The organism is Paracoccus sp. Ld10 (genome assembly GCF_045064235.1).
GTDB lineage: Bacteria > Pseudomonadota > Alphaproteobacteria > Rhodobacterales > Rhodobacteraceae > Paracoccus.
On the sequence record NZ_JBISHD010000027.1, the window covers coordinates 446648 to 498130 of the forward strand.

Annotated in this window: 46 protein-coding genes and 1 pseudogene (1 of these 47 running past the window's edge); 12 read left to right on the top strand and 35 right to left on the bottom strand. The window is 63.6% G+C overall.

Annotated features, from left to right (window positions below; all coding sequences use genetic code 11):
• The 4 genes from ACJJVR_RS10515 to ACJJVR_RS10530 all read right to left on the bottom strand — a co-directional run.
• Positions 1-359 carry the 5' portion of a pyridoxine 5'-phosphate synthase gene (locus ACJJVR_RS10515; protein ID WP_405404342.1) on the bottom strand. It extends 376 nt beyond the left edge of the window, so 359 of the gene's 735 nt are visible here — the first part of the coding sequence; the start codon lies at positions 357-359; its stop codon lies beyond the left edge, outside the window.
• Positions 360-389: 30 nt separating this feature from the next.
• The gene (locus tag ACJJVR_RS10520) at positions 390-1205 is read right to left on the bottom strand and encodes a 4-(cytidine 5'-diphospho)-2-C-methyl-D-erythritol kinase (RefSeq protein WP_405404461.1); all 816 of its coding nucleotides are present in this window, start codon (positions 1203-1205) and stop codon (positions 390-392) included.
• Entirely contained in the window at positions 1205-2983 is a 1779-nt protein-coding gene (locus tag ACJJVR_RS10525; protein WP_405404344.1) for a tetratricopeptide repeat protein, read from the bottom strand. The genes ACJJVR_RS10520 and ACJJVR_RS10525 overlap by 1 nt, the downstream gene beginning before the upstream one ends.
• A 71-nt stretch (positions 2984-3054) precedes the next feature.
• Positions 3055-3474, bottom strand: a complete 420-nt coding sequence (locus ACJJVR_RS10530) for a hypothetical protein (protein WP_405404346.1) — start codon at positions 3472-3474, stop codon at positions 3055-3057.
• A 508-nt stretch (positions 3475-3982) separates the two neighbouring features.
• On the opposite strand from ACJJVR_RS10530, the gene ACJJVR_RS10535 reads away from it, so the two are divergent.
• Positions 3983-4255, top strand: coding sequence for a hypothetical protein (locus ACJJVR_RS10535; RefSeq protein WP_405404347.1), 273 nt, complete (start codon positions 3983-3985; stop codon positions 4253-4255).
• A 448-nt stretch (positions 4256-4703) separates the two neighbouring features.
• Positions 4704-6533 carry a family 16 glycosylhydrolase gene (locus ACJJVR_RS10540; RefSeq protein WP_405404349.1) on the top strand — a complete coding sequence of 610 codons (1830 nt, stop codon included), beginning with the start codon at positions 4704-4706 and terminating at the stop codon, positions 6531-6533.
• 1642 nt (positions 6534-8175) lie between these two features.
• On the opposite strand, the gene ACJJVR_RS10545 is transcribed toward ACJJVR_RS10540, so the two are convergent.
• The 12 genes and pseudogenes from ACJJVR_RS10545 to ACJJVR_RS10600 all read right to left on the bottom strand — a co-directional run bounded on the left by ACJJVR_RS10545 (position 8176) and on the right by ACJJVR_RS10600 (position 22289).
• Positions 8176-8676 (bottom strand): CYTH domain-containing protein, encoded by a 501-nt coding sequence (locus ACJJVR_RS10545; protein ID WP_405404351.1) that lies wholly within the window; start codon positions 8674-8676, stop codon positions 8176-8178.
• Positions 8673-9437, bottom strand: coding sequence for a ParA family protein (locus ACJJVR_RS10550; RefSeq protein ID WP_405404352.1), 765 nt, complete (start codon positions 9435-9437; stop codon positions 8673-8675). The genes ACJJVR_RS10545 and ACJJVR_RS10550 overlap by 4 nt, the downstream gene beginning before the upstream one ends.
• Position 9438: 1 nt before the next feature.
• Positions 9439-10953 (bottom strand): CHAD domain-containing protein, encoded by a 1515-nt coding sequence (locus tag ACJJVR_RS10555; protein ID WP_405404354.1) that lies wholly within the window; start codon positions 10951-10953, stop codon positions 9439-9441.
• Positions 10954-11114: 161 nt separating this feature from the next.
• Positions 11115-12041: an endonuclease/exonuclease/phosphatase family protein gene (locus ACJJVR_RS10560; protein WP_405404356.1), complete on the bottom strand. Its 927-nt coding sequence runs from the start codon at positions 12039-12041 to the stop codon at positions 11115-11117.
• 642 nt (positions 12042-12683) lie between these two features.
• A pseudogene (locus tag ACJJVR_RS10565) lies at positions 12684-13871 on the bottom strand (IS3 family transposase).
• A gap of 651 nt (positions 13872-14522) precedes the next feature.
• Positions 14523-15158 carry an ATP-binding cassette domain-containing protein gene (locus tag ACJJVR_RS10570; RefSeq protein WP_405404358.1) on the bottom strand — a complete coding sequence of 212 codons (636 nt, stop codon included), beginning with the start codon at positions 15156-15158 and terminating at the stop codon, positions 14523-14525.
• Positions 15155-16858 (bottom strand): ABC transporter permease, encoded by a 1704-nt coding sequence (locus ACJJVR_RS10575; RefSeq protein WP_405404359.1) that lies wholly within the window; start codon positions 16856-16858, stop codon positions 15155-15157. The genes ACJJVR_RS10570 and ACJJVR_RS10575 overlap by 4 nt, the downstream gene beginning before the upstream one ends.
• On the bottom strand, positions 16834-18021 hold the full coding sequence (locus ACJJVR_RS10580) for an ABC transporter substrate-binding protein (RefSeq protein WP_405404360.1): 1188 nt from the start codon (positions 18019-18021) through the stop codon (positions 16834-16836). Before ACJJVR_RS10580 ends, ACJJVR_RS10575 begins: the two co-directional genes overlap by 25 nt.
• Positions 18022-18044: 23 nt before the next feature.
• Complete coding sequence (locus ACJJVR_RS10585; RefSeq protein ID WP_405404361.1) at positions 18045-18650, bottom strand: CDP-alcohol phosphatidyltransferase family protein; 606 nt, start codon at positions 18648-18650, stop codon at positions 18045-18047.
• The gene (locus ACJJVR_RS10590) at positions 18647-20797 is read right to left on the bottom strand and encodes an FAD-dependent oxidoreductase (RefSeq protein WP_405404362.1); all 2151 of its coding nucleotides are present in this window, start codon (positions 20795-20797) and stop codon (positions 18647-18649) included. The genes ACJJVR_RS10585 and ACJJVR_RS10590 overlap by 4 nt, the downstream gene beginning before the upstream one ends.
• Before the next feature lie 69 nt (positions 20798-20866).
• Positions 20867-21535 carry a TetR/AcrR family transcriptional regulator gene (locus ACJJVR_RS10595; protein WP_405404364.1) on the bottom strand — a complete coding sequence of 223 codons (669 nt, stop codon included), beginning with the start codon at positions 21533-21535 and terminating at the stop codon, positions 20867-20869.
• A 64-nt stretch (positions 21536-21599) separates the two neighbouring features.
• Positions 21600-22289: a haloacid dehalogenase type II gene (locus ACJJVR_RS10600; RefSeq protein ID WP_405404366.1), complete on the bottom strand. Its 690-nt coding sequence runs from the start codon at positions 22287-22289 to the stop codon at positions 21600-21602.
• Between the two features lie 107 nt (positions 22290-22396).
• Here ACJJVR_RS10600 and ACJJVR_RS10605 point away from each other — a divergent pair, with 107 nt between their 5' ends.
• From ACJJVR_RS10605 to ACJJVR_RS10620, 4 genes are all read left to right on the top strand, one after another.
• Positions 22397-22918 (top strand): redoxin domain-containing protein, encoded by a 522-nt coding sequence (locus ACJJVR_RS10605; RefSeq protein WP_405404369.1) that lies wholly within the window; start codon positions 22397-22399, stop codon positions 22916-22918.
• A 44-nt stretch (positions 22919-22962) separates the two neighbouring features.
• A complete protein-coding gene (locus ACJJVR_RS10610; RefSeq protein WP_405404370.1) occupies positions 22963-23568 on the top strand; it encodes a DNA-3-methyladenine glycosylase in 606 nt (201 codons plus the stop codon).
• Positions 23569-23665: 97 nt separating this feature from the next.
• Complete coding sequence (locus ACJJVR_RS10615; RefSeq protein WP_405404372.1) at positions 23666-24901, top strand: ATP-binding protein; 1236 nt, start codon at positions 23666-23668, stop codon at positions 24899-24901.
• A 73-nt stretch (positions 24902-24974) separates the two neighbouring features.
• Positions 24975-26168, top strand: coding sequence for an MFS transporter (locus ACJJVR_RS10620; protein ID WP_405404374.1), 1194 nt, complete (start codon positions 24975-24977; stop codon positions 26166-26168).
• Positions 26169-26569: 401 nt separating this feature from the next.
• On the opposite strand, the gene ACJJVR_RS10625 is transcribed toward ACJJVR_RS10620, so the two are convergent.
• The 8 genes from ACJJVR_RS10625 to ACJJVR_RS10660 form a co-directional block, all read right to left on the bottom strand.
• Positions 26570-27478, bottom strand: coding sequence for a TRAP transporter substrate-binding protein (locus ACJJVR_RS10625; RefSeq protein WP_405404376.1), 909 nt, complete (start codon positions 27476-27478; stop codon positions 26570-26572).
• A gap of 11 nt (positions 27479-27489) precedes the next feature.
• Positions 27490-28278, bottom strand: a complete 789-nt coding sequence (locus tag ACJJVR_RS10630) for an SDR family NAD(P)-dependent oxidoreductase (RefSeq protein ID WP_405404378.1) — start codon at positions 28276-28278, stop codon at positions 27490-27492.
• A complete protein-coding gene (locus tag ACJJVR_RS10635) occupies positions 28265-29770 on the bottom strand; it encodes a tripartite tricarboxylate transporter permease (protein WP_405404379.1) in 1506 nt (501 codons plus the stop codon). The genes ACJJVR_RS10630 and ACJJVR_RS10635 overlap by 14 nt, the downstream gene beginning before the upstream one ends.
• 6 nt (positions 29771-29776) lie before the next feature.
• On the bottom strand, positions 29777-30337 hold the full coding sequence (locus tag ACJJVR_RS10640; protein ID WP_405404380.1) for a tripartite tricarboxylate transporter TctB family protein: 561 nt from the start codon (positions 30335-30337) through the stop codon (positions 29777-29779).
• 14 nt (positions 30338-30351) lie between these two features.
• Positions 30352-31446 (bottom strand): tripartite tricarboxylate transporter substrate binding protein, encoded by a 1095-nt coding sequence (locus ACJJVR_RS10645; protein WP_405404382.1) that lies wholly within the window; start codon positions 31444-31446, stop codon positions 30352-30354.
• A 356-nt stretch (positions 31447-31802) separates the two neighbouring features.
• On the bottom strand, positions 31803-32939 hold the full coding sequence (locus tag ACJJVR_RS10650) for a zinc-binding dehydrogenase (protein ID WP_405404384.1): 1137 nt from the start codon (positions 32937-32939) through the stop codon (positions 31803-31805).
• 25 nt (positions 32940-32964) lie between these two features.
• Positions 32965-33381, bottom strand: a complete 417-nt coding sequence (locus ACJJVR_RS10655) for a hypothetical protein (protein ID WP_405404385.1) — start codon at positions 33379-33381, stop codon at positions 32965-32967.
• Positions 33382-33408: 27 nt separating this feature from the next.
• Positions 33409-34092: a GntR family transcriptional regulator gene (locus ACJJVR_RS10660; protein WP_405404463.1), complete on the bottom strand. Its 684-nt coding sequence runs from the start codon at positions 34090-34092 to the stop codon at positions 33409-33411.
• Positions 34093-34329: 237 nt separating this feature from the next.
• Here ACJJVR_RS10660 and ACJJVR_RS10665 point away from each other — a divergent pair, with 237 nt between their 5' ends.
• A complete protein-coding gene (locus ACJJVR_RS10665) occupies positions 34330-35238 on the top strand; it encodes a dihydrodipicolinate synthase family protein (RefSeq protein ID WP_405404387.1) in 909 nt (302 codons plus the stop codon).
• Positions 35239-35307: 69 nt separating this feature from the next.
• Here the strand turns inward: ACJJVR_RS10665 and ACJJVR_RS10670 are convergent, their stop codons facing one another.
• The 5 genes from ACJJVR_RS10670 to ACJJVR_RS10690 all read right to left on the bottom strand — a co-directional run bounded on the left by ACJJVR_RS10670 (position 35308) and on the right by ACJJVR_RS10690 (position 41224).
• Positions 35308-36303, bottom strand: a complete 996-nt coding sequence (locus tag ACJJVR_RS10670; RefSeq protein WP_405404389.1) for a Gfo/Idh/MocA family protein — start codon at positions 36301-36303, stop codon at positions 35308-35310.
• A 13-nt stretch (positions 36304-36316) separates the two neighbouring features.
• Positions 36317-37102: an alpha/beta fold hydrolase gene (locus ACJJVR_RS10675; RefSeq protein WP_405404391.1), complete on the bottom strand. Its 786-nt coding sequence runs from the start codon at positions 37100-37102 to the stop codon at positions 36317-36319.
• The gene (locus ACJJVR_RS10680; RefSeq protein ID WP_405404393.1) at positions 37099-38205 is read right to left on the bottom strand and encodes an LLM class flavin-dependent oxidoreductase; all 1107 of its coding nucleotides are present in this window, start codon (positions 38203-38205) and stop codon (positions 37099-37101) included. The genes ACJJVR_RS10675 and ACJJVR_RS10680 overlap by 4 nt, the downstream gene beginning before the upstream one ends.
• A 73-nt stretch (positions 38206-38278) precedes the next feature.
• Positions 38279-39400, bottom strand: a complete 1122-nt coding sequence (locus ACJJVR_RS10685; RefSeq protein WP_405404394.1) for a Gfo/Idh/MocA family protein — start codon at positions 39398-39400, stop codon at positions 38279-38281.
• Positions 39401-40162: 762 nt separating this feature from the next.
• On the bottom strand, positions 40163-41224 hold the full coding sequence (locus ACJJVR_RS10690) for an Ldh family oxidoreductase (protein ID WP_405404396.1): 1062 nt from the start codon (positions 41222-41224) through the stop codon (positions 40163-40165).
• Positions 41225-41469: 245 nt separating this feature from the next.
• Between ACJJVR_RS10690 and ACJJVR_RS10695 the strand changes: the two genes are divergently transcribed.
• From ACJJVR_RS10695 to ACJJVR_RS10710, 4 genes are all read left to right on the top strand, one after another.
• Positions 41470-42036 (top strand): flavin reductase family protein, encoded by a 567-nt coding sequence (locus tag ACJJVR_RS10695; protein ID WP_405404397.1) that lies wholly within the window; start codon positions 41470-41472, stop codon positions 42034-42036.
• Positions 42033-42614: a carboxymuconolactone decarboxylase family protein gene (locus ACJJVR_RS10700; RefSeq protein ID WP_405404398.1), complete on the top strand. Its 582-nt coding sequence runs from the start codon at positions 42033-42035 to the stop codon at positions 42612-42614. Before ACJJVR_RS10695 ends, ACJJVR_RS10700 begins: the two co-directional genes overlap by 4 nt.
• A gap of 106 nt (positions 42615-42720) precedes the next feature.
• Entirely contained in the window at positions 42721-43809 is a 1089-nt protein-coding gene (locus tag ACJJVR_RS10705; protein WP_405404401.1) for a Gfo/Idh/MocA family protein, read from the top strand.
• A complete protein-coding gene (locus ACJJVR_RS10710) occupies positions 43806-44693 on the top strand; it encodes an NAD(P)-dependent oxidoreductase (RefSeq protein ID WP_405404402.1) in 888 nt (295 codons plus the stop codon). Before ACJJVR_RS10705 ends, ACJJVR_RS10710 begins: the two co-directional genes overlap by 4 nt.
• A 58-nt stretch (positions 44694-44751) precedes the next feature.
• Here ACJJVR_RS10710 and ACJJVR_RS10715 read toward each other — a convergent pair whose 3' ends face one another.
• The 5 genes from ACJJVR_RS10715 to ACJJVR_RS10735 are packed head-to-tail and all read right to left on the bottom strand — an operon-like array spanning position 44752 to position 49610.
• Positions 44752-45702 (bottom strand): Bug family tripartite tricarboxylate transporter substrate binding protein, encoded by a 951-nt coding sequence (locus ACJJVR_RS10715; protein WP_405404403.1) that lies wholly within the window; start codon positions 45700-45702, stop codon positions 44752-44754.
• 43 nt (positions 45703-45745) lie between these two features.
• Positions 45746-47230: a tripartite tricarboxylate transporter permease gene (locus ACJJVR_RS10720; RefSeq protein WP_405404405.1), complete on the bottom strand. Its 1485-nt coding sequence runs from the start codon at positions 47228-47230 to the stop codon at positions 45746-45748.
• Positions 47231-47260: 30 nt separating this feature from the next.
• Entirely contained in the window at positions 47261-47770 is a 510-nt protein-coding gene (locus ACJJVR_RS10725; protein ID WP_405404407.1) for a tripartite tricarboxylate transporter TctB family protein, read from the bottom strand.
• Positions 47771-47795: 25 nt separating this feature from the next.
• Entirely contained in the window at positions 47796-48683 is an 888-nt protein-coding gene (locus ACJJVR_RS10730; protein WP_405404409.1) for an AEC family transporter, read from the bottom strand.
• A 42-nt stretch (positions 48684-48725) separates the two neighbouring features.
• Positions 48726-49610 carry an NAD(P)-dependent oxidoreductase gene (locus tag ACJJVR_RS10735; protein ID WP_405404410.1) on the bottom strand — a complete coding sequence of 295 codons (885 nt, stop codon included), beginning with the start codon at positions 49608-49610 and terminating at the stop codon, positions 48726-48728.
• Positions 49611-49994: 384 nt separating this feature from the next.
• Between ACJJVR_RS10735 and ACJJVR_RS10740 the strand changes: the two genes are divergently transcribed.
• Complete coding sequence (locus ACJJVR_RS10740; RefSeq protein WP_405404412.1) at positions 49995-50993, top strand: LysR family transcriptional regulator; 999 nt, start codon at positions 49995-49997, stop codon at positions 50991-50993.
• A 136-nt stretch (positions 50994-51129) separates the two neighbouring features.
• Here ACJJVR_RS10740 and ACJJVR_RS10745 read toward each other — a convergent pair.
• Positions 51130-51483: integrase core domain-containing protein (locus tag ACJJVR_RS10745; RefSeq protein WP_405404413.1), on the bottom strand; the 354-nt coding region annotated here is incomplete at its 5' end.

A 51483-nucleotide genomic window follows, 5' to 3' on the forward strand; every position in this document is an offset into this window, starting at 1 on the left:
GGCGCGATATACCCGGCCAGCGCATTGTCGTTGCCCGCAACGTCCAGTCCGCCCTCGGTCGTGCGTTCCTCGCGCTTTTCGGGGACGATGCAGACGGCATGGGGGCGGTGACGCAGGGCGATCGCCTGCATCTCCATCGTGGCGGCCATCTCAAAGTTCAGCGGCTGGGTCAGGTTGGCCATCAGCGCGTCGATGTCGGCGTCGCTGATATGGCGGCGATCCTCACGCAAGTGGGCGGTGATGCCATCCGCGCCCGCCGCCTGCGCGATCAGCGCGGCGCGCAGCGGGTCGGGCCATGGCGTGCCCCGCGCGTTGCGGATGGTGGCGACGTGGTCGATGTTGACGCCAAGGCGCAGCATGGGTTCCTCCGGGGTCGGGTCGGGCGCAGTCTAGCCGCGTGCCGGGGCGGATGCCAGTTCGGTTGCCACCGCCCACCAGCCATTGCGCGCAAGCGCCGCAGCCGCACGGTCGGCCGCGCCCGCGTTGGCAAAGATGCCGAAACAGGTGGCCCCTGACCCCGACATTCGCGCCAGCCGCGCCCCCTGCCCATCCAGCGCCTGCAGGACAGCGGCGATGACCGGGGCGACGGCGATTGCCGGCGGTTGCAGGTCGTTCCGGGTGGTGCCCAGCCAGCCCACCAGCGCATCGGCATCGGCAAAGGCGGGAATGGGCGGCAAGGGCGGATTGTCGCGCGACCGCAGACCGGCAAAGATCGCCGGGGTGGGCACCGCGACGCCGGGATTGACCAGCACCAGATGCAGCGGCGGCAGGGGGGGCAGCGGGGTCAGCACCTCTCCGATGCCCTGCATGCGCGCGGGGGCGGACGGCACACAGACCGGCACGTCCGCCCCAAGCCGCTCGGTCCGGTCGGGCAGCGGATGTCCCATTCGGGCCAGCCCGCGCAGCACCGCCGCCGCATCGGCGGAACCGCCCCCGATGCCCGAGGCGACGGGCAGCACCTTGGTCAGCCGGATCGCGGCCTGTCCGCCCGCCAGCCGTGCGGCGCGCAGGCACAGGTTGTCATCGGTGGACAGCCCGGCCGCAGACGGGCCGTCAATGGTCAGCGACAGAGGCCCGGGCATCAGCGCAACGCTGTCCCCGATGGCCGCAAAGCAGACCAGTGAATCCAGCAGGTGATAGCCATCGGCACGCCGCCCGGTGATGTGCAGCGCCAGATTCAGCTTGGCGGGGGCCGCCTCGGTGATCATTCGGCCGCGTCGGCCTCGGTCTGCGGGGACTGGGTGGGGTGGCTGGCAACGGGGCCACCCTCGTCGTCCATCACCGCATTCAACCCGCGATCCAGCTTGGCGCGGATGCGATCGGCATCGACCTCGCCGCTTTCGCCGGGTTCCAGCGACAGGGCGCGCTGCCACTGGATCTGCGCCTCGCGGTGGCGGCCGACCATCCAGTAAATGTCGCCCAGGTGGTCGTTGACCAACGGGTCGGCGGCCATGGTGGCGATGGACTGTTCCATCGGGGCCACGGCTTCGGCATAGCGGCCAAGCCGGAAATAGGCCCAGGCGAGGCTGTCCAGAATATAGCCGTCGCCGGGAGACAGTTTTACGGCGCGCTCGATCATGTCCAGTGCCTGATCCAGGTTCTGGTTCCTGTCGATCCACGAATAACCAAGATAGTTCAGCAGGCTGGCCTGATCGGGGCGAATCTCCAGCGCGGCCAGCAGGTCGGCCTCGGCGCGATCGAACTGGCCCGCGCGCTCCAGCGAGATGCCGCGGGCATAAAGCGGGAACCACCGTGCCTCGGGCGGGGCATCGGACAGCAGGTCCAGCGCCTTGTCATAGCTGGGAATGGCCTGGGAATACTTTTCCTGCTGGCGGGTGACATCGCCAAGGGCGATCCAAGATTGCGCCACGCCAGGATACGCGGCGGTCAGGGCCAACGCCGCACGCTCTGCCTCGACAAGGCGTTGGGCGCGCGACAGCGCGTCGATGCGCGACAGTTCAGCCTGGGGCCGCATCTCTCCCATGCGGCGAACGGCGTCGAATTCGGTTTCGGCCAGATCGAACTGCCGCCGGTCCTGCAGCAGCTGCGCGGCCACCAGCCGCGCCTCGGGGTTCTGCGGCGCGATCCAGGATGCCAGCCGCGCGTGGATCAACGCCAAAGGTTCGGGATCCGGGCTGCTGGCCAGTGCAGAGGCAAAGGACAGCAGCAGATGCGCGATCCCGTCCGACGGGCCACCCACCACGTCAAACGGTACGGACTGACCCTGTTCCAGACGCTGGCGCAGTTCCAGCAGCTGCGGCTCGGCCTCCAGCCCCTCGATACCCGACAGCAGGGCCAGGGCATCGTCGTCGCGATCCAGTTGCGACAGGATCTGGACGCGGGCGGTCAAACCCATCAGGTGGCCGCTGGCTTCGGATTGCCCGATCAGGCGGTCGGCGGCATCGTAATCGCCAGCCAGCGCGCGGGCCAAGGCCAGATGATAGTTCACGATGGGGGCAAGTTCGGCATTCGCGGCCATCGCCTCGAACGCGGCGATGGCGTCGGTTGCGCGCCCCGCCCCCAGCAGGGCCCAGGCCCGGATCGTACCGTCCATCAGGTCCTGGTCCAGCGGCACGTCCGTCGTGCGGGTGGCGTCGATCAGCGTGATCACACCCTGCCAATCCTCGGCCCGGACCAGTTGCGCGCGGCGCAGCAGACCGGCCAGTTCGGTCGGGCGATCTTCGGCGAACAGCCGTTCGGCCATGGCCACGGCCTGATCGACATCCCCCGCGGATGACAGTGCGACCAGCGCGCTGTCCTGCAGATAGACGTCCTGTGGATCCTGGGCCGAGGCCAGCACGAAATACCGCGCCGCAGCGCGAAAGTCGTTCTCTACCGTCGCCATGCGTGCCGCCAGGTAGGGCCCGGCCAGGCCGCTGATCTGCGGCGACTGCCGCACGGGTTTGGGCGCGGGCGGGGCGTCCTGCGCCTGAACCGGCAAGACGGTTCCAGTCGTCAGCGCAGCCATCAGGGCGAGGCGCATCAGGGCAGCGAAGGGGCGGGTCTGGGTCAAGGGCGACACTTCCGGAAATCACGTTTGCGTTGTCATCCAGCCTAACGACAGGGGGCGGCGCAATCAACGCCCCCACCTGTCGGTTTCATCACATGTTGGGGTGATTGACGACGGTTTCGCCATGATGGCCGTCCGTTGAAGGGGCTTTGGCAGACATTTGTTACGGGAGAACGGCTTTCCTGCAGCGGCGATGGCCGGCCCAGACAGCAAATCAAGTGGCGGGGACGGTATCGGTGGCTGGTGCCGGTGCAAGGCCCGGCGCGCGCGACCGGGTCGTGCCGGCCCGATACATGCCGCACGACCTTGCCGGGCGGCGGGATCGCCACCATCCCATGATCGACATATTCACTGTGGGCAGCCGGGTCGCGTTTCATCGTGAGCACGATTGGCACCCATTCGACCGCGCCGATGCCCGCCCCCTTGCGCATCATCATCCGCAGCCAATCGGCGTTGCGGCCCATCGTCCCATCACTGTCGGCATCAGGGTTCGCGACATCGCCTGCGCGAACGGATGGGCGTCACATCACGCCCCTGCCGGATTACCGGCACGGCGGGTCGCGGCATCGCGCCAGCCAGCGACGCGATTCGGTCGCGGATGGATAGGCGTGCCGCCATGCTTTGGACGCCATCGGTGGCATCGCCAGACGCATGAATCCATCGGGCGATTTGCACCGTCTGCAATAGTCGCCTGAAAATGGGGCATTTTATCGGAATGCCGATCCGGCATGTCGGCGAAAACCCGCGACAGTCCCAGAGCTGTCTGGAGTGCCTGAATGCAGCAATCCGCACTGCAGTCACAGGCAGATCAGGCATCGTCCAACAACGCGATGCAACAGCGGCCACGATGGGGCGACGCCGCCAGCCGGGCACAACGGCATAATACTGCCGCCACGCCATTTGGCAGACAGGCACGCCTATGCTGCGCGTCTTGGTCCGTGATATTACGGAGTTGTCATACAGGATCAGACGATGCGAGATCGCATCCTGCTCCAGTCGGTTTTAAACAGAATTCTTGGTCTGCCGTCTCACGAACGGACGGATATCCAGAGGAGAGATCGGATGATTGCAGCAAATGTTGCCTTTGCCCTGACAGTTGCCGTTGCTGTCGTGTTGCTGTTTCTATTCGGCGGTTTCACGTATCTGGAATGCTTGACCGCCTACAGCGTCTGCGGCGCATTCTCGATGCTTGCGTTCAGCTGGGCGTCAGCGACGAGGCCGTCCCTTCGTGCGGACCACGCGTGATGATGCCGGGACCAAGGATGAGCCATAAAACGGCATGATTGACCTGGCATGGTCAGTTGAGCCATGCGGCCGTCGATCGGCACGCTGCGGACCTCAGGTCACCGCCATTCTGGACCGGCAAGCACCCGTTCGGACGCGCCTGCAAAACGGACAGTGACAGCCAATTCAACGGGGATGAATGTGAACCGTGGATGGACTGGCAGGATGACGGGCGACCCCATGTTCGGACGCGGCGCACGCACCGACGAACATGCGCTCGACGTGTCCTGCTAAAGCCGCGCTGCCACCCTGTTTGTGCAGAACGGCAATTCATGAATAATTTACTTTTGAACCGTATCAATGAACAAAACGATCATCGACCGTTCCTTTGCGCCGGTCGCAAGGCCGTGTTCTGCTGATACATTCCGGACCATAACCGCTTCTACAGCCATATAAGGCCAGCCCTACAATGCCCCTGGCTCTCAGTTCCATCCTGCCTGCACTGGACCTGCACATGCTTGGCGAACGGCATACGGACGACAGTTGGGTGATCTCCGACTGGACAGCCGGTCAGTCGAACATCATGCAATGGTCGGACGACAATGTGCGCATTGGTCAAGACCGTGCGATCGAACTGTCGCTTGGCCGTTCTCCTGCGGGGGCATCCCGTCCGTATCAGGGCGGCGAGATCCAGGGAACAGAGGTCGCGACCACCGGCACATGGGGATGGACCGCACAGGCGCCGGAAATGGTCTCCGGGGCCGTGTTCGGGATGTTCACCTACAGGGCGGACTGGGCGAACCAGCCCTGGGTGGAGTTCGACTTTGAGTTCGTCGGGGCGGATACGACACAGGTCCACCTGGCGATCCATATGGAAGACGCCGCCGGAAATCACATCACCTTCAATGATAACGGCCTGCGCAAATCGGTCATCGACCTTGGATTTGACGCATCCGAAGGATTTCACACCTACGAAGTCACGGTCACTGACAACGCTGCCATTTTTTATGTCGACGGGCGCGTCGTCGCGCGGTTTACCAGCGCAGACATGCCCGGAGGCATCTGGAACATCGGTCCGATGACAAGCTATGTCGATTTGTGGGCTGCCGCACCGGCGCAGGAAAGCTGGTCCGGACGATGGGTCGATCCCGGGGAACCCCTGGTCGCCAGAGTGGCAGGCGCGGAAATCAGGGCCGGTGAGTACGACAGCAGCTTTGTGTCTGTCCCGGGCCCAAGTGTCCCTGTCTCCCCCGCCGACGCAATTTCGGACACTTTCAGGGGCACCGTGGGTGCTGACCTGCTGAGAGGAAACGCAGCCGACAACACCATCTTCGGACTGTCCGGAAACGATACGATCAACGGATTGGGCGGCGCCGACACGATGTACGGCATGGCGGGTGACGACGTCTATGTCATCGACAATCGTGGCGATGTCATTGTCGAGACGTCGAATGGTGGCCGGGATGCCGTCTATGCTTTCGTATCCTATGAACTTGCCAACAACGTCGAAGCACTTGTTCTTGGCGGAACCGCCCATATTCACGGCATCGGCAACGATCTGGCCAATCGCCTGACCGGCAATGCCTCGAACAATGTTCTGCGTGGCGCAGGCGGCGCGGACACGATCTTTGGAGGCGGTGGTGGTGACATGCTGTTCGGCGGCACGGGAAACGACGTGCTGTACGGCGGTGCTGGCAACGATCTGCTGAGCGGGGGCTTTGGAAACGATACCCTGGATGGTGGGGCCGGCACGGACTGGGTGTCGTTCATGGGTGCAAATTGGGCTGCACGGGTTGATCTGGCCTTGGTCGGGCCACAGTTCACGTGGCACGGTCGGGACGTCATCCGGAACGTCGAATTCATTCATGGAGGCACGAGGAACGATGTCCTGCTGGGAAATGCCCAAGCGAACCTGATCCGTGGGGGATTCGGGTCCGATTTCATCCATGGCAGGCAGGGCAACGATCGGCTGGAAGGCGGTGCCGGAAACGACACCCTGAATGGCGGCAACGGAAGCGACACGCTGGACGGCGGAGTCGGGTGGGATATGCTGAGAGGCGGTCTGGGAAGCGACCTCTTCGTCTTTCGGGATGGCGCCAAACGGGACACCATTCTGGATTTTCAGGACAACATCGACACTATCCGGATCGCTGATTTCGGCATCTCGAATTTTGCGCAGGCACGCGCCCATGCAACGCAGGGTGGTCCTGACGTTGTCTTTGATTTCGGGGACGGTGACATCCTGACGGTGCGCAATTCGACGATCGCCATGTTGAGTGATGATCTGATCTTTGCTTGATATCATCGGCCGGTGACTTGGTATTGCGCGCAAGATGCACTGCGTCGATGATGTGTGCCCCATCGGGCTCTTCGGCATGGCGTGAAACGACAATCAGTCACCACGGCTGAGCACAGAAATTCACTGGCCAAGGGCAACCGCCATGCCCCGTCCTGCATATATTGTCCGAACAACGCCGTGGCCTGTGTCACATCGCAGACTGGCCGACGGTATCCTGTCACCGCTGCACGAACCCCAATGCTTGCGACACGGTCGAACCCTCGTCAGGCCCTCACAGCGTGGCATTCGCACCTGATAAAAGTGCCCCGGCAACACTGCCGGTCCATGCGCCGGGACCCGATTTTATCATCGGACGACGTCGCAAACGGCGTTACCGAGCGGCTGTCTGAATCAACTCCTACGGGACCGGCTCTGGTCATCGGCACCGGAATCTGGCTGGACAGGTCGCAGTGATGCCAAACGGGGGCAAACCGCGCCGGACGGGGGTCATCACATCGTGTGACCGCCACCTGCAGACTATATTGCCACACGAACAGACCCCTGGCCCGCACTGGACGCCAGGGCACATGACGCGGCCACGCTATAAGCCCGGTGTCGCGCCACCCTGCGCCGGCGATCGGTTTTTGACACGACACACCATACCATTGCCCAACGATTGACCATCAGGCAGGCCACAAGATGGTCGGATCGAACGCCCCCAATCCAGAATCTTGCGCGCGTGCCCCAGTGATGAACCGTTTCCAACTGGTCGTGATCCTGCCACATGTTGCAGCCTGTGAATCAAAACAGACTATGACCGGCGCCTTGGTTGCCGGAGGTCGTACCGGTCCTTCGGTGGTCGATTTTCGTGATCAACCGGCCATGGCCTGTTTGGCACCAACACCGACCCGGAGCCCGTGCATCCACTGTCCGCCCCTGAGATCGGGTCGAAAAATACGGCACCCCGAGGAACAATGTTCGTTTCACGCCCCATGCTTGCGACATCACGCTGGCAGTCCAGCCCATATGATATCAATAAAATTGCGGCAAAAGCGTCCTCGGGGTGCATCACGACGACACCGCCCTCATCGACAAAGCCCACTGTTTGTTCGACCGCGCCATGGTCTGGAAATCGCGCGCGTTATGATGGGCGGACATCTGCGTTCCGCCGCCGCGCGGCACCATCGTGAAACATACAGAAGGCGGCCATTCGCGGGCACCGGGTGATGCAGGGCCCGGTGCCCGCGACATATGTGACCCCACGGGCGCGGGTCTTTCACGTCACAGATGCGCGGCAGGGCACCCGCGTCGGTTTCCTGCCTGGCGGTGCGTCACGGACACATCAGCCGGACGTGAACCGCCCTGGGTTCTGGATCGCCGGGACCGAGGGGAAGGGCAATGCCTTGGCTGCCCCAACCTTCATGGCACTCCGGACAGTGCCACGTCACCCATGATCATCAATGTCGCCTGAGCCGCTGTCTGCGGCGCAGGCCTGCCCCGCGCGACGTGTCACGCGGCTATAGGCCCCGCGGATGGGGCGCGGACATTCGGTGCATGATGGGGGACCGCCGCCAACCAGCCGGCGACGTGCGCCACCCCAGGAGGGCAACACGTTTCGTGCAGCATGTCCAATTCCGACCGCGACCGCCATGTCGTGTCGTCGCTACGCCAACGGGTCTGGCAACTGAACCGGACCGGACAGCGCCAGCGACTTGTTGCGGAACCGTTTGTCCGTGCTGACCTCGCGTCCGAACCAGTCGGGTGGAACGAATGCGCCAGCCTGACCTTGGGACCGGAACTCGACCTCCACCATGATCAACGGGGCCAGGTCGTCCCCAAAAATGTCCAGCTCGAACATCAGGCCGTCGTGCAGGCTGCCGGTCCAACGGGTCTTGCAGATGCGGCGCCCGTCCGTCTGTGGCCACAGCGCGTCGAACTGTGCCGCATCGATCGCGACCTCGCGTTCTGTGCGCACGATTCCTTCACCGGATTTCAGGCACAGCACAAAGCGGTCATCCGTCTGGCGCAGCCTGACCTCGACCGAATCGGTGGGCAAGGTGACATAGCCCTGGCGCAAAAGCGATCGCGTCGCCTCCGACAGATCGGGCATCGTGGCGACCAGAAACTTGCGTTCGATCTCCAGGGGGGCGGTCATCGGGGTCATGCTGTCTGCAATCTGTCGCAAAGCTCTGCGTGGATCTGGCGGTATGCCCGCGAAGACGGACGGTCGGGCGCGAAATCAAGAACCGGTGCGCGGTGCACACCCATGCGTTCGACATCGGTCGCAAAAGGCAGGACAGCCCGCAACATGCGGTCCGGATGCACCTCGCGCATGCGCGCCATCGTATCGCCATGCAACAGCTTGTTGCGCTGGACCATCGAGAAGAACCCGACGATGCGATCGCGGGCCGACGTATCCTTGGCACCGCCCCCGCCGACGAAATCCAGGAGCTGTTCAAACGTCCGTTCGGACAGGGTCGTGGGGATGACCGGCACCACGATCAGGTCTGCTGCCTTGAGCACGTTTTCCGACAGCATCGACAGGTTGGGCGGGCAATCCAGCACGATGACGTCGTATTCGCCACCCACGGCCTTGAGCATCTTCTTCAGGCGCGACCGGCTGTTCTTCATCTGGGACAGGAACACGTCGAAATCGCGAAAGCTGGAATTGGCGGGCAGGATGTCCAGGTTCTCGAAATCGCTGCCCCGAATAGCCTTGGCCACCTGATGTTCATCCTCGAAGAATGTCTCATTTTGCAGCTTGCTGGACGGCTTGACTCGGAAATAGAACCCGGCCGCCCCCTGCGGGTCCAGATCGCACAACAGGACGCGCGCGCCACCGCTGGCAAACGCATAGGCCAGATTGACCGAGGCGGCGGTTTTTCCCACGCCCCCCTTGTTGCTATAGCAGGCGACGATCTTCATCCTATTCCTCCTTGGGAAAAAGCGTGCGGAACCGCGCCCGGATGGCCGGGCTGTCGAAACAGGCGAAACTGGATGTAACCCGCGCCCGCTGTTCGGCCTGCCGGTCGTGCAGAACCGCGATCAGTGCCCCGATGCTTTGCGCCAGGATCAGATCCCGGCTGTGGCCGATCGGTTCGTGGTCCTGCATGAAATCATGCAGCGCGCCCTGTTGCACCGAATAGTCGTTGAACAGACCCAAATTATCCTGCAGCCGCTTGAGCGGCCTGAGCACCGGCTTGATGTCGCCGGGCGGCAGCAGGGGCGCGGTGAACTCCATCAGATAGCGCAGCTTTTTGCACGCGATGCGCAGTTCGTGGATGCGGTCGTCGGGGGTGTCGTCCGTGATCGTGCGCGCGATGCGACAGACCTTGCGGTATCTTTTGCGGATCAGCCCCCGTGCATAGGGTCCGAACGGCTGATCGGCCAGCGGCCCCTTGTCCGGACGGTCCGCTGTCCGGAACAGCGCCTGCAGGTCAGACATGGCATTGGCGTATTGGGCGCCGTTCAGACGGGCCGCCATCCTGCGTTGCGCAAGGCGGCGTTCCTTTTCGAACATCGCGAACATCAGGCTCAGCCCCGCGTGCAGCGACGTCGGGATCATGGCGAAATAATCGTCGCGGGCCAGCAGATAGACATCCAGATCCCGCAACCGTCCTGTCGGCGCCATCAGGTCCGATGCCGCCCGCTTCAGCATCTGGGTCTGGTCGTCGGAGTAGACGCCCTTGAACAGGCTGACGACCGACCGGACCTTGCGCAGGGCAACGCGGTGGTGATGCAGGAATTCGGTGTCGTGGTCAGCGATGACCCCGGCCTCGTTCCGGCGGGCCACGTCAAGATGGGCCGCGATGATGTCGCCCGCCACGGCCCATGCCGCCCTGTCATCCGTCAGCGGGATCGCGGGCTTTGCGACATGGGGCAACCGGTCTGGAAACAGCACCCGCGACGGCGTGGCAACCGGGGCGGCGCTGGCCTGCAGGTGATCGCGCAACACTGCCAGCGCGTCGTCATAACCGCGCACCCCCTGCACCGTCGCGACGGTCACGGGTGTCCCCGCGCCGGTGGGAACCAACGTCGTCAGCCGCGCGCGCGCCTGCGTCTTGCCGTCGTCATCCGTCAGGGACAGGTGATGGACGCATATCGTTCCCGACCCGATCAGCAGCAGGCTGCGCAGCGGCGACACACGGTGCAGGGCGGCCTTGACGGGCCCCGCCCGCATGTCGGACACGAATTTCACGGATCGGTCCACCGGCTGTGCGACCACGCCCTGATCCTGATCGATCAGGAACAGGGTCCGGCCGGTCTTGATCAACAGCTGCCCTGCCGTGCGGGTCGTTCCGTTGAAGTCGTCCAGCATGTCAAAGGGGCCATCGGCGTCGATACGGGTCACGCCAAGGTCCAACTCACCAAGCCGGGCCTGCAGGGTTTCGTCCACAGGTTTGCCTGCCAAAAGCACGACAGTCTTATCGGGCTGCGTCATGATTCCCCCCGTATCGGCATCATCGGCGGCACCCTGCCTGCGAAACGACACATCCTCAAGGTCCGGGCCGCCGCCGTGGCACGTCCAAGGATGCCGCCATGACCCTTTCGACGACCATGATGGCGCGGCACTGCACCGGCAGTCGATCGCGCGAACGAACCTCAGCGTTGACCGCAATTCCCCCGGCCGGGCGTCAGCTGCGCCAGCACCGGATAATGGTCCGACGGCCACTGTCCGCCGGGCCGTTGCCGCACAGCGACGGGCCGGTCCGTCAGGCCGGTGCCACAGTCATGCAGGACATGATCGATTGCGCCGAACAGGTTCAGTCCGCGGTTGAAATGAAAGCTGGACCCCCGTGCCGCTGTCAGCTGCAACCCGGCATCGGTCAGGATATCCACGGTTTTGCTGTCCGCCAACGCGTTCAGATCGCCCGCCAGCGCGACGTGGTCCCCGTCCTCCAGCCACGGGGCGATCCGCGCGGCGATCAACCGGGCCGATTGCAGGCGGTTCTGCCCACTGCGGAAATCCAGGTGCACGTTGACCACTCGCAATCTGGTGCCATCGCGACGATCCTGAAACCAGGCCCATGACGCAAACGCCGGAAATGACCCGTTGAACGTGCGGGAATAGATCACGTCCGGCGTGTCGGAAAAGAAGAACCAGCCTTGATCCAACAGCTGCAGGCGGTCGCGACGATACAGGATCGGCTGTGTTGAGGGAAATTGCTGCCAGTCGCCGCTGGCCGCCAGTCCGAACCGGGGCATCGCAGCCATCAGGTCGTCGCGCGCCAGATTGATCGACCCATCATCGCCACGCTGAAAGCTCTCCAGCTCCTGCAACGCGATCAGGTCGGCGTCCAGATCATCCAGCACCTGAACCATCGCCCCGCGGCGCTGCTGCCACCCTGCGACGGACCAGGGATCGTCGTCATCGGCATTCAGCAGGATGTAATGGGCGTTCATCGTCACGACGCGCAACGCGCCATCGGCCGGCGGCGGCACGGGGCCACCCCGCGCATTGCAGGCCGACACGGCCAAGACCAGCAGCAACAGTCCGATGGCCATGATAACGGGGGATAGAATGCGCATGGCCCATGCGTCACCGGATCGCCACCCATGTCAACCACAGGCAACCGCGCATGCGGCGCCGGTCACGGTGTTGTCATGCGGCACCCACGCTGATGCCAGCGAGCACGGCATGCGAATGGGCGCGCACCGGGGCACGGCCGACCGGACAGGCATGCACGGGATGTTCTGTCGCCGCTGACAACAGGGCCGTTGGAAACCGCAATTTCGCCTGACATCCGCTGGCAGAGCATCGCGGCTGACTTGCCCTTGAACCGGAGGATGTCGCAGGGCACATCATTCGTGAACGCTCGTTCACCGTCTGGCTTGGACCGGACGCGCCGGTTGGCTTGACCTGACAGGTCAATCACAAGCGATCAATCGGGTGGTGGTGGATCTGGACGTGCCGATCCCCCGAGCATCCAAAGCCCTACGCTTTGATCCATCGAGCCGACGTCGCCTCCCTTGCCGAACAGCACAAGCCGGGCTGACGCCGACAACCCGGAAGGTGTGCGAAACGCATATGCACCTGTGCCATGGCAAAGAATTCGTCCCTCTCCGTCAAAAGGTCTGCCTGTTCGGCTTACCCTCTTTACGAAGGGTAACTTTCTCAGCATTGACGCCAAGAGCCCATGGCGAGCTGCCTTTGATGTCGTGGACAACAGGTCAAGCTGGCGGGGTGCGTGTCTCGATCTCCATCGCGCTGCGGTGGTCCGGTTTCGAATGGCGGCGCCGTGGATTGTCAAAGCGGTCGAAGTCGTCGAGGACATCGGCGCGGGCTTCGTTCCCGGTGCGATACACCGTGCGGACTGTCCGTTCGGACTTCGGCGTTGAAATGAAACCGTCCTGCGCCGATCTCGTCATGATCTCTCGGGCCAGTGGCGTTCCGATAAGTCGATCCCAGACATTGCCGGCCCCGCTCATCAGGCATGTGATCTGGTTGTCCGCCAGCAGGCGCGGACCCTGCTCGCTTTTGTATGTGGATCCCCGGTCGGAACGATGAAGGCGCGCATCAGCCTTCTCTCGGCGCCAGACCGCCATCATCAGGGCATCCGTGATCCGTGGCGCATTGCGATCTCCCTTCATGGACCAGACCTGTCGCGCGGCGGCAAAACAGGTTTAGAACGACCGCGACATACAGCCAGCCCTCAGCGGTCCAGATGTCTGTGAAATCAGCCAGCCATTCTTGATTTGACCGCCATGCCTGGAAATCCCGCATCAGGTCTCGCCGGTTCACTCGAACCGGTGGCGATCACCGGCTCAATGTCGGCAATGGCCAGGCGTTCGCCACGTCCATGGGCTTGCCACGCTGCCGAGGCCGCGTGCCAAAGGCATTGCGTCTCATCAACCGCTCGATCCGGTGCAGTCTGCAGGCCGGTCCTTATTACCGAACAACGCGACGCGCGCCAAAGGTCCGATCGCTGTCATCGACGCTCGTTGCGATCGCCGTGACCAGTTTGGCATCATGGATCTCATGGGCGGTCGTCGGGTGATTAGGCAAGACGCAACCTCCAACGCCCTACAGAGCCGATCGACCGACCAGATATGCCGGTGCCTGGCAATGAAGACGACCCTCATGTCGCCCCGCGCGCAACGACAGCGGTGGACCAGTGTCCTTGGACCGATGGCGGATCATGGTCTCACCCGTCTTGACGATGCCACACTCGGCCAAAAGCCGGACGACCTCTTTCTTCAGGGCTGCGATATCGACCAGATCGGCACGCATCTGCCCGTTCCCGGAAAAGGCCGCAGCCGGGGCTGCACTCAGCTCCCTCATCCAGCGACATGGGCCACACCCTTGGGCAGCCCGAGGTCGCGTGCGGCCCATGACACCGCACCGCCCCGGTCGCTCATCAGCCTCACGGCCCCTGTCTTGAACTCACGGCAGAACTTTCGGCTCGTCCTATCCACGCTCCAGTTCCTTGGTCACGATCTTGTCGTCGCGTCCACGAAACCAGCCGCAGCTCAGTCAGACCATCTTGGGTCAACGCTATCGCGCTGACCGTTTTGATCCGCTGCCAACTGTCTGATGGCGATGACCCGGTTATCTGGCGCTCATGTGGTTGCAGATGGTGATGGAGCCACAGTCGCGCACCCACCAGACGCTTATCGATGTCATTCGAACGGGACCGGCTGCGAATGATTTCGCCAGACGCGGCACGATGGCGAACAGACATCGTCCGTGCTGCGCGCTTTGGTCTTCGGCCCGACGGTCACACGATCCGCAGTCGTGCCACCAGCCCCACGATCGGCGCGGGGATGGCAAAGGCGCGTCTGATCCACTTGCGGCCACAGGCACAGGTCGTTTCAGCCTGTGTCTGACCAACGACGCTGTCGTTGCGATGCGTCAGGCCAGCGCCACAAATGCGCGACTGGTCGAAACGCGTTTTCCCATGTGACGTCAGACCCGTGGGCTGTTTGCGCACCGGGAAAACCCTGCGCACACCGGCCGGCAGGCAGGTCGCCAACAGCGCTCATTGCGGAAAGACACGGTCTGCTGCGGGGTCAGGCCAGCACGACGACCGGACCGCCCGCGGCATCCGCGTCCTGGCGGTCATGTGTGACCAGCAGCGCCGGGATGGCGCTGCGTCGCACGGTTGAAAACACGAACTGCCGGATCTCATGGCGGCGATCCGGGTCGAGGCTGGAGAACGGCTCGTCCATCAGGACCGCGCGCGGGCGCGCCAGCAGCGTGCGCATCAGCGCCGCGCGGGCGCGCTGTCCCCCCGACAGGGTCGCCGGATCGCGGCCGCCCATCCCGGCCAGCCCCGCCTGATCCAGCGCGCGTGCCACGGCGTCATGACGCGCCGCCCGGCCGCGGATGTCGGGCGACAGACCAAAGGCCAGGTTGTCCGCAACCGACAGGTGCGGAAACATCACCGCATGCTGGAACATCACGCCGATGCCGCGCGCCTCGGCGGGCAGGTCGGTGACGTCGCGACCGTCCAGCATCACCCGGCCCGATACGTGAAACCCCCGCGCCAGATGACCGCCCACCGCATCCAGCAGCGTCGATTTCCCCACGCCCGACGGCCCCGTGACCGATATCACCTGCCCCGGCGCGATGCGCAGGTCCAGCGCCCCGAACAGGGCATCGCCCGCGGGCGTCAGGACGGACAGGCGGTCCAGGACCAAGGTCATGCGCCGTCTCCTCTCAGGTCCCGGCGGTTGCGATGGACTAGTGCGGGCAGGAGCAGCGCGGCCAGATAGACCAGCCACGGCAGCCCCGCCTGCAGGCTGGCATGGACCGCCGCGACCCGCCGGTCCGACCCCGATGACAGGGCGACCGCCTCGGTTGTCAGGGTGGCGATGCGGCCGCCGCCCAGAAACAGCGTCGGCAGGTATTGCGCGACCGATACCGCAAAACCCAATGCCGCCGCCAGCGACAGGGGCGCCAGCAGCACCGACAGCTTGACCCGCACCAGCCTGCGCCACGGACCCGCGCCAAGGGCTGCGGCCGCCCGGTCCAGCCGCGGGTCCAGCGCGGCCCAGGGCCCGGCCAGCGCGATCATCACCGACGGCAGGACGAACAGCAGATGGCCCCAGACGACCGCGATCGTCGGCGTGATGTCCGTGCGCAGCAGCAGACCCGACAGCCCGATCAGCACCGACAACTGCGGCAGCACCAGGGGCAGCGCCACCGCCGCGCGCATCCAGCCGCGCAGGCCGGGCCTGCCCGCACGGTCGCCCCCCTCCAGCCAGCCGATGGCCAGCGCCATCGCCAATCCCGTCGCCGCCAGCGCGATCCACAGCGTGCGCCACGCCGCACCCGGCCAGTCGCCGCCGTCCTGCCATGTCCGCAGGGTCAGGCGGTCCGGCCACGCATCCGGCCAACGCCACGAAAGCGCGACCGACCAGACGCCCAATGCCGCCAGCGACAGCAGCGCCAGCACGCCCAGCCCCATCAGCGCGACCACGGGCACGGTCAGCACCGCGTCCAACCGCCGCCCCCGCGCACCCCGCCGCAGCGCCCGGCGTGACAGCGCCCCGCACAGATGCGCGCCGCCCCACAGCATCGCGATGGCCAGCCCCGCCAGCCCCAGCTGCAACAGCGCCCCGGCGGATGCGGGCAGCAGCGCCCGCAGGTCGGGGTCGGTGAACAGGCGCGCGACCATCACCGCCAGCGTGGGCGGGTTCGACGGCCCCAGGATCAGTGCCATGTCCACGACCGACACCGAAAACGCCAGCACCACCATCACCGGCAGCCGGATCAGCGGCCACAGTTGCGGCGTCAGCAGCCACAGCCATACCGCCGCGCGCCCGTATCCCAACGCGCGCCCTGCCGCCATCTGTTGGCGGAGGGGGATCTGCGTCAGGGCGGCCAGCAGAACGACGGTCAGGAATGGCACCTCCTTGATGACCAGCCCCAGGGTCAGCGCCAGGCCCCAAGGGTCACCGACCGTCGCCAGATCGGGTGGCAGGCTCCAGCCCAGCAGCGGTGCCAGCCCCCGCGCGATCCACCCCGACGGTGCGATGACAAACGCCAGCCCGATGGCCACTGCGGCATGCGGCGCGGCCAGCAGCGGCGCCATGACCCGGCGCAGGGCGCCCCCCCGCCCCTGCAGCGCGGCCACCGCCCCCAGGGACAGCACCAGTGCGATCACCGTCGCGGCCATTCCGGTCCACAGCGACAGCGCCGCCGCCCGCCACAGTCCCGGCTGCGCCAGCAGCACCCGCCAGGCGTCCAGATCGGGGCCATGCACACCCAGCAAGGGCATGTGCCCGAACCCAGCAGCAATGCTGTGGACCAGCCCCAGCATCACCGGCAGGACAACCGTCGTGGCGATGACGGTGCCGCTCAGCAGGCGCAGCGTGATCACCGGGTATAGCGGCCTTGCCATGCGGTGGTCAGCCGGGTCATCCAGTCGGGATGCGGTTCGGGCAGGACCGGCCCAAGATCAGCCAGTGTCGGCAGCGCGGGTGCGGTGGGCAGGGCCGCGAATGCCGCCTGCCCCTCACCGTCCAGCCGCGCGGGGTCCAGAACGGAAAACGACCCCAGCACGGTGATGTCCTGCATGTGCGCCTGTATCGCAGGGTCCAGCAGCGCATCGGCCACGACCTTGGCCCCCGCCTGATGCGCCGCATTGAAGGGGATCGCCACAAAGCTGACATTGCCGATGCTGCCCGCCGCCGGCACATGCACGCGCACGCTGTCGGGCAGCTGGCCGTCTGCAATCGCCGCCGCCGCAGCGGCAGGGTCAAAGGACATGGCGACGTCGATTTCAGCATCGTTCAACATCTGCTGCTGGATGCTTTCGTTTTCGGGAAAGGACCGCCCGTCGCGCCAAAGATGCGGGCGCAGCGCGTCGTACCAGTCCCACAGGGGGGCCGCGGCGGCGTCAAAGCTGTCATCGGTCGGCGGCACCGACAGGTCGGTGCCCGGTGGGGCCAGTTCGATCAGGGCCTGTTTCAGAAAGGTCGCGCCCATGAAATTGGCCGGGTCCGGATGGGTGACGCGTCCCGGATGGGCGGCCGTCCAGTCGATCCATCCGGCCATGTCGGCGGGCGGCGCGGCAATGCGCGCGCTGTCGTACTGAAAGACGAACCGGGCCAGCCGCCACGGGCTTTCCAGCCCCTCGACCGGGACGGTGAAATCGACGCTGTTGGGCGAACTGTCGGACAGGTCCAGCCAGCGTGCGTTGGGCAGGTCCGCCACAAAGGGGCCGTGCAGCAGGCTCTGATCCTTCATCGCCAGAAAGTTCGGCCCGTTCAGCCAGACCAGATCGACCGACCCATCCGTGTCGCGCCCCGCCGCGCGTTCCGCCAGCACGCGCGCCACCGCATCGGCGGTATCCGCAATGCGGACGTGCTGCAGCGTGACACCGTGGCGTTCCAGGACCACATCCCCCACCCCGGCGATAAAGTCGTTGGTACGCTGATCGCCGCCCCAAGCGTGGAAATAGACGGTCTGGCCCCGCGCCTGATCCAGCACCTGTTGCCAGCCCTGGGCCGTGGCGGGGGTCATCGACAGCATCAGCGCCGCGGCGGAAAGGGTCAGTTTCATCGTCTTCTCCGGGTTTTGGGCGATCAGCGAAAGGCGGTCCAGCCCTGATGCCAGCGCAGGACGGTGGTGACGCCGCAGGCGGCGGCAAAGATCCAGGCCAGCAGCGGAAAGAACGCGGGGAACAGGCACATGGCCAGGAACAGGACGATCGTCTCGAATCCCTCGGTCAGGCCGCCCAGATAATAGATGCCCTTGGCTGGAAAGGCCGCCGCCTGATCGCCCCTGCGGGCGGCGACGGCGGCAAATGCCAGAAACGACGATCCGGTGCCAACAAAGGCCGCGATCAGCACCGCGGCAGGCAGCGCGTTCGCTGCCGGGTCGTTCAACGCGAACCCCACCGGCACCAGCGCATAGAACACGAAATCCAAGGCGATATCCAGAAACGCGCCCCGGTCGGTCGGCCCGTCGATGCGCGCCACCGCACCGTCCAGCCCGTCCATGACCCGGTTCGCGGCAATCAGCACCAGCGCCGCCGTCCACCACCCCAACGCCAGCGCGGCCACCCCCAACAGCCCCACGGCAAAGCCCGCGATGCTGATCGTGTCGGCGCCGATGCCACGACTGACCAGCATCTGGGCCGGGGGGCGCAATGCCGCGCGCTGCAGCGGTTGCAGACGGGCGTCGATCATCCGCGCCTCCATTCGTGGTAACGGGCAACCACGGCCAGCAGGCGGGGGTTCACATGCGCGCGCCGCCAGTTTCCGGCGACCGCCTTGTTCGCCTCGGCCCAGGTCGGATAGATGTGGATCGTGCCCAGCATCTTGTTCAGGCCAAGGCCGTGTTTCATGGCCAGAACGAACTCCGCGATCAGATCGCCCGCGTGATCGCCAACGATGGTGACGCCCAGAATGCGGTCCTTGCCCGGCGGGGTCAGCACCTTGACGAACCCGTGCGCGGCCCCGTCGGTGATGGCGCGGTCCAGTTCCGCCAGGTCATAGCGGGTGACCTCGACCGCGATGCCCTTTTCGTGGGCCTCGGCCTCGGACAGGCCGACGCGGGCCACCTCGGGGTCGGTAAATGTCGCCCAGGGGATCACCCGATAGTCGGCCTTGAACCGACGAAAGGTGCCGAACAGCGCATTGACGCTGGCGAACCAGGCCTGGTGGGACGCGACATGCGTGAACTGGAACGGCCCCGCGACGTCGCCCGCCGCCAGGATGTTCGGAAAGCGGGTTTCCAGATAGTCGTTCGTCTCGATGGTCCGGTCGCTGGCAATGCCCAGCTCTTCCAGGCCAAATCCCTGCAGGCGTGCGCTGCGGCCCACCGCGACGATGATCTGGTCAAAGGCAATGCGACGGGTCTGCCCGTCCTGTTCGACCTCGATCCACTTGCCGTCGCCGTCCACGCCGCAGGCCACGGCCTTGTGCCCGGTCAGGATCGACACGCCATCGGCCGTCAGAGACGCCGTGACCAGCGCCGCGGCATCGGGATCCTCGCGCATCATCAGCCGGGGGGACATCTCGATCTGCGTTACGCCGGAACCAAGCCGCGCGAATGCCTGCGCCAGTTCGCACCCGATCGGCCCGCCGCCCAGAACCACAAGGCGGGGCGGCGCGTGGTCATGGTCGGCCAGCCCCGACCACAGCGTGTCCGAGGTCAGCGGGTCCACCAGATCCAGCCCCGGCAGCGGCGGCATGAAGGGACGCGCACCGGTGGCGATGATGATCGCGCGCGTGGTCAGCCGTTGCTGGACACCCTGATCGTCGGTGATCTGCACGGTCCAGGGATCGATCATGCGGGCATGTCCCTTGAGGACTTCGACCCCCAGCCCGGTATAGCGTTCGACGCTGTCATGGGGGGCGATGTCGGCGATGACGCGATGGATTCGGGCCATGACCGACCGGAACGGAATGGCCGGGGTGGTGTCCGTCAGGCCGTACTGTCCGGCATGGCGCATCTGGTGCGCCAGCGTCGCACTGCGGATCAGGGCCTTGGACGGCACGCAGCCATAGTTCAGACAGTCGCCGCCCATCTCTCCGGCCTCGACCAAGGTCACCCGCGCCTTGGTGGCCGCCGCGATATAGGCCGAGACCAGCCCCGCCGAACCCGCCCCGATCACCACCAGGTTGCGGTCGAACCGCTTGGGCCGCGTCCAGCCGGCATAGACGCGGCGACGCCGGACCATGCCCACAATCGCGCGGGCAATCCACGGAAAGACGGCCAGCGCGGCAAACGACGCCAGCAGCGGCGGTGACACGATCCCCGACAGGCTGTCCAGACCGGCCAGCTGCGTGCCGGCATTCACATAGACGGCGGTGCCCACCAGCATGCCCACCTGACTGACCCAATAGAACGTCCAGGCCCGGATCGGGGTCAGCCCCATCAGCAGGTTCGTGGCAAAGAACGGCACCACCGGGATCAGCCGCAGCGAGAACAGATAGAAGGCCCCGTCGCGCGCCAGCCCGGCCTCGATGCCCTTGGCGCGGGCGCCCAACCGCGCCCGAACCCAATCGCGCAAAAGATAGCGCGACGCCAGAAAGGCCAGCGTGGCCCCGATGGCCGATGCAAAGGACACGATCAGCAGGCCCGTCCAGAACCCGAACAACGCCCCACCGGCCAGCGTCAGCCACAGGGCGATGGGCAACGACAATGCGGTCACCGCGACATAGGCCGCCAGAAACAGCGTCGCGACCAGGGCGGGCCGCTGTTGCTGGTAATCGCCTACCGCCGCCAGATGTCCGCGCAGTGATTGCACCGTCAGGTCCTGACCGCCCAGCAGCCAAAAGCCGGCCACGATCAGGGTTGCGAACACGATCAACAGAATGGGTCTGGTCACGGCAGGTCCTTTGTCTTGGTCCGCATAAGGGCGGACATCACCGGGCAGTTCGGTGGAATGTGCGGTGTGTTACACATCGTCGCAAACGATCCGGTCACGTCCCTGTGTTGCGTCACCTGTGGTGCCGCGCAGCGCCATCAGCGCCGCAACCGCGGCATGGCCCACCGGCAGCAGCATGTCCGCGCCCTGCCCCGACCGGGCCCGCGCCACGATGCCCCGCGCCATTGCGGCCGCCAGCGCCGCCGCAACGGATACCGGGCACGCGCCGTCATTGGGCCAGCCGTCCTGCGTCAGGCGTGCCGCCAGCCGCGCCTCCAGCGCATCCAGACGACGGTCGCGTTCCGCCCGAAAGCCCGCCGTCGTCACGGCCGCATCGCTCAGGACCGAGGAAATCATGCACCCCGGCGTATCGCTGTCGCTGCAGGCCAGATGCACGACCTGCGCAAAGAACGCGGCCATGTCCTCAGCCAGCGTGCCGTTCGGCCCCAGCGCCTCTATCACGGGGCGCATGCGCGTGCGCGCGTAATGCGCGACCGAGGCCAGAAACAGCCCCTCCTTGTCACCAAACAGGTTGTAAAGACTGGTGCGCGGCATGTTCGTCGCCCGACACAGCATGTCCACCGGTGCCTGATCGTACCCCCGTGCCCAGAACACCCGCATCGCGGCCTCCAGCGCGGTCGTATCGTCGAACCCACGCGGGCGCCCGCGTGGGCGGGAGGTGGAAGGGGTCAGGGCCATCGGGTCCTCGTGTCTTAAAACGTCCATCCCGGTTATGGGCGGAATCCTAGCAAAGAAAAACGCCTTAGCGACCGTCCCATCGATCGGCAATCGCCCAGGCCAAGGCGCGAAGATCGGATGCCACCACATCCGGCTGCGGTATGTCCGGCAGAACCAGCGGCGCGTTCACGCCATGCGTGACCAATGCCCCCTTTCCACCCAGCGCCTGCATACCGATCGTGTCCCAAACGTGACACGCCACAAGACACAGGTCTTGCGAGGGAACGGCCAGCGCATCGGCCACCAGCCGATAGGTCTCGGGCGCTGGCTTGAAGCGGCCGACAGGCTGCACGCTGAAGCTTGCCTGGAAATACTCGGCAAGTCCCGCCCGATCGATCGCAGATGGACCCTTCGACGGGGGCGAGTTGGTCAGCGTCACCATCCGGAACCCCTGCTGTCGCAGATGATCCAGTGCGTCAGCCGCGTCCGGATGGGCAGGCATCGTGGCAATTGCCTGCCGCAACGCCTCTGCATGGGTGTCGGTGACCGGAACGCCCCGGATGTTTCCGGTCATGCGCAGAACCCCGACAGCCAGCGTGCCAAAGTCGCTTTTCAGACCGGTGATCGTCAGTGTCTGCGAATACAGGATCAACTGCGCGAACCAGTCGCGCATGACCTCTGCATCGCCGAAAATTTCGTCGAACAGCGGGCACAGATGATTTAGATCCAGCAACGTCTCGTTGACGTCAAACACCAGTATCGGGCGGGTAGGCATGGCGTGCGATCCTTCGTTTGCGATTATTTTGAAACCATCCGTTCCGAAAATCGTTCCTAGCACATCCATCCCGGAAAAGCCGGGCCTTCTGAGAAAAGAAAGATACAATGACCCATACCACCCTCATGCCCGCCGCCGCCGTTCCCGCAATCGACGCCCAAATGCCGGACGGCACCCCGTTTACCCTGCCCACCGCCCCGGATGGCGGCATGAGCGTGGTCTTCTTTTACCGCGGCATTCATTGCCCGATCTGCAAGACCCAGATCGAGGAACTGGCCAGCCGCGAGGATGAACTGCGGGCCGCGAACCTGTCCGTCGCGGCGGTGTCGATGGACGACGACGACCGCTTTGCACGGCAGACAAAGGAATGGGACCTGGGATCGCTGGCAATCGGCCATGGCCTGACCGAAGCATCCGCCCGCAACTGGGGTCTGTACCTGTCGGACAAGGCCAAGGATGCAGAACCGACCCGTTTCGCGGAACCCGCCATCGCCGTGCTCAAGGCGGACGGCACGCTCTATGCGCTGTTCCTGCAGAACACCCCCTTTGCCCGCCCGCGCCTGGACGATCTGATGCAGGGATTGGGCTTTGTGATGAAGAACGACTATCCGGTTCGCGGAACCGCCTGAACCACGCGGGCCGCCACCCGGACACAAGGGTGGTGGCCCCCATCATGACAACGCTGTGCCAACAGGGGGACGCCGTGACGCCATTCACGCAACAGATCGCGGGATGGGACAGCGTCACCTTGGCGCGGCGTCTGATCGGCGCGCGCCTTGTCGTGCGCGGCGTCGGTGGCATCATCATCGAAACCGAGGCCTATGCCCGCGACGACCCCGCATCGCACAGCTATATGGGACCAACGGTGCGCAATGCGTCGATGTTCGGACCGACAGGACATGCCTATGTCTATCGTTCCTACGGTATCCACCTGTGCCTGAATGTCGTCGCAGCCGTGGGCAATGCTGTCCTGATACGCGCTTTGGCACCCGACACCGGCCTGGACCTGATGCGGACGCGCCGTCAAAACCCCATCCTCTGCAGCGGACCGGGACGCCTGACCCAGGCGTTGGGGATCAGACCCGACGACGACGGTGTGACATTCGACCGTTCCGATTTCAGCATCTCCCTCCCGTCAAAGGAACACGATTTGCTGACCGGACCGCGCATCGGGATCAGTCGGGCACAGGCGTTCCCATGGCGGTTCGGTCTTGCGGGGGCCAGCGGGCTTAGCCGACCGTTCCCCACGGCGGCGACCCGGACCGACGGAAAACGTTGAGGCCGATTGGGAAGCGCGCCGAATAAACCCTGTGCATTTTCACGACGCTGCAATAGACATACAGGCCGAAAAACCGTCCAAAGCCGGGGGACAATCAATGGATTTGCACAGCAGCGACCGCACCATGCAGGATCATGCAGCATTCCAGGCCGGCCACCATGATTTTCAGTCCGACATTCAACGATTGGCCGGCAATGATCTGGTCGGTACGATTCTGGAAACGGTGATGCTTGCCACCCGCATGCGTTTCGCCGGGGTCGCGCGCGTCACGGCGGATCGGTGGGTCGCCTGTCGCACCATCGACGAGCTGCAGTTCGGTATCGCCGCGGGCGACGAGATAGAGATCGGGTCGACGTTCTGCCAGACGGTCCGCAAGACATCAGAACTGATCATCTTCAACAAGGCGTCGACAGACCCGCGTTATCACGACCATCCCATTGCCGCGGCCTTTGGCATCGTCAGCTATGCCTCGGTGCCCATCTTCAGGGCCGACGGCAGCTTTTTCGGCACGCTTTGCGCGATCGATACGGAAACCAAGGACGTCAGCAACACCCGAAGCGTCGCCATGCTGAAGATGTTCGCGGAAATCATCGGGGGTACCCTGGACACGGCGGAACGTCTGGACGCACAGGAACGCGTCATCGAACAGGAACGCAAACTGGTCCGGATTCAGGAGGAGTTTACGGCAATCCTGGGTCATGACCTGCGCAACCCCGTCACGGCCCTGCGATCGGGCATCAGGATGCTGGGCAAGGAGACGCTGACAGAGCGCGGTCGGGGGGTGATCGGCCTGATGCAATCCTCGCTGCACCGGATGGGAGAGCTGGTCGACAACATGATGCTGCACGCCAAGGCGCGGCTTGGGGACGGGATCACTGTTGCGGTCACCCCGGACGCACCCCTTGGCGCCGCGATCGCGCAGGTCGTCGCAGAGATCAGCCTGGCGGCACCCGACCACCAGATCACGACCGACCTGGAGTTCGGCGGGACGGTCTGCTGCGATGCGTTGCGCCTGTCGCAGGCGGTATCGAACCTGATCTCGAACGCCATCAATCACGGCGCCCCCGGTACGCCTGTGACCGTGCGCGGCCGCCTCAGCGATGGCATGGTCATCATGGACGTGGTCAATACAGGCGACCCTATCCCGGACGCCGCGCAGCGTGCCATCTTTCAACCGTTCCAGCGTGGCCGGACCGCCGAGGGTTCGGGCCTTGGCCTTGGGCTGCATATCGCATCGTCCATCGCCCGGGCGCATGGCGGAACGATCGCCGTTACCTGTCGCGATGACACGACGACGTTCCGGCTGACCGCCAAAACAGGCGATGGCCCGTAATGGCGTCGGTGTCCCGACACGACCGGGGTGACGCAACCTGCCGCAACGGCGATGACGCCAGACGGAGCGATCGATGACCAGAACCACGGAACGTCACCGGGTGTCCCCCATCGCGGTGATCGCGATCGCCCAGCTGCTGGGGACATCGCTGTGGTTCAGCGCGAACAGCGCGGCCGAGGGGCTGATGCACGCATGGGGCGCAACCGCGGCCGATATCGGTCTGCTGACGAATGCGGTCCAGATCGGTTTCATCGCAGGCACGCTGGTCATGTCGCTTGGCGGTCTGGCCGACCGGTTCACCGCCAGTGCAACCTTTGTCGTCTCGGCCGTGGCCGGGGCCGTGTTCAACCTTGGGTTCGCGTGGTTGGCGCAGGATATCGCCACAGGCGCCGCGTTCCGCTTTCTGGTAGGGCTGTCGTTGGCGGGCATCTATCCCATCGGGATGAAGATGATCGTCAGCTGGGCACCCGATCGCGCGGGACAGTCACTGGCCCTTCTGGTCGCCATGCTGACCTTGGGGACCGGGTTGCCGCACCTGCTGCGTGCGACAGCCGGAGAGCTGCCGTGGCAATGGGTGGTCGCGTCGTCATCGATCCTTGCCGTGATCGGGGCGGCGATGATCCGGGCCTTGGGCGACGGCCCGCATCTTGCACCGCCCGCGCGTCGCCATGCAAAGGGCCGCCCCGCCGCATTGCGCGCCTTTGCCATTCCCGATTTCCGTGCCGCCGCATTCGGTTATTTCGGCCACATGTGGGAATTGTACGCCTTTTGGACGATCGTGCCGGTTCTGGTCGCAGCGACGGGCCTGGCGACAGAGTATCCGGCGCTTGGCGTGTCCGGGCTGTCGTTCCTGATCATCGCGGCCGGTGCCATCGGGTGCCTGGTCGGCGGCAGCGTGGCCCGGACGGTCGGCAGCGCACCGGTTGCCATCGCGGCCCTGATCCTGTCGGGCACATGCGCCGTCGGCGTGGCCGCATTCTGGCAACTGTTGTCACCGAACTGGTTGCTGGCGCTGCTCTTGGTCTGGGGGGCGACGGTCGTCGCGGACTCGCCCCAATTCTCGGCACTGTCCGCACGATCCTGTCCACAGGATGCGATCGGCGCGTCGCTGGCCATTCAAAACGCCATCGGCTTTGCGATTACTGTCGTCTCGATCACGCTGACCACGGCGCTGTTCCAGCGCATCGGCCCGGCGGCCGTGTGGCTGCTTGTCCCCGGGCCACTGGTCGGTATCCTGACCTGTCGCAGATTGGTCCGAACCAGCTGACCCCGCCTGCCCGGAGCGTTGCATCTGTTCACACCAAGCACTTGCAATACAGCCACACTGATTCCGCAGCCTGCATGGCAAAGCGCATGTCCTTGTCCTGAAAGTCCGCAAGAACGCCCGCGATCGGGGGCGGTCAGGCTGACATGTCCTGTTGATGAGGCGGCCCTTTAGCAGTTGAAACAAACAGGCCTCACGCTTGACCGATCATACAGCACAACGCCGGAAAACCGACAGACTGCCCAAGGCGTCGATGGCAGAATGCACCGGACGGTCATCGCGCGTGGGCTGGAACGCGCGGCCAATGCCGGTCCGCTGATGGATGCACGCATACCCTTGGCAGCATCGTCGGTGACAGGGCCGCAGGAGAGGACGAAACGGCTCGGCTCTGCCTGCTGTCGCAATCAGCTGCCCAGATAGGCGGCCACCAACCCCCCGTCCAGCCTGGCCCGTTCGCGCGCGACGATCTGGGCACAGGCGGTGCGAAAGCTGTCCATGTCGATATCGGCCGGATGCAGGATGGCGACACCCTCATCGCGCAGGGCGGCAAGGGCATCGGTGTCCTGCGCCTCGGCCAGACGCCGCTGTTCGGCGGTGGCCAGATCAGCGGCGGCCTGTACGGCGTCCCGGGTTTCGGCAGGCAGGCCATCGAACCAATCGGCATTGCACAGAAACAACACAACGCCAAAGAAATGGCCCGTCAGACTGAGGTAGCGGTGCCTGTGATACAGTTCGAACACCATGGCGTTGGTCAGGGGATTTTCCTGTGCATCCACGCGGCCCGACATCACGGCCTCGCGCAGTTCGCGCACATCGGTGACGACGGGGGTAAAGCCGATGGCGGCCATCGTGTCCTGATAGATCTGGTTGTCCAATGTCCGCACGATCAGGCCCGCGCAATCGGCGCTGCTGCGCAGGGGGCGGGCGTGGTTGGTCAGGTGGCGAAACCCGTTGTCCCAAAAACCCAGCACCCGATAGCCGGTCGTGTCATGGATGGCGCGGCGCAGAATGTCCCCGGCAGCACCGTCCAGGGCGGCATAGGCCGCATGGCGGTTGCTTTGAGAAAACGGCAGGTCGATCACCGCCAGTTCCGGCACGCGCGCGGTCAGATACCCCGACGCCATGTACCCGGCCTGAAAATCTCCCGCGTCGATGCCGTCGAACAGGGCGCGCGCGGTCGCGCCCGTCCGGGTGACGTCGTCGACCCGATCAAGCCGCAGGTCGGTCGTGGCCAACGCATCGGCAAAGCATGACAGACCGGCAGTCAGGATGGATTTGGGCCCCTGATAGCCGCCAATACGCAGATTTGTCATCGTTTTCCCCTTTAGACCAGCATCAGCCGGCCACCGTTCACATCGATGGTCGCGCCGGTAACATAGGCCGCATCATCGCTGGCCAGAAAGGCAATGGTGCCTACGATATCCTCGGGTTCGGCCAAGCGGCCCACGGGCGTCATGCGGGCAAAGGCCGCCTCCTTCTCGGGTGTCAGCAGGGCGTTCACCCGGTCGGTGCGGGTGGTGCCAGGGGCGACCGTGTTGGCGGTGATGCCCAATGGCGCCACATCCTTGGCCAGATACTGCGTCATCATCGCGACCGCCGCCTTGGCCGCCGCATAATGCGCGGGCGATGACCCGGCGCTGGTGGACCGCCCGGCAAGCGATCCAAGGTTGACGATCCGGCCCCAACTGCCGCGTTTCATATGCGGCAGGACAGCGGTGCAGCACAGGAACACGCTGCGCAGGTTCAGCGCGATCACGTGGTCCCAGTCATCATCTGCAATGGCGTCGAACGTCGCATAGGACGTATATCCGCCAGCGCATGTCACCAGGATGTCCAGCCCGCCCATGGCCTTGGCCGCGTCATCAACCATCGCCTGAACGGATGCGCGATCGGTCACATCGGCGGCCAGCGCGACGGCGGTGCCCCCGATATCGCGCACCGCCTGCGCCGTCTGTTCGGCGCGCGCCAGGTCGATGTCGGTGACGGCCACCACCGCCCCCTCGCGTGCCAGCCGCAGGGCCACTGCGCGCGCAATGCCACCGCCAGCCCCGGTGATCAGGGCGTGACGGGCGGCAAAACGTGCCGCCGGCCGCGATGTATCAGCGTGTACCATGGGCTGCCTTTCCGGTTTTCACCCGCGACCCGCGCACCAGGCGCAGGATGCCTTCGGCGAAAATGGCCACCAGCACGACCACCAGAACCGTGCCGACCCATTGCGATGCGACAAAGCTGAAGGGCCGTCCCTCGAACACCAACAGCGCGCGGCGCAGGTTTTCATCGACCATCGGGGCCAGGATCACACCCAGCACGATAGGCGCGACCGGAAAACGGAAATGCCGCAGCGCCAGCCCGAACAGGCCCGATGCGAACATGATCCACACATCGAACATGCTGAGCCGCACGGAATAGGCCCCGATCACGCAGATCGGCAGGATCAGCGGCATCAGCACCCCGCGCGGCAGGCTGAACAGCCTTACGCACGGTTTGATCAATCCGATGGCGGCGACATACATCAGCAGATTGGCCACGATCAGCGAGGCATAGATGAAATAGATCAGGCCGGGGTGATCAACCTCGATCGTCGGCCCGACCACGATGTTGTTCAGTGCCAAGGCCGCAATCAGCGCCGCCGCCGCCGCGTTGCCGGGAATGCCGAGCGTCAGCGTGGGCAGCATCGAGCCGCCGATATTGGCGTTGTTGGCTACTTCGGCACATACGATGGCCTCATAGCTGCCTTTGCCCCACATCGCCTTTTCCTCGGGTCCGGCACAGCGCCGCCCGATGTCATAGGACAGGAAAGACGCCACATTGGCCCCCGCCCCCGGAATGGCGCCCGTCACGGCCCCGATCACCCCCGAACGCACCGCGGCCACGCTGTAGCGCATCAGTTTGCCCAATGGCGGAATGACCCGACCCACCGATTGCGGCACCGCCTGTTGCTGCTTGCGTGGCAGCACGCGAAACAGTTCGGTCATGCCGAACAGGCCGACCAGTACGGCGACGTAATTCACGCCGTCCATCAGTTCCGGCACGCCATAGGCAAAGCGCGGCACGCCATGGATCGGGTCAAGCCCGACCAGCGCCACGATGATGCCCAGCCACCCGGCGATCCAGCCCTTCAGGGGCATCGCACCACAGGCCATGGACCCGCAGATCGAAATGCCGATCATCGCCAAAAGCGCCATTTCCCACGACCGGAACTGCAAGGCAAAGCTCAGCACCAGCGGGATGAACGCCACCAGCAGCAGGATACCCACCCAGTTGCCCACGAACGACCCGGCAATCGCCATCCCCAGCGCCTGCCCGCCTTCGCCCCGCCGGGCAAGGGCGTTACCCTCGATCATGGTCGGTACGGCGTCGGGAGTGCCGGGTATGTTGATCAGCACCGCCGAGATTGCGCCGCCAAACACGCTGCCCGTATAGACACCCAGCATGAACACGATGGCCGTGTCCTGCGCCATGCCCGTCGAAAGCCCGATCAAGAGGGCCATGGCCATCGTCGTGGACAGGCCCGGCAATGCGCCCCAGACGATGCCCAGTGATACACCCGCGAATGCCATGATCAGCAGCCATGGCGACAGGACCTGAAGGAAAGCGTCAATCATTGTGTGTCACCTTGGCAATGAGATCAGAAAAATGTTGCGAAACGTCAGGCTGAGAAAAATTGTCCAACCCACTGAGCACAGCAGGATCCTTGCCAACGGACCGTTCCAGAAGATCTTCATCAGGACGCTGAGACACAAGATCGTGGTGATTTCGAACGATCCCACCACCAGGTAATACCCTGCGACATACCCTGCCAAACCAAAGGAAATGCCATCCATCGCCAACAGATAGACAAAGATCACCCCCACCAGCATCGCGGTGCGCACCGGGTCGCCGATCGAATCTTCGTCCGTTTCAGGGTCGAGGGCGGGCATTGTCTGGCCACGTCGGGCCCAGGCGGTAACGCCCAGCCCGATCGCCATCACCAACAGGCTGATCCCCGCCGCGGCGGGCACCAGACCCGGCCCGGTTCGCCAACCGCCGGGGCTGCGAAACCCCAGCGCCTCCCATGTGTACCATCCCGCCAAGGCGATCAGCAGGATGGCCGCGATCATATCGACGGTCGGGGTGGCGTATCCCGCCCCCTCCTCCTCGCCGGCGAAGTCACTTTTGTCGGGGGTGCTCATGTGCCGATCGCCGCTCACAGGTCCAGCGGCCGATAGTTTTGCGGCGGCCACCATTCGGCAAACCCGTCAGGCGACGGCAGGCCCAACGCCTCGGCCGAGACGACGTCCGACCCGATCTGATCCGCGTATTTGTTGAACAGATCCACGGTGACGGTTTCCATGCTGGCGGCCTCGCGGTCGGCCTCTTCGCCGACCTTGAAGTCGGCCTGAAAAAAGCTGGTCTCAAGATATGACAGGAATTCCGGGGTATTTACGGCCTCAAGGAAGGCCCCCTGGATTTCGCGCAGGATCTCGGGCGGTGTGTCGCGGCGCACCATCATGTTGTAGGTGGCGCCCATGGGCAGGAACGGCGCAAGCGCGGGCAGTAGGTTCGCCACCGTGGGCAGGACCATGCCGTTGTCCAGAACGATGTCTTCGGTGCCGGTATGCTGCAACATGCGCAACTGTCCGGCGCGCACCAGCTCAAGGTGCTCGTGCACACCGCCCCCGGCAATATCGACCTCGCCCTGCAACCCTGCCAGCGTGGCGGGTTGGCCGCCCTGATAAGGCACATAGCGCAGATCGATTTCGGCAAACGACGCGATCAACAGCGCCATTTCATGCCAGATGCCGCCGGTGCCCGAGGTCGAGATGCTGATCCGGCCCGGGTCGGCCCGGGCGGCATCGATCACATCCTGCAAGGTCTGAAACGGCGACCCCATCGGGACAGACCAGCTTGCGATGGAGTTGCCGGCCTTCATGAAGGCCCATTCCTCCCAGGGTGCGGGCTCTGCGGGAACATGCCCCAGGACGCGCACGAATTTGTTGTAATTGGCCGCGCCGAGGATGTTCAGTCCCTCAGCCGGTTGCGCAGCGACGAACTGGGTGGCAATGCCACCGACCGCGCCGGGGCGATTGTTGATGCTGATGTTCCAGCCGCGAGCCTTGCTCATTTCTTCGGCCAGCTTTCGGATCAGCACATCTGTTCCGCCACCGGCGGCAAACATGATCACCACCGTGATGGGGCGGCTGGGATAGCTTTGCGCGGTGGCAAGCCCCGGCATCGTGATGGTCATGGCGGCGGTTGCAGCGGCGCCCAGAAACGTACGACGGTCGAATCCTTTGGTCATGTGTTCATCCTCCCTAAATCGACCGTCTCTCCAAATGCGCCATTTATTTTGACGCGTGTTCTGGCTGGAGTTTTTCGGTCAGTTCGAAAAGATGACTAAGATTCCGGCACTGCGTCAACAAATACGTCATTACCATTTCAATGGTTCGACATTACCGTATCCGATGGCAAAATAATATCGTTCTTAGGCCAGGCAGAAAAGCCGAGTATACAATTTATAATATACCAAATTATTGTTAATAAACGATAAAAAATTACGCCCTCCAAAAATGGAAGGCGCCTGAATATTACCACACTAGAAGCCACGACTTCTTATTTGCAGGCAATTCACCAGCGGTGAAGACAGTGTTGGTTTCTTTATTTCTTATTCTTTACGACAACCTTGATTGCGTCCTCAACCCTCTCACGGGCATAGCGCAAGGCCTCGGGCAATTCCTCCATATCAAAGGTATGGGTATGAATTTTCGTCGCATCGAATCGCCCTGCGGCCATAAAGGCGTGGGCCCGATGAGTGGCCGATTTGCCTTCGCCCCGAATGCCGTAAACATAGATGTTGTTGCGCACCAGATAAGCCACATCGACCAGATCGGGGTCGTGCGGAAAGGCCGCCAGACAGATCTTGCCACCGCGATTCAACATGCGACCTGCAACGTCGATGGCACCCGGTGCACCGGAACATTCCAGCACATAGTCCACACCCTTGCCATCGGTCAGCGCCATGACGGCTGCGACAGGGTCTTCGTTGCGCACGTTGATGACGTAATCCGCCCCCAATTCGCGCCCCACCGCCAATCGGTTGTCGCGCGTTCCCGTCAGGATAACAGGATCAGCGCCCAGTGACTTTGCCACGGCAGCTCCCAGCAGTCCGATCGGGCCGGGGCCACACACCACCACCGCCTCGCCGGCGATCAGCCCGCCCAGTTCCGTCAGGCCGTACATCGACGTGCCGGCGGTCACCACAAGGGTTGCTTCCTCATCGCTCATGGTGTCGGCGATCTTGATTAGCGTGTTGATGTTGTTCACGGCATAGGAAGCAAAACCGCCGTTGGTCGTGAACCCGTTGGCGCGATGCCCCTTGTTCACATCGCCATAATTCTTGCCGTAGTTCAGACAGGAGGTATACATGCCCATCCGGCAACGCTTGCACTGACCGCAGCCGGCATGGATTTCCACCGTCACCCGGTCGCCTACGGCAAATTCGTCAACGCCCGGTCCAAGGGCCGCGACCGTGCCCATGTATTCATGGCCCGGCGTGAAATTCTTGTTGAACGGCAACCCACCTTCGATGATCGCGGGCGGACCGGACGAGATCACATCAAGATCCGTGGCACAGATGGCAACGGCGTCGATCCGGACCAGCACTTCGGCACGGCTGGGCACAGGTGTCGGCTTGTCGATGCGGGTCAGTTGCTCGGGATCGCCCAGAACCCATGCCTTCATGGTCTCGGGCACGGTGACGGCAGGGCCGGTTGTCACTCCGGGAGGTGCGTACATCTATGGTTTCCTTAGGTTGCAGGGCTCAGGCGGCGGTGGACAGACGGACGCTGTCGGGAACAGGCAACGGCTGATTGGCGCTGTCCTTGAACTCGACCGTGGTGAACAACAGATCGGTTTCACCGATGTTCTCCACGCTGTGCAGCAGGTATTCGTCCGGGCCGAATACGAAATGCCTGGTGTCGCCCGGGAAATGGGTCACATCCTTGACACGGCCATCCTCGAAATACCCGCGCGCGGTGCCGTGACTGTGGCACGTCCAGAAATAGTTCAGCACATGGCGGTGAAACGCGCAGCGCTTTCCGGCCGGCAGATGCAGGTGCCACACCCGAACCGCATCGGTTTCCGACACCAGCACGCTGCCGACGACTGCGCTATGGCGGTTGGCATTCATGTCCTCGATCAGTTCGGCAGGCCAGTCGTCATGGGTGTCGGTGGTCATGGCAGAGTTTCCTTTGCGGGGTTCGGCTTATCGAGGTGCGGGGTTCGTATCGACGATTGATGCATTCTGCAGACTGTCCAGCACGCGCTTGCGCGAGCTTTGGATGTGGTCGCGGGCGTGTGCGACGGCCAGCCGCTTGTTGCCCGCGCGGATCGCGTCGATGATTTCGCCATGTTCGCGCACGAACAGATCCAGCGACATATCGTCCGAACTGGTCACGCTGACATAGGTAAAGCGGTCGAACTGTTCGATCATCTCTTGCGTGATCTGCGCCAGACGGGCGTTGCCGCAGTTCAGCGCGATATAGCTGTGAAAGGCACGGTTATAGTCGATCCAGGTGGTCAGATCGGGGCTGGGTGGTGCGGCGCGAAACGCCTCGAGGCCCTCCAGAACGGAGGGCGTTGCAGATTCAATCATCAGGACGATGCATTCCCGCTCAAGAATCTGGCGCAGCCCGTACATGTCGCGCACATCGCTGACATCGATGCGGCGCACGCGATAGCCCTTGCGCGGCAACACCTCGATCAGACCCTGTCCCTCAAGCTTCAAAAGGGCGTCGCGGATCGGTGATTTGCTGACGTCGAAACGCCCGACCAGGTCACGTTCACGCAAAAGCTGACCAGGGCGCAGTTCGCATGAAAGCACGTCGGAACGCAGCTTCTGATATACAGAGTCTCTGGCAAGATCGCGGGGCTGACCTGTTGTATCCATGGTCCTGAAACTACCTTTCAACGAAAAACACTGCTTTCGCCTCTCTATCGACAGCAGCGGGACAGTTACAAGTAAGAATATCACAAGGTGTTTTGTCAACTGTGATATTTCAGTTGACAGAACGACGCAGCCTCTCACATATCCATAGCCAAGGGTGCCAGGGCCACAGGACCGCCCCGAACCGACCCGTGCGCGGCCCGTATCCCGGCTGCCCAGATCTTTGAGAGGACAAACCCCATGGCCAAACAATTCCGCGGGCTTCTTGTGCCGGCAATCACCCCCTTTAACGCTGATCTGTCCCCGGACAGCGCGGCGTTCGTGAAACTGTGCAAATGGCTGTTGGCCAATGGCGCCGACGGACTGGCGGTGTTCGGGACCACCAGTGAGGCGAATTCGCTCAGCATCGCTGAGCGGATGGCATTGCTAGAGGATGTCGTGGCCGCCGGGGTGCCTGCGGACGTGCTGATGCCCGGCGTTGGCATGCCGTCGCTGGTCGATACCGTGGCACTGACCAGACATGCCCTGTCGCTGGGCTGTGGGGGGGTGCTGGCGCTGCCGCCGTTCTATTACAAACCGGTCTCGGTTGACGGCCTTTATGCGTGGTATTCCACCGTCATAGAAACGATCGGCTCCGCCGATCTGGGGCTGTGGCTGTATCATATTCCGCAAAACACCGGCGTGGGCATTCCGCATGATCTGATCGAACGGTTGATCCGCGATTATCCCGACACGGTTCTGGGTATCAAGGACAGCTCGGGCGACTGGGCGAACACCGAAGCGATGCTGCACCGCTTTCCGAACTTCAGCATTTTTCCGTCATCAGAGGGCATGCTGGTCAAATCGCACGCCCTGGGTGGCGTCGGGTGCATCACGGCCTCGGGGAACGTGAACCCGCGTGGCATCCGCTCGCTGATCGATGCGCTTGGCACGCCCGATGCAGACGCGCTGCAAAAGCAGGTGGCCGACGTGCGCGCGATCGTTTCGTCCTATCCGTTGATCCCTGCAGTCAAGGCGCTGTTGGGGGCCGAAATGAACGAGGCCAGCATGTCGACCCTGCGCCCGCCGCTGGACGCCCTGCCCCAGGCCGACCTGGACAGCCTGCGCAAGCGGCTTGCCGATGCCGGTTGGTCCTTGCCGACCGCCTGAACCAAAAAACAGACAAGGCGCCGGATCATCGGCGCCTTGTCTCGGGTGGTGTGCTGGTAGGGTGATCGATCAGCTTAGTCTGACGGTCTCACCACTGTCCGCTGACGCCACGATCGCCTCGTATACCGCGATATTGCCAATCAGCTCCTCGTCACTCCAGGGATAGGCCTTGGCCCCTGCCACCGCTGTCGCAAAGGCAGACAGGTTGGCGACGACGGCATCGCTCCATTCCAGAACCTCTTGCTGCGGAGAGCCGCCCTTGGCGCAATGCTCCCACAATATCCGGCCACCGGGGGTGTCGGGGTGGCTGGTATAGCGCGCCTCGGCCCAACCCTCGGATCCGAACACGGCAAAGCGCATGAAATGCGGGGTGTTCAGAATGGCCTGAAAATGCGCGGTGTTGCCCGCCTCAAACCCCAGCTGCACCACAACCATATCGCCAGTAGGCCAGCCAAGCGTACGGTCTCGGACCTGCGCCTGAACCGAAGCGACAGGGCCGAACAGCCAGATCATCAGATCGCTCAGGTGAATACCCATGCCGGTCATGCCCGCGCCGGGCGACAGCTCTTTTGATGTGCGCCAGCCGCCCGTCGGCACACCGGTCAGCTTGTTATGGCTGAACGCGGCCTCGGCGTGCATGATCGTGCCCAGATCGCCGCCTGCCACCAGCGACTTCAAGCGCTGCATCGCCGGGTCAAAGCGCAGTTCGTGCCCGATGCCCAGCACGACACCCGCCGCGCGACAGGCCGCCACCGACCGGCGCGCACTGGCCGCGTTCATGCCCAGCGGCTTTTCGCAGAATACGTGCTTTCCTGCGGCGGCGGCGGCGCGCACCTGTTCCTCATGAAGCATATGGGGCGTGGTCAGAATGACGGCCTGCACCGCAGGATCGGCCAGAACCTCTTCGAAACTGGCCACGGCACGGGCGCCAAGCGCGGTGATATCGTCATGCAGTGCAGCATTGGGTTCGGCCACGCTGAGTACATTCAGGGCGTCATGCCCCTGCAGGCGGGTCAGGATGTGACGGCCCCACCATCCGAAACCGATGATCGCAATGTTCAACATGCTGGTCCCGCCCCTATCCGCGCAGCCATGGCAGCACGGCCGCGCCAAAGGCGGCGGGGTCCTGCATGTTGGGTACATGGGCAAGACCGGGCAACACCGTCAGTGTCGCGCCTGGCGTGGCATCGGTCATGCCCTGCATCGCGGCAACCGGTGCGGCGTGGTCCTCCTCCCCGACGACATACAGCACCGGAAGGTACAGGTTATGCAGATGCCCCAGATAGCCAAGCCCCTGAAGCGCGCGGGCACATGCGACATAGCCCGCAACCGGCGTGCCACAGATCATCGCATTCGCACGCGCCACCACATCGGGCGTCACGGTGTCCGTGAACCACCGATCCAGCGTGCCGGGTGCGATGGCCTCCATGCCGCCATTTTCGATCAGTGCGATCCGGTCGTCCCAGCCACTGACAAAGGGCGGCGGATTGTCGGCGCGCGCATCGCACACCACCATGCGCCGCACCCGTCCGGGATGGGTCAGCCCAAGGCCAAGCGCCGTCATGCCCCCCAGCGACAGGCCCATGACATCGGCGGTGTCCGCACCCACATGGTCCAGCACGGCCAGCATGTCGCCCACCAGCATGTCGAAATCATAGGGCCCGTCCGGAACCCCGCTCTGGCCATGGCCGCGGGTGTCATAGCGCACGATCCGGTGGGTCTGCGACAGTAGCGCGATCTGGTCGTCCCACATGTGCAGATCGGTCGCCAGCGAGTTCGACAGAACGATCCACGGCTTGTCCGCATCGCCGTCGATCCGGATCGACAGGGTTGTATCGCCTGATTTCAGGGTGTCACGTGTCATATTGCGGCCTCCGCCTTGTTCTTTTCGGCGTCATTGATAAGCGGCAGAACCTTTTCCGCCATCAGGATTTTCGACCGACGCGCCAGATCGGTATCGACCCAGTCATGCCCGGCATAAAGCAGGGTGCCGAATTGGCCGGTCAGTTCGCGAAAGGCCAACAACTCATCCGCGACCTTGTCGGGGGTGCCGAATGTCACCAGCCGGTCCATCACATGCTCCAGCGTGACGGCCTCGTCGGGCATGCTCTGGTCTTCCTTGAACAGATTGGCACGGCCGTTCTTGACCAGCTTTGTCAGCAACTGCCGATAGTAGTACAGATAGGGGCTGTTCGGCCCCATTACATACTCGCGGGCCTGCGCGGGGTCTTCGGACACGAAAATGCTCTTGGCGACGCGCCAGTTGGCCAGATCAGCGGTGCGCCCGCCCTGAACGCAACCGTCGATATAGCACTGCCGGTGCGAAGCCACCCATTTCGGCATCAGGAAGTTCGCCGAAATCGGGTCCCACCCCCGCGCCGCCGCAGCCGTCACCCCCTTCGAGAACGGTGCGACCGCCGTCACCACGATGGGCGGATGCGGGCGCTGCATGGGCTTGCCGACGATGCCCTGCCCGATCTCGGCCATCAGGGTGCGCGCGGTCGACACGTTCCAGAACCGCCCGTTCAGGTCATAGGGGGCATCCTTCGTCCAGATCGACAGGATCATGTCGATCGATTCCAGGAACATGGCGTTGCGGTCATTGTCTAGATTGCCGAATATCTCAGCGTCCGAAAGCAGGCCGCCGGGGCTGATCCCGAAGATCAATCGCCCGTCCAGCAGATGATCCAGCATCGCGACCTGCGCTGCGACATGGGCCGGATGGGTGTTGGGCAGGTTCACCGTACCGGTGCCCAACCGCATGCCTTTCACCCGGCTGGCCAGCGTGGCGATGAAGATCATGCAGGACGTTATGTTCTCGGCCAGATCGGTGACATGTTCGCCCACATACCCTTCGGCAAAGCCAAGCTCATCGGCCAAGACAAAGGCCTCCTGGTCCTCGCGCATGCACTGGCGCCAATCCTTTTCCAAAGGATGGATCGGCATGGTGAAAAATCCAAGTTCCATAGTGCTCTCCGCTGTCTGTTGGGCGAATGACCGGGCCGACCGCCCGCCATCGTGATTGCAGGGTTCAGGGTCGTCAGTCGTCGGCCATCAGCTCTTCAGGATCGACGGGCAGGCGCACGGGCTGGCCACGCCGCGCTGACAGATCCATCGCCATGGTCAAAACCAGGTTGCGATGCCCGTCCTGCGCGGTGGCATGGGGGGTCGGCTGGTTCATGCACAGACGTTGATACCAGCTGACGGTTTCTTCGCGCATCGGCCCCCAAAGCTGTGACAGATGTAGATCGCCGGGCGGATAGCTGGTCAGGAAATCAACGTGGCGGGCCGGCGGGGTATAGCCATCGGGCACATAGCCGCCGCCCTGGGCCACGTTGGTGGCCATCACCAGATCGCGGTGGGTGTCCTCGATGTCGATCACACCCTCGGTGCCGACGATGCCGATCTCCAGACCATAGACCGACCCGGGCCAGACCTCGGGCAGGGCCCAGGAGATGTTCATGGAAAAGATCGTCCCGTCATCCATTTCAAAGATGCCGAACGTCGAATCCTTGGTACCCCAGCGCGACATCACCTTGTCGGTGGATTTGGCATAGACGGAAACGGGCGTCTTGCCCTCCATCAGCCACATGGACATGTCCAGCGAGTGCGTGCCCGACACCACCATCGGCGTCAGATTGCGTCGGTTCTGGGTGCGCGCCACCGTGGCGATCGGCACCATCCGGTTCATGAAGGCGCGGGTGACGACGGAATGGACATCCCCGATCTGCCCGGTGATGAGGCGCTCCTTGACGGCCAGAAACCGGCGGCGAAAGCGTTGCGTGTATCCCATCACGGCATCGACGCCCGACGCCTCGATCGCACGCAGGATTTGGAGCGATTCCCGCGCATCGGTCGCAATCGGCTTTTCGATGAACAGCGCCTGCTTGCGCTCGGTGGCGGCCAGGATCGGGGCGGCGTGGTTGTTCTCGTCGGTGGCGACGATCACGGCGGTCACTTCGGGGCGGTTCAGAAGCTCCTGAAAATCGGTCGTGAAGAAGTCGGCTTCGCTGTCGGTTTTCAGCTTTTCGCCCAGATCGCGGTTGATGTCGCACAGGCCCAGCCAGCTGATACCCGGATAATCGCGCGCGATGATTGCACGAATGCGCCCGATCGTGCCGCATCCAACGATTGCCAGCCCGATTTCATTTCTGATCGCCATCGTTTCCCCTCCCCCATTCAGTTGACGGTAACGATAGGCATGGCCAAAGCTGCCCGGAAATTAAAAGATCTGTTGGCCGCGATCAGTGCAGGGCATGGTCAACCTGGACGGCCCGGGTCACCGCTGGTGTCAGCGGCGTCCAAACCGTGAAACCTGCCATAAACGCAGCCGAAAGCGGACATGCCTCGCAGCCCGTTCGGGCCACAGCATCGTGGGCGACACCGGATACCACCTCAACTGCCGCGGACAGATTTTCAAACGGCACGAACTGCGCCGGCCCCGCCCAGGCTGGGAAGGCGGCAGCACCCAATGCCCCATGCCAAACCGCACAAGCCATTCAATTCGTGTGTAAAAGGAGAATTTCGATGCCCCGAGGCAATACAAGGACCGATGGTGCATGCTGTCCGGCCGGGCCTGTGTTTGCCGTCCCGGCTGCGCGCGATCGCGCGTGGCGAATGCACAATGGTTTCGCCACACCCCTGACACGGGTGCGTCACTTTGCCCGCGCCATGGATGAACACCATCAGGACCGCATCATCGCCTGAATTGTCAAAGCATGCACGTGATCCTGAGGGATGAAGGCGGTTTCAATCGGTAAGGTAGAGCGGCGGCCCTGAAACGCCGCCTGTAACGATGATGAACGGCTTATCGCAGATGTGGCGTTGCACATCTTATTATTTCAAAACGATTTTATGACGACGCCATGGCGCCGCCCAACGGCGTGAATGTCGCCACGCTTGCGGACCTATGCCATCTTGGCGGTCAGGCGTTTCCTTCCTGCAGGGGGGGCACGCCGCAGGCCCGCGCCATGTCGTCCAGTTTCGCGACGACGGCATCGGGCACCGGGATTCCGCGTGCCAACCGCTCATCGCGCACCGAAAGCGCGCGCTCGCCCGGCATGCGGATCGCGTCGAACCCCGGGCGCAGGGCCGATCCGGTCATCTCGTCGCCGATCCGCGCGATCTCTGCCTTGAAATGATCCAGGTCGGTAAAGCTGGCAATATCGATGGCAACGATGAATTGTCCGGTGTTCGAAACGCTGTCATCGTCCGTGTTGTAATCGATTACATCGCGCCCAAACGCGGCGCCGTTCAGCGTCCCTGCCAGCAAACCAAAGATCAGCGACAGACCATAACCCTTCGGCCCGCCGATGGGCATCAACAACCCCTCGGCGGCGCGCAAGGGGTCGGTCAACGGGTTCCCGTCGGCGTCAATCATCCAGTCGGGCGGCATCGTCTCTCCGCGCTGCGCCGCCAGCTTGACCTTGCCATAGGCGGCAACCGTCGTCGCCATGTCCAGCAATACCGGCTGTCGCCCCGTCGCGGGCAGGGCCACGGCGATCGGGTTCGTGCTCAGCAACGCCTCCAGCCCGCCCCAGGGCGCCATGTGGTTGGCGCTGCCCACGGCGACATACAGCCCGATCATGTCATGCGCCAACGGGATCATCGCATAGACCCCCGCCGCCCCCGCGTGGTTCGAATGGTGCGCACCCACCCAGCCGATCCCGTGGGTCCTGGCCCGTTTCACAGCCTCATCGGCACAGAACTTCATGACCAGATGGCCAAAACCATTGTCGCCGTCCACCACGGCCATCGCGCCGCGTTCCTTGTCGATGCGGATATCTGGCGTGGCATTGCACCCCCCGGCGCGCAGCCGCTCGCAATAGCGGGGCAGGCGAAACAGGCCGTGACCATCGCCACCCAGCAGATCGGCCTCGACCATCAGGCCCGCGATGGTTGCGGCATCCGTCTGGGGCACGCCTTCGGCATGAAGGATGGCGGCGGCGAAATCGGTCAGCCGCTGCGCTGAAAAAACCCGTGCCATTGCTGGATATTCCTCAATGCTGTGTGTGACGCGCGCGCCCGGAGCCGCCCGCCAATTCGGGATCAGTGTGTCACAGTCCGGCCCCGTCGGTGCCAGCCTAAAGCCGTGCCGTCGTCATTTGAAATTATAATTCCGGCTGGCAGCCATCAGCCGCAAGCCAGGCTAATGCCTGACAACAGAAATCGTTGTTTCCCCTTGCGCCGCGAACCTGAAACAATCGCATGACTCTCGACTGCGAGGAACCGATGACCCGTATATCCCTAAGCTTTGACAGCCAGCCCGCCCCGGACGCGCGCCTGTTTCGCCAGGCACTGGGGCGGTTCACCACTGGTGTGACCGTTATCACCACCTGCACCGCCGATGGCCGCCGCGAGGGGATGACGGCCAATTCGTTTTCCGCGGTGTCGCTTGATCCGCCGCTGATCTTGTGGAGCATCCGCAACGAGGCCGTCACCCTGCCCGCGTTCACCGCCGCGGGGGTGTTTGCGATCAACATCCTGACCCAGGAACAAGCTGCGCTGTCGCATCATTTCGCTACGCCCAGCCCCGACAAGTTCGCCGATATCGGCCATTCCGCCGGGCATGGCGGCTGTCCGGTGCTGGACGACACCTTGGCGCTGTTTGAATGCGACCTGCATCAGATCGTCGAGGCGGGTGATCACGCCATCATGATCGGCCGGGTGGTCCGCGCCAGCTTCGATGACGCCGCAAGTCCGCTGTTGTTCAGCGGTGGGCGCTATGCCGTGGCCGCGCCCCTGCCCGATATCGATGCCACCAAGGACCTTGCGACCTTGTGGGAGGGGCTGGGATGATCACCATGGGCACCGACCGCTTTCCCCCGATCCCGGAATCCGACTGGACCCCTGAACAGCGCGCGCGGTTGCAGCCCATGCTGGACGGGCCGCGCAGTGCCATCGTCAGCCCCTTTGTGCCGCTGATGCGCAGCCCCGACCTGATGGACCGGGTGCAGCATGTCGGCGCATACCTGCGCTACAGCAGCGCCATCGGCCAGCGCCTCAGCGAATTGGCCATCCTGTGCACCTCGCGCCATTGGGATCAGCCGGTGGAATGGGCCATCCATGCGCCCCTCGCCTTGCGCGAGGGGATCGATGCCGGGGTCATCGCGGCCATGGCCGAGGGGGTGCAGCCTGTCTTTGCCCGCGACGACGAGGCCGTGGTTCACAGTGCCACCGATCAGCTTTTGCGCCACAAGCGGCTGGATGATGCCACCCACGCCCGCGCGCTGGCGCTGTTCGGCGAACAGGGCGTGATCGACCTGTTCGGCATCATCGGCTATTATACCATGCTGTCAGTGGTGATGAACGGCGCGCAAACGGCCGTGCCGGAGACAACCGCCCCGCTGCTGTGCGATCGGCATCACGAAAGCTGATCTTTGCAACCCGCAGAAATCATTACCGCCGCTGCGCGTGGCCCGGTAAATTCACCGGACCGCCCGAACCATTCCGGGCGGCACAGCATGCAGGGGAGAGCAGCAGATGAAACAGGTCGAAGTCGCCGTTATCGGGACCGGTTGGTGCGGTGGGATCCGCGCGGAAACGCTGGCCCGATCGGCCCTGGTGGACAAGCTGCACATTTGCGAGATCAAGCCCGAGCGTCTGGAGGAGGTTCGCGTTCTGACCAATCCGGCCACCGCGACGACGGACTATCAGGATATCGTCGCCAACCCTGACATTTCGGTCGTCTATATATCGACCACGCCCGAACAGACCCATTACCCCATCGCGCGCGACTGCCTCAAGGCGGGGAAGCATGTGCTGTTGGAAAAGCCGATCGCGATGGAGTTCGGAGAAGCTGATCACCTGATCAAGCTGTCCCAGGACAACAACGTGAAATTCACGATAGGCTATTCGCAGCGGTTCAACACCAAGATCGCCTATGCCAAGAAAAAGGTGACCGATGGAACCCTTGGCCGGGTGGTCAACGTGATGGTCAGCCGCCATCTGTCACGGTCACTGGGCAAAAAGATCGCGTCGCGCACCCGGCTGTCGCCTGCTGTGATGGAATCGACCCATGACCTGGATTTCGTGTTCTGGCTGATGGAGCCTGCAAAGCCCGTGCGGGTCTATTCGCAGGGGTCCTATGGCTACATGAAGGACGTCAACGGGTCATACGACACGATGTGGACCACCGTCACGATGGACAACGGCATGTTGGTCGTCGTCGGCGGAGGGTGGAACCTGCCGCCCAGCTATCCCAATTTCTGCGCCACCTGGATAGAGATCACCGGCACCGAGGGCGCGCTGTTTCTGGATGACACGCATCGCGACAAATGGCTGAACACCGTGTCCGAGGGCACGCAGTATCCCATGTCGACCATGCCGGGCGAACAGGTGGACCATGTGTTTGCCGGACAGATGGGGCCGGAAACCCTGCATTTCCTGGAAAGCGTATTGCTGGACCGCCCGGTGATGGTCGCCCCCGAACATGCGCGGATGGTCATGGAGACCTATCGCGCCGCCGACCTGTCGGCCGAAACCGGCGAGCCCATCGACCTGCCCTTGTCGAACAGCTCACTCGCGCGGCTTGCCGACATGATCGAGGCCGACAAGAAAGCAGGTGGATGACCGCGCCCACCGGGCCACGCTGCGGTGTTGTCGGACTGGGCAACATGGGCAGCGGCATCGCCGCGACATTGCGGGACGCGGGCCTGCTGGGCGCGGTCTGCGACAGCCATGCAACGACCCTTGGCGCGTTTGGCGACATGGCGCATGGAATAGAGGCAGTGGCGGGGTGCGATGTCATCCTGCTGGTCGTGCCGGGCACTGCGCAGATTGCCGGACTGTTCGACGCGGGGCTGCTGCAGGGGCCGCCCGGCCGGGTCCTGATCGACATGACGACATCGGACCCCGTGGCCACGCAGGCCATGGCCGCGCGCGCAGCGGATGGCGGTGTTGCCTATCTGGACGCCGGAATGAGCGGCGGCGCAGCAGGCGCACAGGCCGGGCGCTTGACGCTGATGATTGGCGGTCCGGCGGACGCGCTGAACAGGGCCAATACGGCCCTGACATGCATTGCGAGCCAGATCTTTCATGTCGGCCCCATCGGGGCCGGGCATACCATGAAGCTGGTGCACAACATGATCTGCCACACGATCTTTCTGGCCACTGCCGAAGGCTGCCGCGCAGCCGAGCGCGCAGGCATTTCCCTGGACCGCGCGGTTGCGGTTCTGAACGCCGGGAACGCGTGCAGCTTTGTCAGCGAACGGCGGTTTCCCGATCATATCATCAGCGAAACGTTTGATGGCCGATCGGTCACCGCCAATCTGGCCAAGGATCTGGCGATGGCGCACACGCTGTTCGACAATCTGGGCCAGCCATCGGCCTATGTCGGGCTGACCGCCGCGTTGCTGGCGCAGGGCGAAGGACTGGACCTGATGGCACAGGATTTCACGAGGCTTTATCCAGCCTATGACACCCTGGTCGACGGCCTGAACACCAACACCCCCTGAACAAAAGATGACGGGCGGCGCCACATGGCACCGCCCGTCATGTTCTGTCCTATCAGCATCACTGGGTGAATGATTCAACCAGTGCTTTGTATCCAACGGCCTGTTCGGCGCGCATTTCGTTGAACTCCGGCCCGCTCATCATGGCCGAATTTTCTTCAAGACGGCCCAGCAACTGCAGGTAAGTCGGGTCTTCGTTCATCGACACAAAGGCTGCGCGCAGGATCTCAAGACGATCTTCGGGCGTGCCAGCCGGGGCCAGGACCGACCGGTGCATGACACCGATGTCCGACACCAGATCATATCCCAGCTCCGACGTGGTCGGTACACCTTCGACAATCGCATCCTCACCCACGACCAGCAGCGCGCGCAGATCCTGACCCGTCAGGACCGACGGAAAGGCAAAGGTGAAATCGACATCACCCGCCATCACCGCCTGCATGGCGGGGCCACCGCCCTGATACGGGATCAGCGTGACATCGGCGCCGACCTCTTGCATCAGCGCCAGGCCAGGCACCATGAATGCACCCCAGTTGCCGCTGTGGCCAAATCGCAGGGCGCCGGGGTTGGCCTGCGCATAGGTGACCATATCCTCGAACGTCTCGAACTGGCTGTCCTCGCGCACGACCAGGACGGGCTGCGCCGTGTTGCTGCGCACGACGGTGACGAAATCTTCGTTCGGGTCATAGGGCAGTTCGGTGACGAACTGTTGCAGCTGATCGATGAAGTTATGCGTGAACAGCAGTGTATAACCATCGGCGGGCGCAGCGGCCGCGGCGGCGGTCCCGGTCTGACCACCGGCACCAGGCATCAGCTGGACGACGACCGGCTGCCCCAGGACCGACGGCAGAACCGAGGTCATCACACGCGCCATCAGATCATGCGACCCCCCCGCCCCCAGCGGAATGATCATCGTGATCGGACGGTCCGGGAAAGTCTGTGCCATCACCGGCGCGCCGGCCAGTCCAAGGGCCGTTGCCATGCCCCACATCATCGTTTTCATCATATTCATTGTCGTTCTCCTCCTCCAGGTTGGGTCGTATGCGCCGCGGCGCTCAGCCTGCCGCGCGTTTCTGCGCCAGGCGGTCCTGCCGTCGCTGACGGTTGGTGATCCAGAAAATCAACACAGGGGTCAGCGCCAGAACCACTGCCGCGATGGGCCGATCGCTGACGAGGTATCCGACCAGATTGCCCTGCGACAGCAACACGGACTGCGCCAGCGCGTATTCAAGGGGCGGCGTCAGGATAAAGCCCATGACCAACGGCGTCACATCAAAGCGCAGCTTGCGCGCGCCATAGCCGAACAGGCCGAACGCGATCATGAAATACAGATCCATCGGGTTCGAGCGATAGACATAGGTGCCGCCCACCGCGAACAGCAGCATCAGGGGCACCAGATAGGCCTTTTTGATGCTGACCACGCGGGCGAAAACCGGCGTCAGTAGATAGCCGATGACCAGCAGGAGTACGCACGCGATCAGCATCGAGAACAGGATCGCATAGACCAGCACGCCCTGCTCCTCGAACAGCTGCGGACCGGGGCGCAACCCCTGCGCCACAAAGGCACCCAGCAAGATCGCGGTGATGTTGTCACCTGGAATACCCAGCGTCAGCAGCGGCACCATGGTGGGACCGTTGACCGCATTGTTCGCCGCCTCGGGGGCGGCAACGCCCTCCAGTTCGCCGTGGCCAAAGGTTTCCGGGTGGGTCGACGCGTTCTTGGCCGCCGAATAGCCCATGAATGCGGCGACCACCTGCCCCACGCCGGGGATCATGCCGATCACCCCGCCGATTGCGGTCGAGCGCAGGATCGTCCGGCGACAGCGCTTGACCTCGGACCAGGTCAGTCGGTCGCCTTGCGCCTTGGTCTGGCTTGCGTCGACGACATTGGCGTGACGCTGTTCGATCGCCAGCAGGATTTCGGGAATGGCGAACAGGCCGATGATCAGCGGCAGCAGGTCGATGCCAGCCTGCAACGGATGAAATCCGAAATCGAACCGGACCATGGCCCCCACGGGATCCTGGCCAACCGTGGCCAGAAACATCCCGATCAGCAGCATGACCATCCCCTTGAGGAAGCTGCCGGCACTGGACACGACGATGACCAACAGGCTGAGGATCAGGATTGCCGAAATTTCGGGTGGACCGATCAGCAGGGCAAAGGTGGCGATCAGGCCGATCACCAGGATGGTGCCAAAGGACGACAGGAAATCGCCGATGGCAGAGGCGACCAGCGCCATCTCCAGCGCCTTGCGCGACTGTCCCTTGCGGGTCATTGCCGGGCCGTCCAGCGTGGTTGCCACCGATGCCCCGGTCCCCGGAATATTCACCAGGATCGCCGGGATACTGCCGCCGAAGATGCCCCCTTTATAGACCCCGATCAGAAACGGGATGCCCAGGATAGGTTCCAGAAAGAACGATATCGGCAACACGATGGCCATCGCCATCACCGTGGTGAACCCCGGCAGGGCGCCCACCAGCATCCCCAGCACCATCCCGGCCGAGATCATTACGATCACATCGACGCGCATCAGCATCATTGCGGCTTCAGTCAGCATTTCGATCATGGATCAGCCCCAGGGAAATGGTGGAAGCGACACGTTAAGGTATCGCGTGAACAGGAAATAAATCGCCAGAGGTGCCAGGATCCCGGTGATCCCGATACCGACCGCATTGCGCGAGCCGTAGTAAATCGAGATCGCCGTTGCGACCATCATGCTGGATGCGACATAGCCAAGCGGCCGCAGCAAGACGACATAGGCGATCATCGCGAACAGGATCACGCACAAGTTGACATAGGCGGAGACCGACAATCCCCGAAACCCGTTGAGTTCCGTCATCTTGAGGCTGGCAACAAAGTAGAACGCACCGATGATCATCATGCCCGTGGCAATCACCTCGGGGAACAGCCTTGGGCTTATCCCGGCGCTGGGGCGCCCGAAAAAGCTTGGTGGTTCCTTTACTTCGGTGGGAATCAGAAGCCAGATCACCAGACCCAGCAGGACGCACCCCAGCGCCACCACCGAGTTAAAGTTCAGGCGGTTCAGAATGCCGCTTGGCGCGGCCTGGGTCGGTGTCATCACAGACTCCTTTGAGAGACATGGGTCAGGCGGCGATCCACATCGCCATCCAGACAATCACCGGCAAACCGGCCAACGTCGCCACCGTCGAGACAACGATCGTGCCGGCCACCTTTTCCGGTGATCGCGCATAGCGTTCGGCGAACAGCACGTTCACCGCGGCTGCAGGCATCGTGGCCATGATCCACACGACCCCGGCCTCGGCACCGCCAAGCCGCATCGCTACGATCATCACCGTCGCGGCCAGCGCACCGACGGCGAACCGCATCACCGAAAGGCCCGCAGCCAGCCGCAAATCCGCCACCTTGAGCCGCGACAGCGCCACGCCCAACAGCAGCAGCATGGTCGGAATGACCATCCCGGCCAGCATTTCCGTCGTGCGCGCCAACCATGCCGGCACCGCCACGCCGCTTAGCAGCACCGCGATGGTGACGACGCTGGCATGAACCACCGGCTGTCCCACAAAGGACCGCAGATCGAACCGCCCCGCGCTGATCACATGGCCCAACGTGTTCTGCGAAATCGCCACTACGGTGAAATACGCGATGCCCAGGGCAAGCCCCTCGGGACCGAACACCATCGCTGCCAGCGGCAGGCCCATGTTGCCCGAATTGCCGTGCATCGGGATCATCAGATAGGTGTGGAGCGGCAATCGCGCGATGCGCAGCGTCACCGCCCCCAGAACCGTTGATCCGCCGATCACCAGCACCGCCGCAAGCACCATCGTTCCCATGTCCGCCAGCGCAATCTGCGCGTTGGTCAGGCTGGAGAAAATCAGGCAGGGCGTACCGATGCGCAGCACCAGCGCGCCGATCGTGGGGTTGTCGAACGGCATCCGCATCCGCGCCCAAAGATAGCCCAGGGCAATGATGATCAGAACAGGGGCCGTGACCGAAAGGATCGAAAGAACCATTGACGGGCGCCTTTGTGATGCGGGTACAGGGGCCCAGGGCGGTCATGCGATCCGCTCGCATGCGGCATTGCGCTCCATGACCCGGCACACGGCGGCCGCATCCAGATGAGCCAAGCCCTGCGCCGCCGCCGCGTGATAGAACTGCACCGCGGCCTGATAAAGCGGGATGGGCATGCCAACGCTGGCGGCATGTTCGGCGATGATGCGCGAATCCTTGAGGGGGACCGAAAAGTTCATGCCCTCCCTGTCGTAATCATTGTCGGCCATCAGCTTGCCACGCACCTCGAACATGCCGGAACTGGATCCACTGCCGCTGATGACCTCATGAAACATCTGGGGGTCAAGGCCGGACTTGATGGCCAGAACCATCGCCTCGGCGGCAACCGTGTTGTGCACCAGGTTCAGGATATTGCCGCAAAGCTTGGTCTTGGTTCCGTTCCCGAACTCTCCGACGTAATGCTCCTTGCGGCAAAAGGTCAGCAGCGTGCCGCGCATGGCGTCATAGTCGGCACGCGCGCCGCTGCAGAACGCGGTCAGACCCTTGGCCAGAGCCATGATCCGGTTCCCGCTGACCGGGCAATCCAACATCCGTCGCCCTGCCCCGACCAGGACATCACGCGCCGCCATCTTGTCAGCGATGGACAGCGTGCTGAGGTCGACGACAATCTGTCCGGGGTTGGGGGTGTCGGCCATGTTTGCCGCCACGGCCTGCACCGCGCCGCCATGCGGCAGGCAGGTGAAGACCAGATTACAGCCGGCCGCAATCTCGTCGGCATCGGCGGCCATCGTCACGCCATCGGCCGCGGCGGCTGCCCGCGCATCGGGGGCCGGATCATACCCCAGAACCGGGTGTCCCCCCGCGACAATATTGCGGGCGATGGCGTTTCCCAGCACGCCCAGACCGATAAAGCCGATTTTCTGTGGCATGGTCCGTCTCCCCCCGTCGATGCCGTCCGATCCGAACCCGCCAACGCCTCCCAGCGCTTTCGACTGACCGCACCGGCAGTGCCAGCGCGGCTTTCAAACCGTTATCTGAAATATCACGAAGCACGGCTGTTGTGTCAAGGATCCTTTCAAAAAAGCTGAAATATAAAGGCCTTAGAAGATTATCTACTGGCTGGCATAATGATACTTGACCGCCGAACTGCCGCTGAACTAGCTATTGATCAACGGTTGTGCGTTTGTGATACATCATGCCACTCTCCCGGTTGGTCACAGAACCGGTTCTGCCCGCCCTTGCCATGCCAGGCTTGGCGCACCTCGAGTTCGTAAGGAACACAGGGATTTACCATGCACTGTAGTCTTCGAGATATGTCCATCTTTGTCGCCGCCTACGAAGAGCGCAGCTTTACCGCGGCCGCGCAGCGCGAAAACGCTACGCAGTCAGGCGTGTCACAGCACATGCGCAATCTGGAATACATGCTGGGGGTGCAGCTGTTTCTGCGCGAACGCGGCGGTGTCACGCCAACACCCGCCGCTGCAGGCCTGTATCGCAACTGCCTTCAGGTGCTGCGGCTGCATGCCATGGCGCGTGCTGATGTCGCCCGTTTTGCCAAGGGCGAAACCGGCGAAATCCGCATCGGCCTGATGCCCACGATCACCAGCCGGATCTTGGCCCCGGCATTGAAAGCTTTCATCGAGCAGTCTCCGAACGTGAATGTACGCATCACCGAAGGATATAGTGCCAGCCTGACGCAGATGGTTCAGACCGGTGAATTGAACTGCGCCATCGTGCCGGCCGGTGCAACGGCGCTCGGGGTGCGCGGACGGTTCTTTGTGCGCACGCCCGAGGTGCTGGTGTCACGTCCCGGCAGCGGGCTTGTGCCACTGAAGGCCCTGCGGTTGCGCGATCTGGAACCATTGAAGTTGGTCATGCCCGGTCACAACAATATTCGTCGCCATACGATTGAGAGCTATTGCACCGCCAACGATGTCGCCATCGACCAGATCGTTGAACTGGATGCCATGCTGGGCACCCTGGATTTCGTCGGGCAAACGGATTGGGTATCGATCCTCCCCGCGATCATGATGTCCGAGGATGGTGGCCACAGGGCGCTGACCGTCAACCCGATCACCGGGCCGGACATGCATATTGACCTGATGTTGATCGAGCCGGTTCGCAGCCCGATGAGCACGGCCGCTGCACGGTTCATCGAATTACTGCAGAACGAGGCCGAGCGGGTCAGTGCCCGGTGGCAAGAGGTGACTGATACGCCCTGCGCCACAGTGGCTGATGCGGAACCGGCTGCGACTGTCTCCCGGCCTTCAAACCGGGCAGACGACACGCTCGACGCCATTTCGTGCCTCTAAGACGTCAGGTCTGAACAGCCACGCGGTTTGTGGATGACTTTGCGTGTGCCGCACCGCTGGCATTCAAATTTGACTTGACCTGCCCCCCGTTGGTCCCTCGATCATAACGAGAGTCTGCCGGTTTGTGCGCTGCTCCCTAACCTTGGACCGCCGGATGCTGGAGTTTTCCGGCTTGGTCCGGCGACGGGCTGGCTGCGCCGCCGGGATAATGCAGGGCGATCGGGACGTTATATCCGATGGCGCTGTGGGGTCGGTCCTCGTTGTAGTGCCTACGCCAAGTCTCCAGTTCTTCCTGTGCGTCCGCAAGGCTCATGAACCAGTGCGCGTTCAGGCATTCCGACCTGAGCTTGCTGTTGAACGCCTCGATAAAGCCATTGTCGGTGGGCTTGCCAGGGCGTGAGAAGTCCAGGGTAATATCGTTGGCGTAGGCCCACAGACCGAGGTCGCGCGAGATGAACTCGCTGCCATTGTCGACCCGGATCGTCTTGGG

What these genes read in the sequence shown, in the direction of transcription:
- ACJJVR_RS10525 (WP_405404344.1), bottom strand. Translation starts at nt 2,983, where the DNA reads ATGCGCCTCGCCCTGATGGCTGCGCTGACGACTGGAACCGTCTTGCCG.
- ACJJVR_RS10530 (WP_405404346.1), bottom strand. Translation starts at nt 3,474, where the DNA reads ATGGGCCGCAACGCCGATTGGCTGCGGATGATGATGCGCAAGGGGGCG.
- ACJJVR_RS10535 (WP_405404347.1), top strand. Translation starts at nt 3,983, where the DNA reads ATGCGAGATCGCATCCTGCTCCAGTCGGTTTTAAACAGAATTCTTGGT.
- ACJJVR_RS10540 (WP_405404349.1), top strand. Translation starts at nt 4,704, where the DNA reads ATGCCCCTGGCTCTCAGTTCCATCCTGCCTGCACTGGACCTGCACATG.
- ACJJVR_RS10545 (WP_405404351.1), bottom strand. Translation starts at nt 8,676, where the DNA reads ATGACCCCGATGACCGCCCCCCTGGAGATCGAACGCAAGTTTCTGGTC.
- ACJJVR_RS10550 (WP_405404352.1), bottom strand. Translation starts at nt 9,437, where the DNA reads ATGAAGATCGTCGCCTGCTATAGCAACAAGGGGGGCGTGGGAAAAACC.
- ACJJVR_RS10555 (WP_405404354.1), bottom strand. Translation starts at nt 10,953, where the DNA reads ATGACGCAGCCCGATAAGACTGTCGTGCTTTTGGCAGGCAAACCTGTG.
- ACJJVR_RS10560 (WP_405404356.1), bottom strand. Translation starts at nt 12,041, where the DNA reads ATGCGCATTCTATCCCCCGTTATCATGGCCATCGGACTGTTGCTGCTG.
- ACJJVR_RS10570 (WP_405404358.1), bottom strand. Translation starts at nt 15,158, where the DNA reads ATGACCTTGGTCCTGGACCGCCTGTCCGTCCTGACGCCCGCGGGCGAT.
- ACJJVR_RS10575 (WP_405404359.1), bottom strand. Translation starts at nt 16,858, where the DNA reads ATGGCAAGGCCGCTATACCCGGTGATCACGCTGCGCCTGCTGAGCGGC.
- ACJJVR_RS10580 (WP_405404360.1), bottom strand. Translation starts at nt 18,021, where the DNA reads ATGAAACTGACCCTTTCCGCCGCGGCGCTGATGCTGTCGATGACCCCC.
- ACJJVR_RS10585 (WP_405404361.1), bottom strand. Translation starts at nt 18,650, where the DNA reads ATGATCGACGCCCGTCTGCAACCGCTGCAGCGCGCGGCATTGCGCCCC.
- ACJJVR_RS10595 (WP_405404364.1), bottom strand. Translation starts at nt 21,535, where the DNA reads ATGGCCCTGACCCCTTCCACCTCCCGCCCACGCGGGCGCCCGCGTGGG.
- ACJJVR_RS10600 (WP_405404366.1), bottom strand. Translation starts at nt 22,289, where the DNA reads ATGCCTACCCGCCCGATACTGGTGTTTGACGTCAACGAGACGTTGCTG.
- ACJJVR_RS10605 (WP_405404369.1), top strand. Translation starts at nt 22,397, where the DNA reads ATGACCCATACCACCCTCATGCCCGCCGCCGCCGTTCCCGCAATCGAC.
- ACJJVR_RS10610 (WP_405404370.1), top strand. Translation starts at nt 22,963, where the DNA reads ATGACAACGCTGTGCCAACAGGGGGACGCCGTGACGCCATTCACGCAA.
- ACJJVR_RS10615 (WP_405404372.1), top strand. Translation starts at nt 23,666, where the DNA reads ATGGATTTGCACAGCAGCGACCGCACCATGCAGGATCATGCAGCATTC.
- ACJJVR_RS10620 (WP_405404374.1), top strand. Translation starts at nt 24,975, where the DNA reads ATGACCAGAACCACGGAACGTCACCGGGTGTCCCCCATCGCGGTGATC.
- ACJJVR_RS10625 (WP_405404376.1), bottom strand. Translation starts at nt 27,478, where the DNA reads ATGACAAATCTGCGTATTGGCGGCTATCAGGGGCCCAAATCCATCCTG.
- ACJJVR_RS10630 (WP_405404378.1), bottom strand. Translation starts at nt 28,278, where the DNA reads ATGGTACACGCTGATACATCGCGGCCGGCGGCACGTTTTGCCGCCCGT.
- ACJJVR_RS10635 (WP_405404379.1), bottom strand. Translation starts at nt 29,770, where the DNA reads ATGATTGACGCTTTCCTTCAGGTCCTGTCGCCATGGCTGCTGATCATG.
- ACJJVR_RS10640 (WP_405404380.1), bottom strand. Translation starts at nt 30,337, where the DNA reads ATGAGCACCCCCGACAAAAGTGACTTCGCCGGCGAGGAGGAGGGGGCG.
- ACJJVR_RS10645 (WP_405404382.1), bottom strand. Translation starts at nt 31,446, where the DNA reads ATGACCAAAGGATTCGACCGTCGTACGTTTCTGGGCGCCGCTGCAACC.
- ACJJVR_RS10650 (WP_405404384.1), bottom strand. Translation starts at nt 32,939, where the DNA reads ATGTACGCACCTCCCGGAGTGACAACCGGCCCTGCCGTCACCGTGCCC.
- ACJJVR_RS10655 (WP_405404385.1), bottom strand. Translation starts at nt 33,381, where the DNA reads ATGACCACCGACACCCATGACGACTGGCCTGCCGAACTGATCGAGGAC.
- ACJJVR_RS10660 (WP_405404463.1), bottom strand. Translation starts at nt 34,092, where the DNA reads ATGGATACAACAGGTCAGCCCCGCGATCTTGCCAGAGACTCTGTATAT.
- ACJJVR_RS10665 (WP_405404387.1), top strand. Translation starts at nt 34,330, where the DNA reads ATGGCCAAACAATTCCGCGGGCTTCTTGTGCCGGCAATCACCCCCTTT.
- ACJJVR_RS10670 (WP_405404389.1), bottom strand. Translation starts at nt 36,303, where the DNA reads ATGTTGAACATTGCGATCATCGGTTTCGGATGGTGGGGCCGTCACATC.
- ACJJVR_RS10675 (WP_405404391.1), bottom strand. Translation starts at nt 37,102, where the DNA reads ATGACACGTGACACCCTGAAATCAGGCGATACAACCCTGTCGATCCGG.
- ACJJVR_RS10680 (WP_405404393.1), bottom strand. Translation starts at nt 38,205, where the DNA reads ATGGAACTTGGATTTTTCACCATGCCGATCCATCCTTTGGAAAAGGAT.
- ACJJVR_RS10685 (WP_405404394.1), bottom strand. Translation starts at nt 39,400, where the DNA reads ATGGCGATCAGAAATGAAATCGGGCTGGCAATCGTTGGATGCGGCACG.
- ACJJVR_RS10690 (WP_405404396.1), bottom strand. Translation starts at nt 41,224, where the DNA reads ATGGCACGGGTTTTTTCAGCGCAGCGGCTGACCGATTTCGCCGCCGCC.
- ACJJVR_RS10695 (WP_405404397.1), top strand. Translation starts at nt 41,470, where the DNA reads ATGACCCGTATATCCCTAAGCTTTGACAGCCAGCCCGCCCCGGACGCG.
- ACJJVR_RS10700 (WP_405404398.1), top strand. Translation starts at nt 42,033, where the DNA reads ATGATCACCATGGGCACCGACCGCTTTCCCCCGATCCCGGAATCCGAC.
- ACJJVR_RS10705 (WP_405404401.1), top strand. Translation starts at nt 42,721, where the DNA reads ATGAAACAGGTCGAAGTCGCCGTTATCGGGACCGGTTGGTGCGGTGGG.
- ACJJVR_RS10710 (WP_405404402.1), top strand. Translation starts at nt 43,806, where the DNA reads ATGACCGCGCCCACCGGGCCACGCTGCGGTGTTGTCGGACTGGGCAAC.
- ACJJVR_RS10715 (WP_405404403.1), bottom strand. Translation starts at nt 45,702, where the DNA reads ATGAATATGATGAAAACGATGATGTGGGGCATGGCAACGGCCCTTGGA.
- ACJJVR_RS10720 (WP_405404405.1), bottom strand. Translation starts at nt 47,230, where the DNA reads ATGATGCTGATGCGCGTCGATGTGATCGTAATGATCTCGGCCGGGATG.
- ACJJVR_RS10725 (WP_405404407.1), bottom strand. Translation starts at nt 47,770, where the DNA reads ATGACACCGACCCAGGCCGCGCCAAGCGGCATTCTGAACCGCCTGAAC.
- ACJJVR_RS10730 (WP_405404409.1), bottom strand. Translation starts at nt 48,683, where the DNA reads ATGGTTCTTTCGATCCTTTCGGTCACGGCCCCTGTTCTGATCATCATT.
- ACJJVR_RS10735 (WP_405404410.1), bottom strand. Translation starts at nt 49,610, where the DNA reads ATGCCACAGAAAATCGGCTTTATCGGTCTGGGCGTGCTGGGAAACGCC.
- ACJJVR_RS10740 (WP_405404412.1), top strand. Translation starts at nt 49,995, where the DNA reads ATGTCCATCTTTGTCGCCGCCTACGAAGAGCGCAGCTTTACCGCGGCC.